This is a genomic window from Dactylosporangium sp. NPDC050688, assembly GCF_040654515.1.
Classification (GTDB): domain Bacteria; phylum Actinomycetota; class Actinomycetes; order Mycobacteriales; family Micromonosporaceae; genus Dactylosporangium.
Genome location: NZ_JBFAIC010000015.1, coordinates 1 through 54,572, shown reverse-complemented (window position 1 = coordinate 54,572; position 54,572 = coordinate 1). Strand labels below are relative to the sequence as shown.

Below are 54,572 nucleotides of genomic sequence, written 5' to 3'. Positions count from 1 at the left end.
CATGCTGGCCCGCGCCCTGGCCAACGAGATCGGCGGCGAGCTGCGCGAGATCCGCACCCCGGAGATCCTCGACAAGTGGGTCGGCAACTCCGAGAAGAACATCCAGCGGATCTTCGCCGACGCCCGCCGGCTGCGCCAGCCGACGGTCCTGCTCTTCGACGAGTTCGACTCGATCATCAGCTACACGGGCGCCGCGTTCGACGCCGCCGGCCAGATGATCAACGCGGTGGCGGGCATCTTCAAGCAGGAGATGAACACCCTCATCGAGCACAACCCCAACGTCATCGTCGTGGCCACCACCAACTTCCCCGACCGCGTCGACGCGTCGCTGATCCGTTCGGGCCGCTTCGACCTCAAGCTGTCGGTGCCGCCGCCCGGCCCGCAGGCCCGCGCCGACATCCTCACCAAGCTGCTGCGGCGCCTCATCGCCCGGCACGAGGTCGGCGGGTTCCGGCTGTTCGCCGACGACGTGGACGTGACCGCCCTGGCGGCCGTGTCGACCGGGATGACCGGCGCGGACTTCAAGGAGGCGCTGCGCCGGGCGCAGCTGGACAAGGCGATGCACGAGGCCCGCCACGGCAAGCCGCCGTCCCCGATCACCCAGGCCGACCTGCTTGCCGCGATCCGCGCGGTACGGGCGTGACGGCGCTGCGGGGTCACGGCCTGCCGGCCGCCTACGGGTTGCGGACGAACGGGGTCGTGGTGGCGAGCTGCTGGAAGCCGAGCCGGCGCAGGATCGGGCGGCTGTCGGCGGACGCGTCGACCTGCAGGTAGCGGTAGCCGGCCGCGGCGGCCAGCGCGGCGCGGTGCGCGACGAGCGCGCGGAAGACACCCCGGCCGCGCCAGTCCGCGACGGTGCCGCCGCCCCAGAGGCTCGCGAACCCCGTCCCGCCGTGAAACTCGATCCGCCCGGCGCAGACCGGCCGGTCCCCGGCCATGACCACCGCCGCGGCGATCCCGCCGGGCCGGTCGGCGAGCCGCGAGGCGAGGTCCTTACCGATGCCGGAATGGTCACCGCCGAACACCTCGTCGTGCACCGCGACGACGAGGTCGACCCCCGCCGCGTCGGTGACCGGCTCCAGCCGCGTGCCGGCGGGCAGCTCCACCTCCAGCGGCAGGTCGGCGACCTCGGCGAAGAGCAGGCCCTCGACCGGGTCCGGCTCAAACCCGGCGGCGAGCAACCGCTCCGGCAGGTCCGCGGGGCGGTCGTAGGAGTAGTGCTTCCACTCCCACGGCTGGCCGAGTTGCCCGAACCGCTGGATCTGCGCCGCGATCACCGCGTCCGCGTCCAGCCCGTGCAGGTCGCACCACGCGATGCCGTGCCAGCCGTCATGCGACGAGACGACCCGCACGATGCCGGGCTCCCGCTCCACGACGGTGCCGGCGTCGGCCCTGGGCTCCTGCCGGATCTTCCGGTCGAACAACGCAAGCACCTGCTGGGCGTCCACGACCCAAGACCACACCTTCGTCGATCCGCGTGCAACCGGTTTGCCGCATCACGCGGTGCAGGTGCCGACCAGCTCGATCGTCCCCACCAGGTGCGCGTTGAGCGCGTCGACGTCCTCGGCCGGAATCCAGAGCTCCAGGATGTGCCCGCCGCCGGCCCGCCGCGTCGGGTACCGCCGCGCGAACGCCGTCTCGACCCGGAACCGCGTGACGTGCCCGACCCCGGACGCGGGCACGTTCCACTCCCGGGCGATCTGGGTGGCGTACGCCTCGTTGAGCACCGGGTAGAAGATCGGCTGGTCGGGCAGGCGGGCCGGCCAGCGGCGCCACCCGGCCTCCTCCACCAGCCGCAGCTCCTGCGGCCCGACGGGCCGCCAGAGCACGGTCGTGCCGTCGGCGTCCTCGATCCGGCCGGCGAGCAACTGCTCGGCGAGCCTGACCACATCCGGATCCTGCGCCCGCACCGCCGCGAGGTCCTCGATGAGCACCGCGCAGGCGGCGTCGCCCTCCAGCCAGCGCAGCGCGGCCGTGTCGCCGGGGTCCGAACGTTCGATGAGGCGGGTGAGGGCCGGCCCGTCCAGCCGGTACGAGGCGCTGCCCCCGCCGTGCCCGCACACCGCCACCAGTGCCGGCGGCCAGCCGGCGTCGGCCCGGACGAACTCGCCGCCGACCGGACCGATGCCGTATGCCTTCACCACGTGGTGCAGTGTCGCATCACGCGGGCCGGCGCGTCAGGCGTGCCTGCCCCGCGGGCGGGCGAGGACCGGCACCAGGCTCAGCGCCAGGCCCACGACCGCGATCCCGGTGACGAGGTTGACGCCGGGGTGGAACTGGGTGAAGTCGCCGGTGCCCGCGCCGCCGGTGGCGACCAGGGCGGTGACCACCGCGAGGATGAGCGCCGCGCCGACCTGGCCGGAGCTCTGTACCAGACCTGAGGCCAGACCCTGCTCCTCGTCGGCGACGCCGTCGGTGGCCTGGGCCGTGATGGAGCTGAAGCCGAACGCGAAGCCGCCGCCGAGCAGCAGCATCGTGGGCAGGATCGCGACCAGGTAGTGCGGCGCGCTGCCGGCGGTGAGCAGGAACCAGCCGTAGCCGAGGCTCATCGACAGCATCGAGGCGACGATGAGGCGGGCGGTGCCGTGCCGGTCGATGAGCCGGCCGACGAACGGCGACCCGAACGCCACCAGCAGGCCCGCGGGCAGCAGCGCGAGCGCCATCCGCAGCGGCGACCAGTGCAGCATCTCCTGCAGGTACAGCGTCATCATGAACTGGAAGCTCAGGTACGAGCCGAACAGTGCCACCATGCTCAGGTTGGCCCGCACGATCGAGCCGACCCGCAGGATGCCGAGGCGGATCAGCGGGTGCGCGACCCGCCGCTCGATGAGGACGAAGCCGGCGAGCAGCGCCACGGCGACGACGGCGGAGGCGAGCGTCACCGGGTCGAGCCAGCCCCGGTCGGGCGCGGAGACGACGGTGTACACCGTCAGCAGCATGCCGCCGACGAGCGTGGCGGCACCGGCGAGGTCGTGCCCACCGCCGGCGGCCGGCTCGTCCCTGGGGATGAGGGCGATGCCGGCGACCAGGGCGGCGATCGCCAGGGGCACCGGGATGAGGAACGTCCACCGCCAGCCGACGCTGGTCAGCAGTCCGCCGAGGATCAGCCCCGAGCTGTACCCGCTGGCGCCGAAGACGGAGAAGACCGACAGTGCCCGGTTGCGGGCCGGCCCCTCGTGGAACGTGGTGGTCAGGATCGACAGGGCGGTCGGCGCGGTGAACGCGGCGGCGAGGCCCTTCACGAAGCGGGTGACGATCAGCAGCGTGCCGTCGTCGACGAGGCCGCCGACGAGCGACGCGGCGGCGAAGACGCCGAGCGCGATGAGGAAGACGCGGCGCCGGCCGAGCACGTCGGCGGTGCGCCCGCCGAGCAGGAGCAGGCCGCCGTAGCCGAGGACGTACCCGTTGACGATCCACTGCAGCGAGGTGGTCGACAGGCCGAGTTCGGCGCCGATGGACGGCAGCGCGACGCCCACCATCGAAACGTCGAGGCCGTCGAGGAACAGCACGGCGCAGAGCACCCCGAGGACTCCCCACAGGCGCGGAGTCATCGTCGCGTGGGTCTCCGGCGCGGTGGTGGCGCTTGGGGCCGGGAGGGTCGTAGTCACGGGACGGAACACTAGATGCGCGTGCATTCAATGTCTATGCACTAATTGCTCATGCATTTAATGCAGATGCATTTCACCTGGTACGGGGGTAGGATGCGCGGCATGACGTCGGATGCTGCGCTGGTCGAGCACTGGCGATCGCTGCTGACCAGCTACAACGAGGTAGCCTGCCACCTGGAGCGCGCACTGTCCGAAGCGCACGGGCTGAGCATGAGCGAGTTCGAGATCCTCGATCGACTGGTCTCACAGCGGTGTGAGAAGCGCCGCATGCAGGACCTCGCCGCGGACATGTACCTCAGCCAGAGCGCGCTGTCGCGGGCGGTGGCGCGGCTGGAGAAGAGCGGCCTGGTGGCCCGGGCACTGTGCGAGGCCGACCGGCGCGGCGTGTTCGTCACGCCCACCGCGGAGGGCCTGCGGCGGCACACCGACGCCAAGGCGACCCACCTCACGGTGCTCGCGAGCCACCTGCAGCCGGCAGGTCAGGGCGTCCGGCGGTAGTAGGAGTCGACCGCGGGCTGGCCGGTGTAGTTGGCGCCCGCCGTGTCGTCGGCACCGAGGTACTCGTACGGCAGCGTGACGTCGCCGCGGTCGTCCCGGCCGATCCTGCGCCGCCGGCCGTCGTAGTTGAAGCCCGCGTCGCGCAGGTGCGCGGCGAGGCGCCGCCCGGCGGGCCGGCCGTCCTGCAGCCGGACGCTGTCGAGGTCGATGTCGGCGACGAGCCGGCCGCCGTCGGTCAGCCAGCCCGCGGCCCTGGCGAGCAGGCCGAGCTTGTCGCCGACGTAGTGCAGCCCGTGCACGCTGGTGATGAGGTCGTAGCGCCGCTCGGGCCGCCACTGCGCCACCGACGCCGTGGTGAGGCGCAGCCACGGTACGTCCGGCGCCGGGTCGAACGCGTCGACCAGGTCGACCCCGTGCACGAGGACCCGGTCGGCGACCCCGGCGGCGTGCAGCTCCCCGGCCGCCTCGATCAGCGCCCGCCCGGTGCCGCAGCACAGGTCGAGCCACGCGACGGTGTCCGGCGCGCCGGTCACCGAGACCAGCGGCAGCAGCGCCTCGACGGGGTTGAACCCCAGCTCGCGGTCGTAGCTGTTGACCCCGGCGAGGCCGCGCTCGCGGTTCATCGCGGAGTTGGCCACCACTGCCGAGCCGGCGAGCGTGTCGTCATCGAGCAGGGTCACCGGCCCATGATCGCAACCAGGCCCCGGGAAGCCAACACCTGGCCGCCCTTCCAGGACCCCTCACCGCGCCTGCGTCCCGTTCCCTGGGACGGCGTCGTGCCGAGGCTGGGCCGCAGCGGCGGGCCCGGCGGCCGGTGGCCGGCCCGCGACGTGCGGGCGCGACCGGTGACCGCCGGGCCTCATGGCCGGCAGTGCCGCCAGGGTCAGCGGTCGCCGCCGTGGTCGTCGCCCACGTCGTGGCCCGGGCCGTCGTCCGAGCCGTGGCCGCCGCGGCCGTGGTCGTCGCCGACGTCGTGGCCAGGGCCGTCGTCCGAGCCGCCGCGGTGGCCGCTGCCCGACCCGCCGCCGCGGCCGCTGTTGCCGGACGTGCGGTTGCCGCCGTGGTCGTCGGCCGACGGGGACGCCGAGGCGGACGGGCTGCCGCCGTGGTCGTCGGTCGACGCGGACGCCGGCGGGGAGTCGGACGGCGACGCCGTGGGGTCGGCACCGTGGTCGTCGGCGGACGCCGACGGCGATGGACTGTCCGAAGTGGACACCCGAGCCGGACGGTCGTCGCCCGACGGGCCGGACGCCGCGAGTGCGGTGCCGCCGGCCGCCAGGGCCGCCGTCATGGTCGCGGTGATGATGAGAAGCTTGCGCATGGTCGTACACCTCCGTGGGTTGCTGTTTGCAAGAACCACGGTCCCGGGACGGGCGATATCGGAGGGCTGCGGCAACCCTAAGGTTCGGTTAACGGGCCGAGGGTGACCGTGACCCGGGCGCCGCCGAGCTGGGAGCGGTCCACGGTCAGGGTGCCGCCGGCGGCCTCCGCGGTGCGCCGGGCGATGTCCAGGCCCAGGCCGGTGGAGCCGGCGCCGCTGACGCCCCGGGTGCTGGCGGACGGGTCGAAGCCGGGGCCGGCGTCCTGCACGGTGAGGACCCGGTGGGTGTCGAGGGTGACGGCGACGGCGGCGCCCTCGTCGGTGTGCGCGAAGACGTTGCCCAGCAGGGCGTCGACGCAGGCGGCGAGGTCGGCGGCGGAGACGGCGACGGGCAGCGGGCCGGCCGGCAGCCGGGTCTCCACCGGGCGCTGCTGGTCCTCGGCAAGCACCGTCCAGAACCTGATCCGCTCGGCGACGACGGCGGCCGCATCGCAGGTGGGCAGATCGCGTTCGCGGCGGGTGTCCTCGATGACGGCGGTGACGGCCCGGTCGAGGGCGGCGACGTGGGCAAGCATCCGTGCCGCGTCGGCCTCGTCGCGCAGGCTCTCGGCGTCCAGCCGGAGGGCGGTCATCGGGGTGCGCATCCGGTGCGACAGGTCCGCGACGCGCTCGCGTTCGTGCTGCAGGAGGTCGCGGATACGGGCGGCGAGCTGGTTGAGGGCCGCGGCGACCGCACGGACCTCCGGCGGGCCCGCCGTCACCGCCGCCCGGCGGTCCAGGTCGCCGCCGGCAAGGGCGTCGGAAACCGTTGCCAGGGAACGGATCGGACGCACCACCATGACGGCGAGCCGGTCGGCGACGGCGACGCCGACGGCGAGCAGGCCGGTGCCGAGCAGCGCGAGCACCAGCCAGGCGCCGGCCACGCCCCGGCGCAGCTCCGCCTGCGGCACGAACACCCGGACGACCGCAGTGCCCTGCGCGAGGCCCTGCACGACGACGAGGACCTCGCGGCCGTCCTCGTGTTCGACGGAGAAGCTGCCGGTACGCGCGGCGAGCACCACCGCGGGCGTCCGCCCGGCCGCGGCGCCGACGGTCGTGCCGTCGGGCAGGTACACGGTGACCGGGCGGCGGGCGTCGGCGTTGAGCTGCTCGACGGCGAGCCGCAGCGACTCGGCGTCGGCGGTCGCCACGAGCACGCCGAGGGACTGCGCCTGCGCCATGGCCGCCGACACCGCCCGGTCGGCGGCGACGCCCCGCAGCAGCAGCGCCAGCGGTACCAGAAACGCCAGCAGCACCAGGGTCATCGCGGCGGCGACGAGCAGCGCCAGCCGCCACCTCACGGCTGCAGCCCGAACTTGACGCCGACCCGGCGGACCGTGTGCAGCCGCCGCGGCTCCTGCGCGGTCTCCCCCAGCTTGCGGCGCAGCCACGACAGGTGCACGTCGACGGTCTTGTCCGCGGTGGTGTACGGCACCTGCCACACCTCCGTGAGCAGCTCGCGCTTGCCGACGACCTCGCCGGCCCGCGAGACCAGGTGATAGAGCAGGTCGAACTCGCGTGGGGTCAGGTCCAGCGGTACGCCGTCGAGCGTCGCCGTCCTCGCGCGCGGGTCGATGCGGACGCCGTCGACGTCGAGCGCGGGGTCCCGTTCGGGTGCTGACGGTCCGCCGTCGGCCCGGCGCAGCACCGCGCGGATGCGGGCGTCGATCTGTTCGGCACCGTACGGCTTGACCACGTAGTCGTCGGCGCCGGCGTCCAGGGCCCGGACCATCTCGCCCTCGGTGCGCCGGGCGGTGACCACGATGATCGGCACCCGGCTGACCGCCCGCAGCATCCGCAGCACCTCCCGGCCGTCGAGGTCGGGCAGGCCGAGGTCGAGCAGCACGACGTCGGGCGCCTCCGCGACGGCGAGCTTGAGCCCGTCCATCGCGGTCCCGGCGGGCACCACGACGTGCCCGCGCCCGGTCAGCGCCCGCACGATCCCGGTGCGGATCGTCCCGTCGTCCTCCACGATCAACACCTTCGCCATAGCCCGAGGTTAACCATCCCTTAGCGATCGGCGGTGGATAGTGGTCCCCATGGCGACGACGGTGGTGCGGCGGTGGGTCCTCGCGGGCGGCGCGTGGCTGCTGACCGTCGCGGCGGCCACGGCCGTGGCGACGGGGGCGGTCGGGTCGATGCGGAAGGGCATGTTCGGCACGTCGGACACGCCGTACAGCGAGGCCGAGGTCGCCGCGCTGCTGGCCGAATCCTCGGCGGGGCCTACGACAGGGTCCTCGGCGGGGTCGCCGTCAGCGCAGCCGGCTTCCACGGCACCGTCGCCGGGTCCGAGCGGGGTCGTACGGGCGCTGACGACCTCGGGCGGGACCATCGTGGCGGTCTGCGAGGCGGGGCTGGTGACGCTGCGGTCGTGGACGCCGGCCTCGGGGTTCGAGGCCGAACGGGTGCAGCGGGGCCCGGCGGCGGTGGCGGCGCTGCGGTTCAAGGCCCGCAGCGGCGGCGGCGACGTGCGTGCGCAGGTCACCTGCGCCGGCGCGGAGCCCCGGCTGGCGGTCGGCGACGACGACTAGGTTCGCGGGGTCTGGGCGGTCTGCAGGGCGACGGCGAGGGCGCGGGCCGGTGGGGTGAGGGCGCCGTGCACGAGCTCCACCCTGTGGACGAGCCGGGGTTGCGTGACCGGGACGCCGACGACGCCGGGGTACGTCACCGGGCCGGGCAGCAGCGCCAGCCCGGCACCCGCCGCGACCAGCGCGAGCAGCCCGCCGGTGTCGGTGCCCGGGTAACGGAGCCCGTCGCGGAACCCGCCGCTGTGCGCGAGGGCCCGCAGCTGCGGCAGCGGCGTGGCGACGTCCGGGGCGTCGATCCAGGTCGCGTCGGCCAGGTCGGCCAGGCGCAGTGCGCGGCGGCCGGCGAGCGGGTGGCCGGCCGGGAAGGCGGCGACGGCGGTGGACTGTGCCAGTACCGACGCCGACAGCTGCCCTGCGTCGGGCAGCGGCAGCGGGTCGCTGGGCGCGGTCACCCCGTCGACGAGCCCGACGTCGAGCGTACCCGTGGCCACGCCGGCGGCCACCGCGTCGCGGCCGGCCACCAGCAGCGTGCACCGCACCCGGGGCATCGCCCGCTGGACGGGGACGAGCACCTCGGCGGCCCTGGCGGCACCGGCGAACGGGGTCACCCCGAGCACGACCGTCGCGGCGGGCTGCCCCGACAGGCGGGCCACGTCGGCGCGGGCGGCGCTCAGCCGCAGCAGGATCGGGCCGGCGTGCTCCAGCAGCCGCGCACCCGCGTCGGTCGGCCCGACCGGCCGGCGGCGCAGCAGCGTGGTGCCCAGGTCGGACTCCAGCGCGGCGATCTGCTGCGACACGGCCGACTGCGTATAGCCCAGCTCCTGCGCCGCGGCGGAGAACGACCCGGCGGTGGCGACCGCGACGAACGTGCGGAGCAGGTGCGGGTCCACGACATCAGTATTGCTTATCCTGGTACGCGAATGTGTCGTTGGACTGATGCCCGCCGCGGCGGCAGAGTCCTGGGTATGACAGCCACCCGCACGGCCCGCATCGCCCTGGTCGGCGACCGTTCTCCGCACGTACGCTCCCACACCCGGATCCCCGGGCTGCTCGAGGTGCTCCGCGACCGGCACGGCATCGGCGCCGACGCGTACTGGGTGCCGACGCCCGACGCCACGGCGACCGACCTCGCCGGGTTCGACGGGATCTGGCTGCTGCCGGGCAGCCCGTACCAGAGCGAGGAGGGCGCGCTGCACGCCGTGCGGGTCGCCCGCGAGCACGGGATCGCGTTCCTCGGCACGTGCGGCGGCTTCCAGCACCTGCTGCTGGAGTTCGCCCGCTCCGTCTGCGGCCTCGCCGACGCCAGCCACGGCGAGTCAGACCCCGACGCCGACCGGCAGCTCATCGTCCCGCTCGCCTGCTCCCTCGTCGGCCACGAGGGCGCGGTCAACCTGAGCCCCGGATCGCTCGCCGAGCGGGTGTTCGGCGTCGAACGATCGCTGGAGCGGTACCACTGTGCGTACGGGCTGGACCACGGCTACCTGCCGGAACTGACCCGGCACGGGCTGCGGTTCACCGGCTTCGACGACGACGGCGAGGTGCGGGTCGCCGAACTGGACGGGCACCCGTTCCTGATGGGCACGCTGTTCCAGCCTGAGCTGGCGGGTGACGGGCGCCGCTGCCACGTGGTGATCAGGGCGTTCGCCGAGGCCGCGGTGACGCTCGCCGGGCACCGGACCGGCGCTGCGGCACGGTAGCCCGGGCCGGCGCCGGCACTACAGCAGTTCGGCGGCGGGCACGGGCAGGAGGGCGTCTCAGCGCACGGCGGCGAGCAGGGGCAAGAGGGCGGCGGGGTCCTCGACGTGGGCGTTGTGGCCGAGGCCGGGCAGGTCGACGGGGTCCGGGACCAGGGCCGCGAGCTGCTCCCGGCGCACCATCGGGTCGTGCTCGCCGCGGGCCAGGACGACCGGGACCGGGGCGGCGGCGAGGAGGGTGGCGACGGCCGGGTCGCCGACCGCGAACGTCCTCGGGTCGTGGGTGCTCCGCCAGCCGTCGCCGTCGCGGGTCACCGCCGCGTCGGGGGTGTCGTCCCTGAGGCCGGCCAGGCCGGCGACGCGTTGGAAGCGGGCTGCGGCGTCCGCGCGGGTCGGGTGGACGATCGGCGGCTTGCCGGCGACGGCGGCGGCGCGGTCGAGCTCCTCGGGGGTCCAGGCGACCTTGATGCCGAGGCCGATGACGGCGCGCACTCCGGGGACGGAGGCGAGGTGCAGGCCGATCACGCCGCCGAAGGAGTGGCCGAGGACCACGGTGCCGTGCGGGTCGACCAGGTCGGCGACGGCGGCGGCCACCGTGGCGAACGTGTAGCCGTCGAGCCAGGCCGACCCGCCGTGGCCCGGCAGGTCGGGGGCCACCCATGCGCCGTCGAGGAGCGGGGTCAGGTCGTCCCACACGTCGGCGGTGGCGCCGAGGCCGTGCAGCAGGAGCACGGCCGGCGTGCCGGAGCCGCCGCGGAGCACTCGAAGATCGGTCACCCCGACAGCATCCCTCAACCGGCCGCCGTCGTGCGTCATCCGGCACCCCGCGCGCCACGGAGCGCGGGTGCCGCGTGGGGTGCGGGTCAGGGTGGAGACCCGGCAGGCCGTGCCCCCGCCCCGACGCGACGCAGGACGCAGCGGCGGTCGTCAGCCGGCGTACGCCAGCAGGCGCGGGCCCGCAACGCCCGGCCAGGTGGCGGTGAGGTTCGGCGCGTCGCCGGCCGTCGCGTCCTGCGTGAGGACCCTGAGCACGGTCAGGTTCAGCGAGTCGGTGGCGATGAGCGTCGGGTCGGTGCTCGTCACTCGGACGACGGTGGTGACGGCGGGGACCGACGCGCCGGGGTGGCCGCTGCCGGTGGCGTGCAGGTCGTTGGGGCGAGCCTGCCGGACGCCGTCGACCTCGAACTCCTCGGCGGCCTCGCTGCCGCCGGTGAGGATGGTGGCGGCCAGGGTGGCGGCGTAGACGGGGTCGCCGGCGGCGTCGTACACCCAGCGCTTGCCGAGGACCGAGTGCTCGGTGGTGCCGACCAGCCAGTGCTCGGCGCCGTCGAGGGGGGCGGCCCGGTAGGTGAGCGGGACCTGCAGCACGGGGCCGTCGCCGGCCTGGACGAGCAGCGTCTCGACGCCGACCTCGCCGGCGGGGTCGTCGAAGCGGAACGCGCCGACCTTCGTCACGTCAGGGGTGGCGGGCCCGGTGTACCAGGGCTGGGTGGGCAGCCACGCGTTGAGCAGTTCGAGTTTGGTGGGCGTCAGATCCGCCTTGTGCAACAGCGCCATGATCGCATCGTAGTGAAGGCGCTTCAGTCGCGGACGAAGTGGACCTCCTCGATGCCGTCGCCGGCGGTGACGGGTGGTCCGGCGAGGTGGAAGCCGCACTTGTGCAGAACCCGGATCGAGCCGGTGTTGGCGGTGGCGACGTACGCGTGGACCGGGCCGGCGGGCAGCAGGTCGAGGAACTGCCGGAGGGCGGCGGTGGCGACGCCGCGGCCCCAGTGGTCGCGGCCGATCCAGTACCCGACGAGGCGCTCCCCCGCCTGGTCCCAGCTGACCATGTTGCCGGCCACCGCGTCGCCGGCCACGACGGTGCGCATGATGTTGGACGGGTCGGCCCGCACCCGCGTCCAGTGGGCCAGGAACGCCTCGCGCTCCCGCGGGGCCACCGCCGCCATCCGGGCCGCCACCGGGTCCTGCTGATCGGCGAAGAACACCTCGATGTCGTCGTCAACGACCTCGCGGAGCGAAACGCCCGCCATGTCAGCCCTCCGGCCGCGACGCGAGCGCGAGCAGACCGTGGTCGTGCCCCGGTGGTGCGATCACGGCGATCCCCGCCGGCGGGTCCGTCCCCGCCGGCACGGCGATGCTGGGCAGCCCGTACGCGCTGGCCGGCACCGCGCACCGCAGCGTCTGGCGGCGCCACGCGTCGCGGCCCGCCTGGGACAGGTCGCGCGGGTGGCCGGGGCCGCCGGCCGGCAGGACCAGCCACGCGTCGCGGTCGGCGAGCAGGTCCAGCAGCTCGGCCCGCTGCCGGGCCAGGTACGCCCGGGCGGCGGCCTCCTCGCCGGCGGTGACGCCCGCGCCGAAGCGGAAGCGGTCCTCGACGTCGACGGCGAGGGTACGCGGGTGCGCGGTGATCCAGGCACCGTGCGCCCGCCACGCCTCGGCCGCCTGCACCTGCCGGAACGCCAGCAGCAGCGGGTCGGGATCGTCCCAGGTGGACAGTGTGACCCGGGAGACGGGCAGGCCGAAGCCGTCGCAGGGTGGCGCGCCGTCGACGGTGAGCAGTCGCGACGGCAGGTTGGCCGGACCGCCGGGCAGCAGGACCGAGCCGACGAGGGCCAGGGTCGCGGCGCCGGCGGTGATCCAGCCGACGGTGTCGAACGACGGCGCCAGTGGCAGCACCCCCTCGGTGGGCACGGCACCGTGGGTGGGGCGCAGACCGTACAGGCCGCAGCAGGAGGCGGGGACGCGGATCGAGCCGCCCGTGTCGGTGCCGAGGCCGATGTCGGCGTGGCCGGTCGCGACCGCGGAGGCCGGGCCGCTGGAGGAGCCGCCGGTGACGAGGTGCGGCGCGGCCGGGTTGGGCGGGGTCCCGTAGTGGGCGTTCGTGCCCGAGAGGGAGTAGGCCAGCTCGTCGGTGTGCACGATGCCCTGCACGACGGCGCCCGCGGCGCGCAGCCGGGCGACGGCGGGGGCGTCGGCCGCGGCGGGCAGGGCGGAGGCGAGCCAGGCCGGGTTGCCGCCGCCGACGGCGAAGCCGGTGACCTCGAAGAGGTCCTTGACCGCGACCCGCAGGCCGTCGAGCGGGCCGTGCCCGGTGGCCGGGGCGAGCGGCATCCCCTTCACCCGCCACACCGAAGGATCGGCGGTCATGCCGGCAGTGGCGTCACGGACATCACTGGATCACCCACCTCAACGGCCCGGCCACCGCCACACTGCGGCGGACCCGTGCAGAGCCTAACGCCCGGACGGCCCGGCCACTGCCCACCGCCGCAGCCCAGGGCCGCGGGGTGTCACCAGTCCGGGGGGCCGAGCCACGTCGCCTTCGCCAGGGCGTTCTGCCCCGCGGCATTCGGGTGGAAGAAGTCCTGCGCCACCACCATGTCGAGGCTGAACGCGACCCGGTGCGCCGCGCCGCCGTCGTCCTTGCAGCGCGGCCCGTACGCCTTGCACGCCGCGGCGAGCTGGGTGTTGTAGGCGTCGATGCGCTCGCGGAACGCCCGGCGCCGGGCCACGTCGGTGGGGGCGGTGGAGGTCGGGGCGGCCAGCAGCGCCTGGCAGATCCCGAAGGACCAGGCCTTCACCGCGACGTCCCGGGTGTGCCCGATCTCCCACAGGCGGTGGATGTCGGGCACGCTGGCCACGAGGATGCGCGCCTGCGGCAGGCCCTGCTTCAGCACGGCGAGCGCCTCGTCGACCTGGCGGCGGAACGTGTCAGGCGCGGTCATGTCGGCGATGCCGGGCCGGCAGGCGTCGTTGGCGCCGACGAGGATCGTGACGTAGCCGGCCTTCGCGGTGACCGCGGCGCGGGCCTGCCCGGCGAGGGCGTCGGCGCGGGCGCTGCCCTGCGCGGCGTTGCGGGCGTGGTCCTTCAGGCCCGGGTTGGCCTTCAGCAGCCGCCGGTAGTGGCTGTCGACGCGGGTGCCGTCGCCGGTGGACCAGGAGTTGCGCGGACACGGCGCCGGCGCCAGGCACGACGCGAACGCCGTGGTGAGCGAGTCGCCGAGGGCCGCCATGGAGGTGAGCCCGCCACCGCCGCCGCCGGGCTCGCCGGTCGGGGCCGGGACCGCGGTGCCGCCCTCACACGCGAGGGCGAGGACGGCGAGCCCGGCGAGCACGACGACCCACCAGCGCTCCCGCCGCGCCCGCACCCGCTGTGCCCACGTAGTGACGATCAGCACATCGTAGCGTGCAGCCGCTTCAGCAGCGACATCTCGAGCTCCTCCGGCAGCTGGAAGAACCCGTGCTCGGTGAGCAGGCGGTGGTGCTCGTTCGGCCGGTACGACATCGGCACCAGCACGCCGTCGCGCACCTCGACGCTGCCGATGACGTCGTGCTCGGGCACGTCGCCGGCCGGGTCGGGGGTGCGGGCGTCCAGCACGTCGACCCAGCCGTGCCCGCCGACCTCCTCGGCCTGCTCGCGCAGGCCGTGCACGACGAAGATGTCGTCGGCGATCACCTCGTGCAGGAAGCGCACGAAGGCCGGGTTCTCCTCGAAGTGGTCGGGCTGCAGCGCGCCCGGGCCGTCGACGCCGACCGCGAGGAGCCCGACGACCGCCTCCGGCGACAGCCCGTGCTCGGCGACGTCCTGCGGCTCGAGCGGCGACACCAGGTGCCGCAGCCGCTCGCCGAGGTACACCTCGTACACGAACAGCTCCCGGCGGGAAGGGCCCCCGGTGCCGTCAGCGGTCCCCACGGAGCTTCCCGTAGACCAGCACGTCGCGCCACGCGCCGTCGCGGAACTCCGCGGAGCGCAGGATGCCCTCGCTGAGGAACCCGACCTTCTCCAGGGCCTTCTGCTCGGGGATGTTCTCCGGCTGGGTCCGGGCCTCGATCCGCGGGGCTGCGCTGTTGGCGAACAGGTAGTCGCACAGCAGCGTCTGCGCCCGCCAGCCGACGCCGCGGCCGCGCCACTCCGGCAGCAGGATGATGCCGATGCTCCAGTACCGCGACCAGCCGGTCCCGCTCGCCTCCCAGCTCACGAACCCGGCGGCGGTCTCGTCGGCCTCCACCATGAGCCGGCCGTCGTGCTCGCCGAGGAAGCCGTCCTCGGCGAACCGCCGGGCCGGGCCGGTCGGCTCCCGGTATCCGGTCCAGGCCGGGCCGGCCAGCCCGGGCTCCGTCACGAACCGGCGGAACATCCCCAGATCGGTCTCCACCACCGGTCGCAGCCGCACCCAGGTCTTGTTCAACTCGCCTCACCTCGCTCAGCCGGCCACCTGCGCGCGCCACGCAAGATCGTCCGTCATCCTCGCCGATGATCGGGGCCACCGCCATCCGACCAACCGTCGGGAAAGGCCGACCGACGGTAGATCGGCCACGCTACCGCCTGCGGCCATGCCCGTCGATGCCTTCGCCCACCCGTTCGTCGTGGCCGTCTCGCGCGCGCGGGTGTACCCGGTTGATCGAAGTCGTGTCGTGGCCGTCCGGATGGCCGGGACGGGACTTGGATCATCACGGCGGTCCGGCCGGCGGGACGCAGTCCTTAGCGGGTCAGGTGCCCGGCGACGTGCTCGCGGATCAGCTCGAACGAGCGGGCGCGGGCGTCGATGTCGTACACCATGCAGGTCAGCATGAACTCGTCGGCCTGGGTGCGCTCCAGCAGCTCGGTCAGCTGGCCGCGGACCGTCGCCGGGGAGCCGAGGGCCTGGCCGTCGCGCCGTTCGCGGATGAACTCGCGCTCCCGCTCGCTGTACGGGTACGCCGCGGCCTCCTCCGGCGTCGCCATGGCCTCGGGGCGGCCGGAACGCAGCCGCAGGAACGACAGCTGGCTCGGCCCGGCGAGGAACTCGGCCTCCTCGTCGGTCGGCGCGCAGACCGCGTTGACGGCGACCATCGCGTACGGGGCGTCGAGCCACTGCGACGGCCGGAAGCTGTCGCGGTAGAGCTTCAACGCCGGCAGCGTGTTGACGCTGGAGAAGTGGTGCGCGAAGGCGAACGGCAGGCCGAGCAGGCCGGCGAGCTGCGCGCTGAAGCCGCTCGAGCCGAGCAGCCACACGTCGGGCTTGTCGCCGCGGCCCGGCGAGGCGAGGATGCGCTGCGCCGCGTCGTCGCCGGTGAAGTAGGCGATGAGGTCCTGCAGCTCCTCCGGGAAGTGCTCGGCCGACAGGCCCTCCATGGTGCGGCGCAGCGCGAGCGCCGTGTACTGGTCGGTGCCGGGCGCCCGGCCGATGCCGAGGTCGATGCGGCCCGGGTGCAGCGCCTCGAGGGTGCCGAACTGCTCGGCGACGACCAGCGGCGCGTGGTTGGGCAGCATGACCCCGCCGGAGCCGACCCGGATCGTGGACGTCGCGGCGGCCAGGTGCGCCAGCAGGACCGCGGGTGAGGAACTCGCGATGGCGGGCATGTTGTGGTGCTCGGCGACCCAGAATCTGCGGTATCCGAGTGCCTCGACGCGTCTGGCCAGCTCCGTCGTGTTGCGCAGGGCGTCACCGGTGGACGCGTAGGCGGCCCGGGGCGCGACGTCAAGGACGGAAAGCGGAATCTCGGTCACAAACCATGGTCAACAGCGGCGGCCCGCCGGATGTTCCCGCCGGAGGCGCCGGGTGGCGGGCGCCACTCGTACACCTGCCGCCGCAATGAACCGGACGGCCCGCCGCTGGCAGGGACGGGCCGCCCGGTCGCCGGGGTCAGACGCGGCAGGGGTTGCCGGTCGGGTTGGCGGTGCTGCCGTGGATGTCGGCGTGCGCCTCACTGATGACCACGTCGGTCAGCAGGGTGTCCAGGACGACGGCCTGCTGGGTGACGCTGGTCGGGGTGGTCGTGGTCGCGTTCAGCTTGAGCGCGCCGACGACCAGCGGCACGGTGAGCGGCGCGCTGCCGACCGTCACCGAGATGCCGTTGATCTTCAGGTACGAGATGCCCGACGCGCCGGTGAGCACCGGGGCGAGGCCGCCGGGGCCGGTGGCGCAGGTGGCCTTCGCGGTCGCCTGGACGACACCGAGTTCGATCGTCACCGGAGCGATCCCGCCGACGGTGATCTTCACCTGCTCGACCCTGGCGGTGGCGGTGCCGTTGTCACCGGCCGCGGGGGTGGTGTTGAGGTTGTCCGGGGTCAGCGCCGTGGTCGCGTCCAGCGTCTTCGACTCGACCTTGATCGGTGGGCTACGGTCGGGGACGCTGCACCGCTGCAAGAAAGGGCACCAGCATGGCCGGCAAGACCCAGCTGACCGCGGCGCGCGCCGTGCCGCTCGTCAAGGAGCCCTCCGGCGCGCCCGCCATCAACCTCGCCAAGGTCCGCGAGTCGGGCCACGTCGACCTCGCCAAGCGCGCCGACAAGGCGGGCCTGGCGCTCAGCAAGCGCGGCCTCGGCGGCATCCGGGCGCAGGCGATGCTCGTGCTGGACCACTCCGGCTCGATGCGCGCCGACTACAACTCCGGCGCCGTGCAGACCCTCGTCGAGCGCGCCCTCGGCTTCGCGCTGCAGATCGACATCGACGGCACCGTGCCGGTCATCCCCTTCGACACCAAGGTCCTGCCGACCGTCGACGTCACCGTCGACAACTACCAGGGCGTCGTCGACCGCGAGATCAACCGCGGCTGGATGGGCACCACCAACCTCGCCGACGCGCTCGCCGTCGTCCTCGCCGAGGCCGAGCGGACCACCGCGCCGATCTTCTGCATCGTGGTCGCCGACGGCGGCCCCGACTCCAAGCGCGCCACCACCAAGGTCGTGTGCGAGCTGTCGCGGTACCCGGTGTTCCTGAAGCTCCTCGCGATCAGGCCGGTCGAGTACTTCCAGACGCTCGACGACCTCGACGGCACGAAGCGGCTGCTCGACAACGTGGACACCAAGTCCTCCACGGCGGACCTGGACCTGCTGACCTGCACGGACCTGCAGTTCGCCGAGGCGATGGCCGACGAGTGGGACACCTGGGTCGCGGCGGCCACCGCCGCCGGCGTGCTGCACTGACCAGAGCCCCGCGTGGGATCGCCGTGGCCGGGCGGGCCGGGGCGGGGCGGGATGGCTCGGCTCGCTACGAGGGTCCAGGTGACCAGCCAGGTGTCGTGCGTCGTCCAGTCCATGGGGCGGCCTTTCTCTGCGCGGTGCTCAGTGCAGGCGCGACCTCAGCACGATCTCCTCGACGATCTGCTCGGGCGTGGCGTCGATCGATACCTGCGTGACGTGCTCGTCCGGCTGCGGCGGCTCCAGGGCGGCAAACTGGCTGTCGAGCATCTCGACGCGCATGAAGTGGCCGTGGCGGGCCGCGAGCCGGCGCGTGATCAGCTCGCGGGAGCCGTCGAGGAGCACCAGCCGCACCTGCGGGCGGCCTTCGCGCAGCTGGTCGCGGTACACGCGGCGCAGCCCCGAGCACGACACGACGCCGGGCGTGCCGTCGGCGGCCCGCTCGTCGATCCACCGGCCGATGGCGGCGAGCCACGGGGCGCGGTCCTCGTCGGTGAGCGGCTCACCGGCGGCCATCTTCGCCACATTGGCGGCGGGGTGGAAGTCGTCGGCCTCCGCGTAGCGCCAGCCGAGCCGGCCGGCCAGCAGCGCGCCCACGGTGGTCTTGCCCGTGCCGGCAACACCCATAACGACGATCACTGGAGGCGCGGTGTCCGGCATGGCCACACCGTACCCATGAGGCCGGTCCGCTACACACGGCGGTCGCCATGGGCCGGCCAGTGGGGACACGGTGCCATCACCATAAGCCGGCCGGTGGCGGCACGGTGCCATCACCACGGGCCGGCCGGTGACGGCACCGGCCGGCCCGCGCGGAGCCCGTCGCTCAGGACGAGGCCATCGCCACCAGCGGCGGGAAGTGCAGGGCGACGAGCCGTTTCGCCACCGTCTCGGGGTCGGCGATGTCGCCGGTACGGTGCCGCTCCACCAGCCTGGCGTGCCCGGGCAGGCCGGCGCCCCGCTCGCGGAGGGTCCGCTGCATCTGCGTCTCGACGGCGCCGGGGTCGACGATCTCCACCGTGCAGGCGCGGCTCGCCGCCTCGCTGACGCAGCGCATGAACGCCTCCGCGCCCGCCTTCGTCGCGCAGTACGTGGCCCAGCCCGGGTAGCTGCGATGCGCCGCGGAGGAGGCGACGTACACGATCCGCAGCCGGGGGGCCGGGTGGCGGGCGAAAGCGGCCAGGAACACGTTCGTCAGCAGCATCGGCGCGACCAGGTTGATCTGGACCGCGGTGAACACCTCGTCGGGGGCCAGCTCGCCGACCAGGCCGATCGGCTCGACCGTCGCGGCGTTGTGCAGCAGCACCACCTCGTCCTGCGGCCCGGCCCCGCCGGCGAAGGCGGCCAGCTCGGCCTCCGTCGGCAGGCTGACCGCCTCGGCGAGGTCGGTGGGGCGCAGCCGTACCGACGCCGGGTGCCGCGCCGCGAGCGTCTGCTGCTCGGAGGGGAAGCTGCGGGCCAGGCCGAAGACCCTGGCACCGTCGGATTGCAGCGCGTGGAACAGGGCCGCGCCGAGCCCTCGTGAGGCGCCGGTCACGAAGACCGAGCGCATGCGGGAACCGTCCGCGATTGCGGACATGACATCACTCCAACCGTGTCGAGCTGCCCAACAACGACGAGGGGTGGGAGTTCGACCTACGTGCGCCAGACCTGCAGCACGGAACGGAGGGGTGCGTGGTCCGCGGCGCCCTCCGCCGGCGGTTCGGTGCGCGGCGCCTGCGCCACCTGCGCGACGGTGCCGGCGGTGAGCGGCGCGGGTGCGTGGCCCGAGGCGTCCGGGGTCTCCACCTGCTCGCCTTCGGCGTGCAGCACGAGGGGTTGGTGCTGCTCGCCGTCATCGCCGGACCACGAGCCGTGCCCGTGGTGGTCAGGTGAGAGCAGCTGGTGGGCGATCCCCGCACGGGAGGTCGGCGCGCCGATGCTCGCGCCGAAGAGCATCGCCAGGACCAGGGCGAGGACGCCGAGGACCCAGCAGGGCCTGCCCGGCCGCCTGAGTCCGTCCAAGTCCGCCCTCCCCGGTGATGCCCTGCCGCCATCATGGCGCAACGCATCACACCGTGGAGTGTCGCGAATTTGCCAGCATCCGCGGAATTCGATTTTCCGGATAGGGTGCCCGGGTGATTGTGCGAGCCGCCGTCGGGGACGATCTGACCTGGTCGCAAGAATTGCTCACGAATTCGTACGGTGCGGTCCACGTCATCACGGGAGAAAACGGTCGCGACGCGGACCGGCTGCCGGCATTGGTGGCCGAGACCGGCGACGGCGAGCGGGTGGGACTGCTCACCTACGAGATCGCCGCGACCGGCCTGGAAATCGTCACGATCGACGCGGTGCGTCCGCATGCCGGGATCGGCACGGCACTGCTCGACGCGGCCCGGGCGGTCGCGACCGGTGCCGGCTGCACCCGGCTGTGGCTGATCACCACCAACGACAACCTCGACGCGCTGCGCTTCTACCAGCGCCGCGGGCTGCGCATCCGGGCCGTGCACCCGGGCGCCGTGCAGCGGGCCCGGCGGCGCAAGCCGCAGATCCCCGAGATCGGCGGGCACGGCATCCCGCTGCTCGACGAGCTGGAGCTGGAGCTGCCGCTCACCGCCGGCGGCGCGGCCATCCGCCCCGGCGGCCTCGCCGACGTCAAGCCCGTGCTGGGGCTGCTGGACGGCGCGACCCGGTGGCTGGCCGGGCTGGGGCGCACCGGGCAGTGGGGCACCGAGCCGCACTCGACCAACCCGCGCCGGCTCACCGCGATGATGCGGTGGGTCCCGCAGGGCCACCTGCACGTCGCGGAGCTGGACGGCGCCGTGGCCGGGGCGCTGGTGGTCGGCGAGGCGCCGGAGGGCATCCCGGTCGTCTACGAGCCCGAGCTGTACGTGAACCTCCTGGTCACCGACCGGGCGCGGCAGGGGCGCGGGCTGGGCACGCTGCTGCTGGACCACGCCCGGGTGCTCGCCGCGCGGCGCGGGATCGGGCTGCTGCGGGTCGACTGCTACGCGGGCGACGACCGGGCCCTCGTCGGCTGGTACCGCCGGCAGGGCTTCACCCCGACGGAGACCTTCACGGTGCCGCTGCCCACCGGCAGGGACTGGCCGGGGCAGGTCCTCGAGCAGCGGCTGTGATCAGGACGGCGCCCCGGCCGAGACGTTCCGGCCGCGGTGGGTCAGGTGTTTCTGACGTCCCAGAGCCACAGGCCGCCGACCTCGCGGCCCGGGCCGAACAGCGCGTCGAGGGTGCCCCGCTCGGCGGCGGCAGCCGGGCCGGTCGGGGCGAGGATGATCGACGTGCGCCAGTAGGCGAGGTCGAGCCGGGCCCGTTCGCGGTCGGTGTCGGTGACCTGCTGGACCTGCCGGCTGCCGGTGGCGGCGTTGATCAGCAGGTCGGTCGGGCGGGCCGGGGCGCCCACGGCCGCGTGCCGGCCCTTGACGCCGCCGGCCGGGCCGAGGAAATAGCCGTGGGACATGCGCAGGTCGGCGCCGGTGGCGGTGGCCCAGCTCATCGCCGTCCAGTGTTCGAAGGTGGCCAGCGGCACCATCAGTACCGACTCCTGCCCGCGGACGTAGGAGCGCCACTCGCCGGACGTGAGGAACGCCGGCACCGGTGGCCGGTCGAACACCTTGATCGGCACCGGGGCGGCGGGCACCAGCACCGCCGCGGCCAGGCCGACCTTCAGCACCCGGGTGCCCGCCACCGCCGGCAGCCGGTCCAGGCCGATCGCCACCAGCGGCGCGACCGCCCAGGTGGCCGCCTCGCCGAGCCGCGTCGGCAGCAGCGTGTCGAACAGCGGCAGGCCGCGCAGCAGGGCGTACGGGCCGGACACGCCGGTGCCCTCGCCCCGCACAGTCAGCTCGTTGCCCAGCGACAGCACCGCGAACACGGCGCCGGTGACGGCGAGGGAGCGCACGAGCGGCTCGCGCCACCGCCAGGCGGCGACGGCGGCGACCGCGATGACCAGCGGCCAGCCGAAGTGCCCGTGCTGCTCGGCGGAGAACCCGGGCGCCGGCGGGAACTCGCTGAAACGCACCGCGACCGAGTTGCGCGAGAACGACGTCAGCCCCAGCAGGTCGGTGCGGAACGCGGTCATCTGCGGCTCGCCGCCGCGGTAGCCGTTGGTGCCGAAGAACTGCCACCACAGCGGGTACGCCAGCAGCACCGCCGTGACGAGCAGCGTCACCCCGAGCCCGGCCAGGACGCTCGGCAGCCGCACCTCGCGCGGCCGCTGCACCAGCCACAGCACCCCGAACAGCCCGACGGCCAGGGCGGTGATGAACAGCGTCTCCTCGTTGATGAACACCTGCCACACGACCAGCGCCGCAAGGATCAGACCACCGCGGACCGGCGCGTCGCGCAGCTTCACCACCCGCCACACGATGACGGGCACCAGGAACTGGGCCGTGAGGTTGGGGTGGAAGGTGGCGTGGTTGGCCACGCTCGGCGCGAACGCGGCGACCAGGCCGCCGACCCAGGCCGCGACCCGGCTGTCCACCACGTGCCGGGACAGCAGCCAGAACCAGGTGGCCCCGGTGGCGGCGAGGGTCAGCACCACCAGCACGTCGAACGCGATCCCGGGCCCGGCCAGCAGCGTCACCGGCGACATCGGCAGGCCCAGCCCCAGCATGGTGGTGTTCGCCATCCCGTTGACGCCGGTGGGGGCGTTGAGCCGGTCCAGGAAGAACGGGTTCGACCCGTGCCGCACCGACCGCGCCGCCCAGGTCAGGAAGTACTCGGCGAGGATGCGGTCCCCCGGCGTGTACGGCAGCCGCTGCCCCGGATGGGCGAGCAGCCGCCCGCACAGGACGACGGCCCCGGCGAGATACCCGCCCACCGCCACCAGGTCGGCCAACCACCGGTGGCGTGATCGCCCCTCGTCCATCGTCCGACCTTAGGTCCCCGCCCGCGGCGGACCGGCACCGGGGCGCGCCGTCCTCAGGCGGGGATGACCTCGTCGACGGAGGAGGCGCCGGCGATGCGGTGCACGGCCACGACGGCGGCCCGGGGCAGCGGCGCGTACACGTGCGGGAAGGGGCCGCCGTTGGCGGAGGTCTCCCAGCGCAGCCACATGCCCATGATCTGCGCGTCGATGGCGACGACGACGAGGTCGGGCTCGGCGCCGAAGTAGCGCTGCGCGGTGCCGGCCACCTGGGCGCGGGACGAGCAGTGGATGTAGCCGTCGCGCTGGTCCAGCGGCGAGCCGTCGAAACGGCCGTCGGCCTGGAAGCGGGCCCATTCGGACGGCAGCAGGATCTTGTAGATCAGCACCGGCACACAATGCCACGGGTGAGGGGTTCCTTCACCTGTCGCAGGTGAGCCGGGGGGAGCGACGAGTCACCCGTTTGCGATTTAGCGTGCGCGATTATGAGAACTCGGGCATGGGTGTGCGTCGCCGGCGCCGCGATCGCGGTCGGGTCGCTCAGCGCCGCGCAGGCGCGAAGACCGGACCCGCCGATGGTCCGCACGGCGCAGACCACCGGGCAGCAGACCGTCGAGCAGGCACCGGACACCATGGTGTACCTGCTGACCGGCACCGGGCTGGTCGCGATCGGCGGGGTGGTGCTGGTCGGCGGCGTGGCCGGCCTCGGCGGGCTGGACATTCCCGGCGGCATCACGATGGCCGTCGGCCGGACCCGGCTGTGGGCCCAGTCGCGGCGCGCGAAGGGCCGGCACCGCCGCCTCACAGGCGGGTGATGCGGTCCTTCAACAGGGTGGTGGCGATCGCGGCCTTGTGCGGCTGGCCCCGCACGAACGCCTCCGCGAACTTCACCGCCTGCTGGTAGGTGACCTTGGCCGGCATCGGGGGCTCGTCGGCGTCCACGACCACGTCGACGAGCGCCGGCCCGTCGTGGGCCAAGGCCTCGCCGAGGATGTTCTCCAGGGCGAGCGGGTCGGTGACGCGGGCACCGTACCCGCCGCAGCCGCGCGCCCACCCCGCGTAGTCGGGCCGCGGGTCGCCGTAGCGGACGCCGTACTCGGGGAAGCCGTTGACCATCTGCTCCCAGACGATCATGCCGAGGGCGTTGTTGTCGTTGATGACGACCTTGATGGGCAGGCCGTGCCGGGCCGCGGTGTGGAACTCGGCCATGAGCATGCCGAACCCGCCGTCGCCGACGAACGCGATGACCTGCCGCTGCGGGTACTCGTGCTGCAGCGCGATCGCGTACGGCAGGCCGGGCGCCATCGAGGCGAGCGTGCCGGACAGGTAGAACTCGCGCCCGCCGGTCGCCTGCCAGTGCCGGGCCGCCCAGGTGGTGACGGTGCCCGAGTCGCAGGTCAGGATCGCGTCGGGCGCGGCGACCCGGTCCAGCGTGCGGGCCAGGAACTGCGGCGCGATGGGGTCCCGGTCGGCGCGTTCGGTCGCCGCGAGCCGCTCCCGCCAGTCGCGCATCTTCTCCTGGTACCGCTGCAGAAATCGCCGATCGGTGCGCCGCTGGAGCCTGGGCAGCAGCGCCTCCAGGGTGGCTGCGGCGTCGCCGACGAGCGGCACGTCGGTGGGGATGCGGGTGCCGACGCGGGCGGGCTCGACGTCGATCTGCACGACGTGCGCCTGCCCGGGCGCGGGGAGGAACTTCGTGTACGGGAAGTTCGTGCCCACCATCAGCAACGCGTCGCACTCCTGCATCAGGTCCTCGCTGGGCGCGGTGCCCAGCAGCCCGAGCCCGCCGAGCGCGAACGGCGAGTCGTCCGGCACGACCATCTTGCCCATCAGCGACTTCACGATCGGCGCGCCCAGCACGTCGGCGACGAGCTCGACGAGGGCACCGGCGCCGCGCGCGCCGACACCGGCCAGGATCGCCGGCTTCGTGGCGTGGTTGAGCAGGTCCGCGGCGGCCTGCAGGTCGTCGTCGGCGGGCCGCACCGGCGGCGCGACCCACACCGGCGCGGTCGCCGGCTCCCGGACCGGCCCGACCTCGTCGAACGGGTTGTCGCCGGCGGCCGCGACTTGGACGTCGTTCGGCACCGTCAGGTGCGCCACGCCGCGGCGGGCCAGCGCGGTGCGGACCGCGATGTCGACCAGCGACGGCACCTGCGCGGGGTTGGCGACCGTCTCGTTGTACTCGGCGACGTCCTCGAAGAGCCGGTCGAGGTGCACCTCCTGCTGGTACCCGGTGCCGATGACGCTGGACTCCTGCATCCCGGTGATCGCGAGCACCGGCGCGTGGTCGAGCTTCGCGTCGTAGAGCCCGTTGGCGAGGTGGATGCCGCCGGGACCGGACGTGGCCAGGCAGACCCCGAGCCGCCCGGTCGCCTTGGCGTGCGCGACCGCCATGAACGCGGCCGCCTCCTCGTGGTGCACCAGCACGAACTTGACCCGGCCGGCGTTGCGCCGCAGGCCCTCCATGATCCCGTTGACGCCGTCACCGGGCAGGCCGAACACCGTGTCGACGCCCCAGTCGGCCAGCCGGGCGATCAGCGCCTCACCGACAGATGGTTTGCTCATGTGGTGGTGCTTTGCCGGTACGGGCGAAACCAAACGTGGTGCGGCCGGCGGGCGGGATCCGTGAAAGTCTCACCGGCCGCGGCGGCAGGCGGGATGCGCGAAGGCCCCGCCGGAGTGCGGCGGGGCCTTCGGGACGAGTGGTGCAGCGGGTGGGTCAGCCGCCGAAGCCGGCGGGCAGGCCGCTGCTGTCGGCGTCCTTCGCGTCGAGGATGTCGACGATGAAGCGCAGCGTGCCGGCGGGGTACCCCTCGGGGGCGTCGTCGCCGTAGGCCTTGTTGCCGGGGATGTCGAGCTGGACCCGGGTGCCGACCTTCAGGCCGACGAGGCCCTCGTCCCAGCCCTCGATGACCTGGGGCTGCTTGCCGAGCTGCTTCTGCCCGACCGGGATCTCGATGGTCTTCTTGCGCGGCCAGGACGCGTCGAAGACCTTGCCGTCCTTCATGGTGGCGCCGACGTAGTTGACCGAGACGGTCTGGCCGGCTTTGACGGTCTTGCAGTCGCCCTTGATGAGGATCGTCTGCTTGACGGTCTTGACCTCTTCGCTGCTGGCGGTGATCGTCGGCTCGGTGGCGAGGGCCTTGTTCATGCCGCCGAGCAACGGCGGGAACGCGGCCTGGTCGCCGACCGGCTTGCACTTGACGCGGTTCTTCTCGGCCCGGTCGCCGAAGTACCAGACGCCGGCGAACGCGCCGCCGACGACCAGCAAGACGATGATCGTGCCGGCGATCGCCTGGCCCACGCGGCGGCGGCGGGCGGCCTTCGCGGCGGCGATGCGGGCGGCGGCCCGCTTCTCCGCCTTCGTCATCGGAGCCGCCGTCTTCGACTTCGACCTGCCGGCGGCCTTGTCCTTGGCGGACTCGGCCTTCTCCTCCTCGCCGTCCCCGGCGTCCCCGCCGTCCTCGGCGGGCGCGGCGGCATCGGCGTCGCCGTCCTCGGACGAAGCGGCCGGAGCGTCGTCCGCGGCATCGTCCGGCTCGCCGGTCGATGCGCCGGCCGAATCCTCGGCTGAGTCGCCGGCCGAATCCTCGGCTGAGTCGTCGGACGAAGACGCAGTCGCAGGTGCCGACGCAGTCGAAGACCCGGCGGTGGTGTCCTCCGCCGGGGTCCCGACCGCGGCCGCCCCTGCCGGCGTTTTGTCGCTTTCCGCACCCGCGGCCGGCTCCTCGCCGGGTCCGACCTCGGTGTCCGGAGTCGCCTTCGGCGTGGTGGCCTTGGTCGACCTCGCAGTGCGGCGGCTTCTGCCCCGATCGCTCACAGTTGGAAGACTCCCCTGCTGGACGGACCGAATACTGGCGGACCTGAGTTTCGTTCGCCAGAGCTTCCCATATCACACGCGCCGCGACACGCCCCGGGTAGCAGCGCAGCCGATAGGGTCATGACATGGGCACTGTTCAGGGCGTCGAGATTACCGGACCGGTTGACGACCGATTCGCCGAGATCCTCACTGAAGAAGCTCAGAGTTTCCTGGCAGAACTGCACCGGGCCTTCGACGCCCGGCGGCTGGAGCTGCTGCAGGCGCGCAAGGAGCGCGAGGCCGAGCTGGCCGCGGGCGGCACGCTGGGCTTCCTGCCCGAGACGCGGCACATCCGCGAGGGTGACTGGCGGGTGGCCGAGCCGGCGCCGGGCCTCATCGACCGGCGGGTGGAGATCACCGGGCCGACCGACGCGAAGATGACCATCAACGCGCTGAACTCCGGGGCCAAGGTGTGGCTCGCCGATCATGAGGACGCCAACACGCCGCTGTGGGGCAACGTGATCGGCGGGCAGCTCAACCTGCGCGACGCGAATGCCGGCACGCTGTCGTACACCTCCGGCGAGAAACACTACGAGCTGACCTCGGGCGCACGGCCGACCGTCGTGGTGCGACCCCGGGGATGGCACCTGCCGGAGAAGCACATCCTGGTGGACGGGGCGCCGACGTCCGGCTCGCTGACCGACTTCGGGCTGTACTTCTTCCACAACCATCTGGTCACCCGGCCGTACTTCTACCTGCCGAAGATGGAGTCGCACCTGGAGGCGCGGCTGTGGAACGACGTGTTCACGTTCACCGAGGAGCGCTTCGGCCGGCCGGCGGGCACGATCCGGGCGACGGTGCTCATCGAGACGTTCCCGGCCGCGTTCGAGATGGACGAGATCCTCTACGAGCTGCGCGAGCACTCCGCCGGCCTCAACGCCGGGCGGTGGGACTACATGTTCAGCGTCATCAAGAAGTTTCGCACCCGGGGCAAGGACTTCCTGCTGCCGGACCGCAACACGGTGACGATGACGGTGCCGTTCATGCGGGCGTACACCGAGCTGCTGGTGCACACGTGCCACCGGCGGGGCGCGCACGCGATCGGCGGCATGGCGGCGTTCATCCCGAGCCGGCGCGACCCGGAGATCAACCGGGTGGCCCTGGAGAAGGTCACCGCCGACAAGACGCGGGAGGCCGGCGACGGCTTCGACGGCTCGTGGGTCGCCCACCCCGACCTGGTCGCCACCTGCCGGGAGGTGTTCGACGGGGTGCTCGGCGAGCGGCCCAACCAGCTGGAGCGCACCCGCGAGGACGTGTCGGTGTCCGCCGATGACCTGCTCGCCGTCGGTGACACCCCGGGCCGGCAGACGGAGGCGGGCCTGCGCAACGCGGTGAGCGTCGGCGTGCAGTATCTCGACGCCTGGCTCAAGGGCAGCGGCGCCGTCGCGATCAACAACATGATGGAGGACGCGGCGACGGCGGAGATCTCCCGGTCGCAGGTCTGGCAATGGCTGCACAACGGTGTCACGCTGGCCGACACGGGTGCGCTCGTCACGAAGGCGTTGGTCGAGAAGATCGCCGACGAGGAGCTGGCCCTGCTCGGCGGCGACCACAGCGAGGCACGGGCACTGTTCATGGAGGTGGCGGTGGCGGACGAGTTCATCGATTTCCTGACGTTGCCGGCGTACGACCGGATGCCGTGAGCAGCGCTCCGCGCTGCTCGCCATGGGCGCCGCCGCTGGATCAGGGCGGCGCCGGAGCTCAGCGGAGGTGACGCCATGACCATTGACCGGCTGGCGGAGCGGTTGCGAGGGTTCCTGCAGCCCGAGCAGGTGCTCACCGACCGCCAGCAGCTGCGCACGTACGAGTGCGACGGCCTGACCCACTACCGCGTCGTGCCGGCGATCGTGGTGCTGCCGCGCACTGCCCAGGAGTGCGCCGGCACGGTGCGGGCCTGCGTCGACGCCGGGGTGCCCTTCGTGGCGCGCGGCTCCGGCACGGGCCTGTCCGGCGGGGCGCTGCCGCACGCCGACGGCGCGCTCATCGTCACCTCCCAGCTCCGCGCGATCCGCGAGGTCGCCCCGCAGGACGAGCGGGCCGTCGTGGAGCCGGGCGTGATCAACCTGCAGGTGACCCGGGCCGCGTCGCCACACGGGTACTACTACGCGCCGGACCCGTCCAGCCAGCAGATCTGCTCGATCGGCGGCAACGTCGCGGAGAACTCCGGCGGCGCGCACTGCCTGAAGTACGGCTTCACGACCAACCACGTCACCGGCGTCGAGATCGTCACGCCCGACGGCGATCTGGTCCGGCTCGGCGGGCGGACCCCGGACCCACCCGGCTACGACCTGCTCGGCGCGTTCGTCGGCTCGGAGGGGACGCTCGGCATCGCCACGGAGGTGACGGTCCGCCTCGTGCGCCTGCCGGAGACGGTGCGCACGCTGCTCGCCGCGTTCCCCGGCACCGACCAGGCGGGCGCGGCCACCTCGGCGATCATCGCGGCCGGGGTGGTTCCGGCGGCGGTGGAGATGATGGACGCCCTCGCCATCGAGGCCGCGGAGGCGGCGGTGCATTGCGGCTACCCGCAGGGCGCCGGCGCGGTGCTCATCGTGGAGCTCGACGGCCCGCACGCGGAGGTCGAGGCGCAGTTCGCCGCCGTCGAGGGGTTCTGCCGGGAGCACGGCGCGTTCGAGATCCGCATCGCCGCCGACGACGCCGAGCGGGCCCTGTTCTGGAAGGGGCGCAAGTCGGCGTTCGCCGCGGTCGGCCGGATCAGCCCCGACTACATCGTCCAGGACGGCGTCATCCCGCGCACCGCGCTGCCGCAGGTGCTGACCCGCATCGCGGAGCTGGCCGGCGAGCACGGCGTGCGGGTCGCGAACGTGTTCCACGCCGGCGACGGCAACCTGCACCCGCTCGTGCTGTTCGACGAGTCGGTCCCCGGGCAGGCCGAGCGGGCCGAGGCGGTGTCCGGCGCGATCCTCGACCTGTGCGTCGAGCACGGCGGGTCGATCACCGGCGAGCACGGCGTCGGCTTCGACAAGGCCAAGCACCTGCCCACCATGTACAGCGCCGCCGACCTCGACACGATGCAGCTGGTGCGGTGCGCGTTCGACCCGCGCGGGCTGTCGAACCCGGGGAAGGTGTTCCCGACACCCCGCCTGTGCGGCGAGGTCCCGGGCCGGCGCAAGGGCACCCATCCGCTGCATCAGCCAGGCGTCGCGGAGGTCTTCTGAGCCATGACAGCGCAGATCGCGGGGATGCCGGCCGCCGCCGTCGCCACGCCCGCGTCGACCGCGGAGGTCGCCGAGGTGGTCCGCGGTGCGGCCGGCGGGGAGCTGGCCCTCGTCGTGCGCGGCGGCGGCACGCGCCAGGACTGGGCACTGCCGCCGCAGCGGCTCGACCTGATCGTGGAGACGTCGCGCCTGTGCGGGATCGTCGAGCACGCCGCGGGTGATCTTGTCGTCGTCGTCCGCGCCGGCACGCCGCTGTGCCAGGTCCAGGAGGCGCTGCGCCCCGCCGGGCAGCAGCTGGCCCTCGACGAGCCGCTGCCGGGGGCGACCGTCGGGGGGACCGTCGCGGTCAACGCGGCAGGCCCGCGGCGCATGCTCTACGGCACGGTCCGCGACCTGCTCATCGGCGTCACCGTGGTGCGTGCCGACGGGGTCGTGGCCAAGGCCGGCGGCAAGGTCGTGAAGAACGTCGCCGGGTACGACCTGGGCAAGCTCGTCGCCGGCTCGTACGGCACCCTCGGCGTCATCACCGAGTGCGCGTTCCGGCTGCACCCGCTGCCGGCCGCGCGCCGGTTCGTGTCGGTGCGGGTCGACGGGCCCGAGGAGGCGGGGCGTGCGCTGTCCGCGGTCCTCGGCGCGCAGGTCGTGCCCAGCGCCCTGGAGATCGACACCGACCCGCTCACCGTGACCGCGCTCGTCGAGGGGGTCCCGGCCGGGGTCGCGCAGCGGGCCGCCGACCTGGAGAAGCTGCTCGGCGACGGCACCACGTCCGCCGAGACCCCGCCGCCGGGCTGGGGCACGTACCCGTGGCGCCCCGGCGACGTCGGCATCAAGCTCACGTCGGTGCTGTCGCGGGTGCCGTACCTGCTGACCGCCGCCGGGGTGACCGCACAGCTGCACGACGTGGCGCTGCGCCTGCGGGGCTCCGCCGGCACCGGGGTGCTCTACGCGGGGCTGCCCGGCGACACCGACCCGGGCTCCGTCATCGGCGTCGTCAGCGACTTGCGGGCGGCGACCCGGGCCGGCGCCGGGCACTGCGTCGTGCTGACCGCACCGCCGGCGATCCGGTCCCGCGTCGACGTGTGGGGCCACGTCGACGGCCTGGACCTGATGCGCCGGGTGAAGGAGCAGTTCGACCCGCTCGGCATCCTGGCGCCCGGCCGGTTCGTGGGAGGGATCTGATGGAGCCCCACATCGACGCCGGCCTGGTGTCCGACTGCGTCCACTGCGGATTCTGCCTGCCGACGTGCCCGACGTACGTGCTGTGGGGCGAGGAGATGGACTCGCCGCGCGGCCGGATCCAGCTGATGCGCCAGCACCTGGAGGGCGAGCCGCTGACCCCGACGGCGGCCGGGCACTTCGACGCGTGCCTGGGCTGCATGGCGTGCGTGACCGCGTGCCCGTCCGGCGTGCAGTACGGCACGCTCATCGAGCAGACCCGCGTGGTGGTCGAGGAGCGGCACCCCCGGCCGTGGCCGGAGCGGGCGCTGCGGGGCCTGGTGTTCGGGCTGTTCCCGCACCCCCGGCGGCTGGCCGTGCTGAAGGGGCCGCTGCGGCTGTACCAGTGGCTCGGCTCGCCCCTGCGCGACAGGCTGCCCGGCCGCCTGCCGGCCCTGGCCGCCCTCGCCCCGCCGGTGCGCCCGGCGGTGCCGCTGCCGGCGCGGCTGCCGGCGCTGGGGACCCGGCGGGCCGTGGTCGGGATGCTGACCGGCTGCGTGCAGCGGGCGTTCTTCCCCGACGTGAACGCCGCGACCGCCCGGGTCCTGGCCGCGGAGGGCTGCGACGTGGTGATCCCGCCCGGGCAGGGCTGCTGCGGCGCGCTCAGCGTCCACAGTGGACGCCGAGAGGAGGCGGCCCGGTTCGCCCGCGGCATCGTCGACACGTTCGACGCCGCCGGCATCGACGCCCTGGTCGTCAACGCCGCCGGCTGCGGGTCGTCGCTGAAGGAGCTCGGCGACCTGCTCGCCGGCGATCCCGGGTACGCCGGCCGCGCCGCCGCGCTCGCCGCCAAGGTCACCGACTTCGCGGAGCTGCTCGGGCGGCTCGGGCCGGTCGCGCCCCGCCATCCGCTGCCGGTCACCGTGGCCTACCACGACGCGTGCCACCTGGCGCACGCGCAGGGTGTGCGGTCGCAGCCGCGCGAGCTGCTGCGCGGGATCCCGGGGCTGGTGCTGCGGGAGATCGCCGACCCCGAGCTGTGCTGCGGCTCGGCCGGCGTGTGGAACGTGCTCAACCCCGGACCCGCCGCCGAGCTCGGCGCCCGCAAGGCCCGCGACGTGCTGGCCACCGGCGCGCGATGGCTGGTCACCGCGAACCCGGGCTGCCTGATGCAGATCGGCGCCGGGGTACGCGCGGCGGGCGGCTCGATCCGCACCGCGCACACCGCGCAGGTGCTGGACGCCTCGATCCGCGGTGTGCGCCTCAGCGCCGCTCCCGGCGTCGGGTAGGCGACGGGGCCGAGCCCGAAGTCCCGGCCCCGCGTGTGTTCCGGCATGACGACGAACCTGGTGGACTGCCCCGAGTGCGGGCTGCCGGCGACCACCCGCGACGAGGGGCCGGCGTGGAGCACCCGCGGCCCGGTCGAGCACGTCCGCCTGCACTGCGTGCTCGGCCACCGCTTCTTCGGCCCCGCGGACCTGCTGCTGCGCCGGCTCAGGACCGGCTGAACCGGGCGCCGCCCGAGCCGGCCGCCGGGCGGGACGCCTGGACCGCGCGGCTCAGGACCGCCTGAGCGGCGCCGCGGGTCAGCTCGGGCGCAGCGGGCGGCCCTGGCCGTCGACCGGGCGGCCGGTCAGCAGGATGATGCCGTCCACCACGAACCACACCCACAGGCCGAACACGACCAGGAACGGGATCCAGAACAGGAACCCGCACCAGAACGACGTCCAGCCCACGACGACGCTGAGCACGAGCTGCGTGATGCCCAGCGCGGTGTTGCCCGCGTAGAGCCGGCCGATGCCGCCCAGCACCAGGAACAGGCCCGGCAGCAGCTGCAGCAGCCCGGCCGCCAGCTTCGTCTTGTCCGAGTACGGCAGCCCCGTCGCCGGGTCGTAGCCGGCGTTGGCGACGCCGAGCACCGGCACGCCGTACCCGGGCTGCTGGCCGTAGGCGGCCTGCTGCTGGCCGTAGGCCGCCTGCTGCTGGCCGTACGGGTCGTAGCCGCCGGACGTCGGCGCGCCGGAGACCGGCAGCTGGTACGTCGGCGAGTACGGCGGGCTCGACCCGGGCGGCGACGAGGACGGCGGGCCCGACATCGGCTGCTGCCCCGCCGGCAACGCGTACGGGTCGGCGGGCTGCTGCCCGTACGGGCTCTGGCCATACGGATTGGGCTGATATGGGTCCGGCTGACCGTAGGGAGGCTGCGTCATGGGAGCAGGCTACCGTCACCGATCCGTCCGGCAGGCCCCTGTGACCACGCTGACGTTGAGCGATCACCCGCCATGCGCTCGGATGGGCGGATGGACTTCGACGGCCGCAGGCCGCTGCAGAACATCCCCGTCCACATGCTGTGGGTGCGGCAGACGAGCCTCGTCGTGCGTGACCTCGGCACCGACCTGCGCGCCGAGCTCGGCACCTACGACGAGCTCATCGCCACCGATGGGCTGTTCGCCGGGTTGCACCGGCTCCAGAGCGTCTGATCTCGGTGCGGGTCTGCCACACTGGGCGGGTGAAGCCCGGTGCGTCCGACGAGCTGGCCAGCGCGAGCCTGGTCGAGCTGGCCGTGTCACGGCTGAGCCGGGAGATCCTCAGCGGCGCCACCGACCCCGGTGAGCGGCTGGTCGAGGAGCAGCTGACCCGCCGGTTCGGCATCAGCCGCGCCCCGCTGCGCGAGGCCCTGCGGCTGCTCGCACAGCAGGGCCTGGTCGAGCACGTGCCGCGCCGCGGCGTCCGCGTCGCCACCCTGTCCGCCACCGACATCCAGGAGCTCTACGCGGTCCGCGACGTCCTGGAGCGCCACGCCGTCACCGCGACCGCCCCGGACGCCGATCTCGCCGGCGTCGCCACCGCCGTGAAGGCGATGCAGGAGGCCGACGCCCGCGGCGACCAGTTCGACGTGGCGACCGCCCACCGCGAGTTCCACGTCGCGGTGGTCGCCCTCGCCGGCAACCGCCAGCTCACCCAGGTCTACGAGTCGGTCCTGGTGAAGATCCAGCTGTACATGGCGCTCAACCTGCGCCGCGAGGCCGAGGTCGCCCGCCCGCACGACGGCGTCCACCGCCACGAGCGGCTGTTCGAGGCGGTCTCCGCCCGCGACACCGCGGCGGTGCTGGCCGCCCTCGACGACCACGGCGCCCGCTCCTACCTGCCCTGACCGTGCGGCCCGGCGGGGCATGGCCGGCCCCCACCGAAGACGGCCGGCGGGGCATGGCAGGTTCCCGGGGAGGGGTGGCGGGACCCTGCCATGCCGGCTCCGGTCAGGGCACTACGGCGAGCACCGTGCAGCTGGTGGTCGTGGCGCCGTCGGTGCCCGGGTAGCACAGGTCGGAGTCCAGGCCCCCGTTGAGGGCGTCGAACCCGGCGTCGCCGTACAGGACGTCGTTGCCGGCGCCACCGTTGAGGGTGTCCGCGCCCTGGCGGCCGCGCAGGGTGTCCGGGCCGCCGCCGCCGTTGATGACGTCGTCGCCGGAGTAGGTCTTGCACGGCGGGGGTGCCTGCAGGGCGGTGGGCGTGAGCAGCCCGCCGCCGGACGGGACCGGCAGGCACGGCGTGGTGTACCAGCCGCCGTCCAGGACGTTGGCCAGGCCGTCGCCGGTCAGGGTGTCCGCGCTGCCGCCGCCGGTCAGGTTCTCGATCTGCTGGTAGACGTCGCTCTCGCTGAGCAGCGGGTCGCCGCCGTGCGCGGGCGCGACGAGCGTCGCGGTGATCGCGCCGGTGCGGCCCTGGAAGGTGACGGTGTCCGAGCCCGGCCCGCCGCTGATCCAGTCGTCGCCGGGGCCGGAGTGGATGACGTCGTCGCCGTTGCCGCCGGACGCGTCGCCGGCCGCGGCGGCGGTGGCGTGGCCGCCCATCTTGATGACGTCGTTGCCGTCGCCGCCGTAGGCGTGCACGTTGGACGTGGTGCGGTTGTCGATAACGTCGTCGAGGTCCGAGGTCTTGATGTCCAGGAACGTCGCGGCGTGGACGCAGTGCACCGTGGTCATGGTCGCGTACGGGTAGCTGCAGCTGCTGCCGTCCGGCGTGCTGAACGTGATCGGGTAGTTGTCGGTGAAGGCCACCACGCCGGGCGACGGGTTGCTGATGATGAGCCGGTTGGCCTGATTGAGGGCCGCCTCGTAGTGCATCTCACCGCTCATGGTGAGGGTGGCGACCGGTGGTTCCGCATGCGCGGGGTGCACGGCGGCGAGGGTGCAGGCGCCGCCGAGGATGACCGCGAGTCCGAGCCGGGACAGTCGTCTCATCGCGCCACAGTGACAGTGACCGTGATCACATTCCCGCGACTGTCGGGTAGTAATCCCCGGACATCGACGCGTTACATGGGCCGCGGTTTGGCGTAACAGAACTGTCGACAATCGACCGTATGACCGCCCTCGCCCAGACGGGAATCGCCGCCCTCCGCGACGCGTACGCGCGGGGCGAGCTGACCCCGGCAGATGTCGCCGAGCAGGTCATCGCCGCACCCTCCGCGCCGGGCGTGTGGATCAGCCGGGTGCCGGCCGCGGCGCTGCGCGCCCGCGCGCGGGAGCTGCGCGATCCGTCGCTGCCGCTGTTCGGCATCCCGTTCGCGGTCAAGGACAACATCGACGTCGCGGGGCTGCCGACGACCGCGGCCTGCCCGGCGTTCGCGTACACGCCCGACCGCGGCGCGCCCGTGGTCGAGCGGCTGCTCGCCGCCGGCGCGATGCTCGTCGGCAAGACCAACCTGGACCAGTTCGCGACCGGGCTCACCGGGTCCCGCTCCCCGTACGGCGCGGTCGAGAGCATCTTCGGCGGCGGGCTCATCGCCGGCGGGTCCAGCTCCGGCTCGGCCGTCGCCGTCGCGTCGGGCGCCGTCGCGTTCGCCCTCGGCACCGACACCGCCGGCTCGGGGCGGGTGCCGGCCGCGCTCAACGGCATCGTCGGGCTCAAGCCGACCCGCGGCCTGCTCAGCACCGCCGGCGTGGTGCCCGCCTGCCGCTCGCTGGACTGCGTCTCCGTCTTCACGCTCGACGTCGCCGACGCCCGCACGGTCCTGGACGTGGCCCGCGGGCCGGCCGCGGCGGACCCCTGGTCGCGGACGGCCACCGGTGAAAGCCTCCCACCGGCGGCCGTCCGCCTCGGCGTCGCCCGCCCCGACACGCTGGACTTCGACGGCGACCACGGGCAGGCCGAGCGGTACGTCGCCGGCTGCCTCGCCGCGGCCCGGCTGACCTCGGCCGTCACCGAGGTCGACCTGGCGCCGCTGCTGGAGGCGGGCGGCCTGCTGTACGAGGGGCCGTGGGTCGTCGAGCGCCTGGCCGACCTCGAGGACTTCCTGGACGCGCACGCCGGCGCGGTGCTGCCGCTGACGCTGGGCATCCTGCGCGGCGGCCACCGGTTCAGCGCCGCCGACACGTTCCGCGCCCAGCACCGGCTGCAGGCGCTCAAGGCGGAGACGGCGCGGCTGTTCACCGCGATCGACGTCCTGGCGCTGCCGACCGTGCCGACGACGTTCACCCTCGACGAGATCGCCGAGGAGCCGCTGCGCCGCAACGCGGTCCTGGGCCGCTACACCCAGTTCGCGAACCTGCTGGACCTGGCCGTCGTCACCGTACCCAACGGCACGACCCCGCAGGGCCGCCCGGCGAGCCTGTCGCTGATCGGGCCGGCGTTCGCCGAGGGCACGCTGCTCGGGCTCGCCGCCGCGTTCCGGGGCGAGGCAGGGCCCGTGCCCGAGCCGCCCGCGACGACCGTCGAACTGGCGGTGGCCGGTCACCACCTGCGCGGCGAGGCGCGCAACGCGGAGCTGGTCGCGCTGGGCGGGCGGTTCGCGCGCACCACCCGGACCGAGGCGTGCTACCGGCTGTACCGGCTGCCGACGGGCGTGCCGGGGCTGGTCCGGGTCGGCGCGGGGCAGGGCGCGCAGATCGAGGTCGAGATCTGGCGGCTGCCCAGCAGCGCGGTCGGCGCCCTGCTCAGCAGCGTCCGGCCGCCGCTGTCGATCGGCTATCTGTCCACGGTGGACGGTCAGACCGTGCAGGGGTTCCTCTGCGAGGCGTACGCGGCCGGGGACGCGCAGGACATCACCGCCAGCGAGGGCTTTCGGGCACACCGGCAAGAGGAGGGGCAATGAGGACAAGCATCGGTCCGGTCGTCGGGGCCAGGCCCTACGCCTGGCCGTACGACGGCTCGGTCCCCGTCGAACGCACGGCCCTGCTGTGCATCGACTGGCAGACGGACTTCTGCGGCCCGGGCGGCTACGTCGACAGCATGGGCTACGACATCGGCCTGACCCGGGCGGGGCTGCCGGCCACCGCGAAGCTGCTCGACCACGTGCGGGGGCTCGGCATGCTGGTCGTGCACACCCGGGAGGGGCACGACCCGGACCTGTCGGACCTGCCGCCCAACAAGCGCTGGCGCTCGGCGCAGATCGGGGCGGAGATCGGCTCGGCCGGGCCGTGCGGGCGGATCCTCATCAAGGGCGAGCCCGGCTGGCAGATCGTGCCGGAGGTGGCGCCCGCGCCCGGCGAGGTTGTCGTCGACAAGCCCGGCAAGGGCGCGTTCTACGCCACCAACCTGGACCTGGTCCTGCGTACCCACGGCATCACCCACATCATCCTGACCGGCATCACCACCGACGTGTGCGTGCACACGACGATGCGTGAGGCGAACGACCGCGGCTACGAGTGCCTGATCCTGTCGGACTGCACCGGCGCCACCGACCCGTCCAACCACGCCGCCGCCCTGCACATGGTCACCATGCAGGGCGGGGTCTTCGGCTGCGTCGCGACGTCGGAAGACGTGATCGCGGCGACCGTCTCCGACTGAGGGGGCCTGATGGCCACGCTCGACGCACTTCCCGGACCCTTCACCTTCGACCCGGCGACGACCGCGCTGGTCGTCATCGACATGCAGCGCGACTTCATGGAGCCCGGCGGCTTCGGTGAGACGCTCGGCAACGACGTCTCCCAGCTGCGCCGCGTCATCGCGCCGACCGAGGTGCTGCTGCGCGCCTGCCGCGCCGCCGGCCTCACGATCATCCACACCCGCGAGGGGCACCTGCCGGACCTGTCGGACTGCCCGCCGGCGAAGCTCAACCGCGGCGAGCCCAGCCAGCGCATCGGCGCGCCAGGCCCGATGGGGCGCATCCTCATCCGCGGCGAGTACGGCCACGACATCATCGACGAGCTCGCCCCGGCCGACGGGGAGCTGGTCATCGACAAGCCCGGCAAGGGCGCGTTCTACAACACGTCCTTCGGCGACGTCCTCGCCGCGCGACGGATCCGCAGCCTGGTCGTCACCGGCGTGACCACCGAGGTCTGCGTGCACACCACCGTCCGGGAGGCCAACGACCGCGGCTACGAGTGTCTCGTGCTGTCGGACTGCGTCGGCTCGTACTTCCCGGAGTTCCAGGAGGCGGGCCTGGCGATGATCGCCGCGCAGGGCGGCATCTTCGGCTGGGTCGCGCCGTCCACCGCGTTCGTCGCGGCACTGCAACCGTCTCTGCAGAGGACGTGAGTCATGGCTACCAGCACCGACACCGCATCGTTGAAAATCCCGTGGTGGGTCCGCGGCGACACCAACGCCTTCTTCGGCTTCGGCGTCAACGTCCTCGTCAACGTGCTGACGCTGACCTCGCTGTGCCTGTTCGTGGTGAAGCTCAGCAAGGGTGACGTCTTCCAGGCGATCCTGCCGGCGCTCGGCATCGCGCTCGTCGCGGGCAACGTCTACTACACGTTCCTGGCCCGGCGGCTGGCCCGCAAGGAGCACCGCACCGACGTCACCGCGCTGCCCTACGGGCCGAGCGTGCCGCACATGTTCATCGTCATCTTCGTCATCATGCTGCCGGTGTACCTGAAGACGGACAACCCGACCCTGGCCTGGAAGGCCGGCCTGGCGTGGGCGTTCATCATCGGGCTCATCGTGCTCATCGGCGCATTCGTCGGCCCGTACATCCGCCGGTACACCCCGCGCGCGGCGCTGCTGGGAACCCTGGCCGGCATCTCCATCACGTTCATCTCGATGCTGCCGGCCGCCCGCATGTGGGACCTGGCGTGGGTCGCGCTGCCGGTGTTCGCCCTGCTGCTGATCGGCCTGCTCACCGACACGAAGCTGCCCGGCAACTTCCCGATCGGCCTGGCCGCGCTGCTGGTCGGCACCGCGATCGGCTGGGCCGGCGGCGCCATGGACGGCAACGCGGTCAGCGCCGCCGTCGACGACATCGGCTTCGCGCTGCCCGGCCTGCACCTGGACCTGCTCACCTCCGGCCTGTCCGACGTGGCGCCGCTGCTGGCCACGGCGATCCCGCTGGGCGTCTACAACTTCACCGAGGGCATGTCCAACGTGGAGAGCGCCGCGGCCGCCGGCGACAACTACAACCTGCGCAGCGTCCTGCTCGCCGACGGGGCCGGGGCGATCATCGGCGCGGCGCTCGGCTCGCCGTTCCCGCCGGCCGTCTACGTCGGGCACCCCGGCTGGAAAAAGGCCGGCGGCGGCAGCGGGTACTCGATGGCGACCGGCATCGTCATCGCGCTGCTGTGCTTCCTCGGCCTGTTCGGCTTCCTCGGCGCGATCTTCCCGCTGCCGGCGATCGTGCCGATCCTGCTCTACATCGGCCTGCTGATCGGCGCGCAGGCGTTCCAGTTCTCCCCCAAGGCGCACGCCGCGGCGGTGATCGCGGCGCTGATCCCGAACATCGCGCAGTGGGCCACCAGCCAGATCGACAACTCCCTGGCGGCGGCCGGCACCAACGCCGCGAAGGTCGGCGACGCGGCCCTGGAGGGCAACGGCGTCATCTACAGCGGCCTGCTCACCCTCGGCCAGGGCGCGATCCTCGCCGGCCTGGTCTTCGGCTCGATCGTCGCGTTCATCATCGACAAACGCTTCATCCACGCGGGCATCTTCGCGCTGTCGGGGGCGGTGCTGTCCTTCGTCGGGCTGATCCACGGCGAGAAGGTGGCCTGGAACGCCGACGGCCAGGTCGCGCTCGGCTATCTGTTCATCGCGGTGGTCTGCGGGCTGTTCGCGCTGGGCCGGCCGGAGCCGCGGGCCAAGGAGCCCGACGAGATCGAGCTGGACCGCCTGCACGGCGAGGCACCGCCGCCACCGGCACCGGCCGAACCGGCCACCACTGCCACGGCGGCCTCGGAGCCGGCACCGGCGTCGTAGCTCCACCGCCGGGGTCAGCTCCACCTGCGGCGCGGTGGTCCCTCCTCCCGGGGACCACCGCCCGCCGACCGCCATGCAAGCCGCCAGCAGCAGAGGGGACAGCCGTGCGGATCGACCGGGACGACGTCGTCGCCGAGGTGACGGCGGCCTTCGAGGCGTACGAGAAGGCGCTCGTCGCCAACGACACGACCGCGCTCGCCGAGGCCTTCTGGGACTCCCCGGCCGTGGTGCGCTTCGGCATCGCGGACCGGCAGACCGGTGCCGCGCAGCTGCGGGCGTGGCGGGCCGCGCAGGCGCCGCTGCCGCCCGGCCGGCGCCTGTACGACACCCGCGTCACCACGTTCGGCACCGACCTGGCGACGGTCACCACGATGTTCGACTACCCGGGCGGCGAGGACCGCCCCGGACGGCAGTCCCAGACCTGGGTCCGCCTGCCGGAGGGCTGGCGCATCGTGCACGCCCACGTCTCGCAGGAGTCACCGCCGCCGTAGCCGCGCCCGGCGTCAGTGGGCGGCGGACAGGCGGCCGCGGCCCTGGTGGGTCAGCTGGTACGCGGCGAACAGCAGCAGGGCGCCGCTGACGATCGCGTACAGGCCGATCGCCCAGGCGATCGCGACCGCGCCCTGGGCCGGGCGCACCACCACGAACAGCCCGGCGACCACGGAGATCGCGCCGACCAGGGCCAGGGTCCAGCCGCCGTGCTGGCGGGTGGCGAGCCACAGGTCGGCGACGCCGGTGACGATCGCCCACGCGCCGATGAGGACCGCGAGCACGACCGCGGTGACCCCCGGCCACACGATCGCGAGAATGCCAGCGGCCAGCCCGAACAGCCCGGCGACCACCCGGGCCACCCGCGGCCCGGTGCCGTCGGCGAAGCCCGTGACCGGGTTCGTCGCCCCGGCGGACGGGCGCACCGCGTGCACGATCTGCTCGATGCCGGTCGCGATCGCGAAGATCCCGAACAGCAGCGCCAGCGCGACCGCCGTCACCCCGGGCCAGACGACCGCGAGAATGCCGAACACGATGGCGATGACCCCACGCACCCCGAGCAGCCACGCTTCTCTTCTGAGCATCATGCCCTCCTAGCCAGTCGGTCTTCGAGTTCGTCGATGCGGTCGAGCAGGTCCAGCACCACGCCGACGGCGGCGTAGTTGAGGGTCAGGTCGTCGTGCAGCCGGCGGATGCGGGCCACCCTCGCCAGCTCCCGGACCGGGAACCCCGGGGGCCCGGCCGGGCCGGTGGTGACCTCCACCAGGCCAAGCGCCACCAGCCGGGTGACCAGGCCCGGATGTACCCCGGCCGCGTCGGCGAAGGCGTCCAGTGGCAGCCGCGTCGCTCGTACCAGCGCAAACGTCATACCGAGCTCCTGGGATCGGTGGTGGACGCCGCGGCGAGCTCCGCGTAGAGCCGCTGTTCGTGTCCTGACAGGTTCGGCGGGACGACGATGCGCAGGACGGCGTACAGGTCGCCGGCGGTGCCCCGGGGGTTGGGCAGGCCCAGCTCGGGCAGCCGCAGCCGGCGCCCCGACGACGAGCCCGCGGGCACGTCGAGGCGCACCGGGCCGCCGGGCGTCTGGACCTCCACGGGCGTGCCGAGCGCCGCCTCCCACGGGGCCACCGGCAGCTCGACGACGATGTCCCGGCCGCGGACCTTGTACCGGGGGTGCGGCGACAGGTGCACGACGAGGTACAGGTCGCCGGACGGCCCGCCGCCGGTGCCGGGCACGCCCTGGCCGGCGAGCCGGATCCGCTGCCCGTCGGCGACGCCGGCCGGGACGTCCACGGTGTACTGCCGGGGCCGCCCGGTCGGTCCCGGCAGCGTGACGGTGCGCCGGGCGCCGTGGTACGCGTCCTCGACGGCGACGGCGAACCCGGCCTCGCTGTCCGCGCCCGGGCTTCCCTGCCGGTCCGGCGCGGGACGGTCGGACGCGGGCCGGTCGGGCGCGGGCCGGTCCCTGGGGCCCGGCTGGTCGTACGGCGGCGTCCGGCGCCCCGGTGTCGCCGTGCCGCGGGCCTGCGCGGCCACGCCGCCGAGGCCGCCCTGGAACAGGCTGCCGAGCCAGTCGTCCGCGGTCGCCTGGCTCGCGTCGTAGTCGCGGCGCCGCCGCGGGTCGGACAGCACCTGGTACGCCTCGGCGATCGCCTTGAAGCGTTCCTCCGCGCCGGGTTCGCGGTTCACGTCCGGGTGGTGCCGGCGGGCCAGCTCCCGGTACGCGCGCCGGACCTCCTCCCGCCGGGCGGTCCTCGGCACGCCGAGGTCTGCGTAGTAGTCGCGGGTGTCAACCGGCATCGGTCCCCCCAACTGGTGCGCCGTCCGCGTCGGCGGGCGGGCGGCCCCACGGGGGCCGGCACCGCCTCGTCGCGCGCCTGCACGGTGCTGGGCCCGGTCTCAGTGCATGCCGCTGCGCCCGACCTGCCCGGTGCCGCTGCTGCCGGTGCCGCTGCTGCCGGACGGCTGGGCCGTGGCCCCCGGCTGGGACTGGCGCTCGCGCATCTGCTTGGCCTGTGCGGCCGGCGTGTCGGCGGGCCCGGACTCCGTGCGTGCCTGCTGCTGCTCGGGCCGCCCACCGACCGCCTGCTGCGCGCCGGGTCGTCCCTGCGCCGCCCGCACGGTGATGCGCCGGGTCTGCTCGCCGCGCGCCTTCGGCGCGACGATGCTCAGCACGCCGCTGTCGAGGTTCGCCTCGACCCGGTCCTCGTCGATGTCGCCCGGCAGCCCGATCAGGTACTCGAACTCGCCCTCCTGCCGCGCGCGGTGGTGCATCGTGCCGGTGCGGACCCGGGCACGGTAGTTGCCCGCGACCCGGATCTCGTTGTCCCGCAGGTCGATCCGCACGTCGTCGGCGTCAACGTCGGGCAGGTCCAGGTCGACCCGGTAGTCGTCGGCGGTCTCCTCGATGTCGACCGGCACGCCACCGATGCGCGGCATCGCCGCCGCCGGGAACGTGAACGCTCGGCCGGGTCGGGTCACCAGGAATGCCATCGGGGTTTCTCCCAACGGTGAGGGGATGTACGCGGCCATGCTGAGCGCCCCGGAGGTGAGCCCGTCCCACCCGGCGCGGATGAGCGCCCCCGGCGCGGCCGTTCGCTCCCTGCTGGTGATGGTGCTTCACCTGCGAGATTGGAAGCGTTCGCGGCATGTATGAAGACGTGTACATCACGGAGGTCCGCGAGAAGACCGGTCTCAGCACCGCGGAAGAGACCCGGCGCGCCGTGCGGGGCGTCCTGCACGCCCTGGCCACGCGCCTGCCGGACGGCTGGGTGCACCACCTGGCCGCGGAGCTGCCACCGACGCTCGCCGAGCCCCTGTGGTCCTACCAACACCTGTACGACCAGGAGGTCCACCTGGACTTCCTCGCCGACGTCGCGGCCCGGGCGGCGGTGCCGCCGGCCCTCGCCGAGCGCCTGGCCCGGGCCGTCTTCGCGGCGGTCGCGAGCGCCTGCGACCCGGCCCTGCTGCGCCGTGTGTACGCCCCGCTCACCAGCGACATCCTGGTCCTGACCGAGTCGGACCGGTCCCTGCTGCCGGTCTGACCCGGTGGGGACCCCGGCCGCGCCGCGGCCGGGGTCCCCACCGTCACCACGGCGGCGCGCGGATGGCGCGAAAACCTGTCATGCCGCGAAGTTGACCCGGGACTCGGCGGTACGCCAGTCTGGCTGCCATGCTCTCGTGGGGGCGCTTCCGGCGTTCGGCGCCCGGCCTGGCCTCGTCCGGCCGGGCGCTGCTGTACCGCAGCGGCGTCGGCCTCGCGTATCTCGGCACGGTGCGCGCCGACGGCGGCCCCCGGGTCCACCCGGTCAGCCCGCTGCTCGTCGAGGACGGGCTCTACACGCTGCTGACGGTGTCGCCCAAGCTGGAGGACCTGCTGCGCGACGACCGGTTCGCCCTGCACACGTTCCCGCTGCACGACGGCGAGGAGGCGTTCTACCTCACCGGCCGGGCCAGGTTCCCGCGCGACCAGGCGCTGCGGCGCAGCGTCGCCGCCGCGTTCCTGGCCGAGCGGGGCATGTCCGGCCCGCCGCCCGGCTTCGGCCAGCACGTGCTGGTGGAGCTGCACGTCGAGACGTGCGTGCTGAGCCGGGCCGGTGAGCAGGTCACCTGGGCGGCGGCCGACCCCCACCGGCACGAGGTCGGCCGCCACCGGGAGACGCGTCACCGGGAGACGCGTTACCGCGAGTACACCTCGAACTCCCACAGCGAGTAGCCGTAGCCGGTGGCCCGGCCGACCCCTGCCATGCGCACGTGGCGGGCGCTGACCGGGGCGAAGGTCACGCTGTCGGTGCCGCCGTTGCCGGCGTCCACCGTGCTCACCGCCGTCCACGTGCTGCCGTTGGCCGACACCTCGATGCGGTAGCGGGAGCCGTACGCGGCCTCCCACCGCAGGATCACCCGCCGCAGCGTGCGGGCCGAGCCCAGGTCGACGGTCAGCGACTGGTCGTCGCTCCACCAGCTCGCCCAGCGGGTCGCCGGGTCGCCGTCGACGGCGGCGCCGGCGCTGTAGCCGATGAAGGTGCCGTTGCCGGTCGCCTTGCGGCCCAGGGCCAGGTTGGTCACGTCGTCGCCGCGTTTCGCCGGGAACGACACGACCTGCTGGTACGTGGGGCGGTTCTGCCAGGAGATCTTGTCGTGGGTGATGCCGCCCAGCGGCGACTGGACGATGCTGTCGGCGCACCACTGGTCGCCGGCGCCGCAGGACGCGTCGGCGGGGTAGGTGGTCGCGGCCGGTTCGGCCGCCGCCGTGGCGAGGGTCGAGGCGAGGACCTGCCGGCAGGCGGCGAGGACCCCGCCGCCGCAGTACGTGCGGCCGAGGCCGCCGCTGACCGGGTCGCCGAGGACGGCCCGGAGGTCCTTGTCGAGGTACCCCCACCAGCCGTACTGGAACGCCGAGCCCTTGTGGCTCTGCGACTGGTTGAGCGACCCGCCGGCGGCCGAGCCGGTGTGGCCCGACGGGGACTCGTCGATCTGCAGGGCGCCGGTGAGCGCGGCGTACACGTCGTCGCCGAGCCCGGGCCGGAACGCGGCCGCGACCAGCTTGGGCCACCACGCGTCGAAGAGGCGGATCGCGTCGGCGTGCTGGTACACGTGCGAGCCGGGGCTGGTCTCGACCCGCCGCGCGCCGGCCGCCTGCCACGCGGCCAGCTTCGCCGCGTTCGGATCGCCGGTGCCGAGGATGCGCAGCAGCTCCGGCAGGAGGCTCTCGGCGCGCAGGTCGGTGACGGCGGCCTCCTCGACCAGGCGCACCACGCCGGCCCGGTCGACCTTGGCGCCGCCGGCGAGCGCCGCCCTGACCCGCCGGTCGAGCAGGTCGGCGCGGTGCACGGCGCCGAAGCTGAAGTTGCCGTCGGCGGCGCTGTAGCCGGCGGCCTGCTTGTTGTTCCAGCTGACGAAGTAGTCCTGGCCCGCCGACTGCGGGTGCTGCGCGACCGGGACGTAGTCGGCGGTGTTCGTGTCGGCGTTCCAGTTCTGCCACTCGTAGGCGGCCTCGGCGCGGGTCGGCAGGTTCGGGTTCGCGCCCGCCTTGCGGACCGGGTTCGCGCCGGAGTTGTAGTACGCGGTGTCGGTCGCGTTCACGTAGAACCAGTTGAACGCGTAGCCGACCTCGGACGCGGCGGCGACGAACGCGGCCGGTGAGCCCATCGCGGCCGGGTCGTTGAAGGCCTGGAACCCGATCGCGGAGTCCGCCTCGTGCCGGTACGTGGAGCGCAGCCGGGTGAACGCGACCGGCACGCCGCCGACCCTGCCGCGCCACGCGACGAGCCCGTACTTCGTGCGGTAGGTGGTCAGCCGGTACGAGCCGGCGGGTGTGCTGTCCGCGAGCGTCGGCGTCCACGCGTTGGTGCGGGTCAGCGCCTCCATCGGGGTGCAGGTGCCACGGTAGAGGTACGCCTGGGACTGCAGGGTGGGCGCGGAGCCGTCGACGTTGCACAGCGGCACCGAGTAGGTGTCGGTGATGTCCTGTTCGGCGGACGTGGCGCTCCACGCGTAGTCCTGGCCGCGGCCGAGCAGCACGTACAGGTTGAGCCCGGCGAACGCGACGCCGTGCGCGCTGATCCCGGGGCCCTGCAGCTCCTGCAGCATGAGCAGCTGCGGGGAGAAGTACCCGGTCTGCGGGCCGAACACCGCGATCGGGTGGCCGGTGGCGGAGTGCGCGGCGTCCACGACGACGGCGTTGGACATGCCCTGCCGCCGCGCGCTCGCCGGGCCGACCTGCACGCCGGTGGTGCCGGAGCCGGTGGGGTCGAACACGACGGGCTGCGCGGTGACGCTGCCCGCGTCCGGCAGCGCGACGCCGGGGGCGTCCGGATCGGCGGCGCCGTACGGGAACGACTGTCCGTTGTGGAGGGTCAGCACGGCCTCGGGGTCGTTCTGGGAGCGGAACGCCGCCCACAGCCGTTCGCCCTCCACCGGTCCGTAGCGGGCGCGGGCGGTGACCCGCACGAGCGCCGACTCGACCTCGCCGCCGCCCCCGCCGCCGAACAGGCCGCCGACGACGCCGGCGATGGCGATGAGGTCGGTCATCCTGAACGGCTCTGGGCCGCCGGCGTTGGTGATCGCGTCGAGGTGGCCGGTCAGCACGTACTCGCCGGGGCAGTTGCGGCCGGACATGCACGCGGCGATGTAGGCGTTGACGCCGGCGACGTAGTCCCGCACGTCGTCGTAGAGCTGCGCGCCGCGCGGGCCCTTGGTCCGCAGCTGCTCCACCTGGGCCTGCAGGTCGGCCTCGGTGTAGGGCGCGTTGCGCCAGATGCTCTGCTCCAGTTCGCGGTTGCCGGGCGAGCCGCCGGCGAACGGGGTCAGCTGCCCGCGCCCGACCCGGCGCAGCAGGTCCATGACGAACAGGCGGTCCTCGGCGCCCGCGTAGCCGGCGCCGAACATGGTGCCGGCGCGGGTCGTGCCGGTCACGTGCGGCACGCCGGCGGTCTTGTCGCGCACGATCGTGACGTCGCCGCGCGGGCTGTAGGCGCGCTCGACCTGCCCGGCGGGCACGCCGAACGAGGCGCTGTTGTAGAAGCGGTCGATCTGCTCGCCGGTGAGGCCGGTGTACGCCGAGACGAGGCCGGCGTACCTGCCCAGCTGGTCCGACGAGTGCGGCGGGCGGAAGCCGAGGGCCTGGTGGGCCAGGATGTCGGCGAGGGTGGCGTTGCCGTTCTGGCCCGGGGGCAGGATGTCGTCGCACTCGTCGAGGCAGTAGTCCGTGGGGAGCAGGACGGCGGCGCGGCTCTGCGCGGGGGTTGCGACGAGGGCGCCCGCGACGAGGACGAGGACCGTGGCGGCACGTTTCAGCAGGGACAGGGACATGGCGGATCCCTTCCGGGGGCTGCGAGTGAACATGAAAATGACTCGGATTACCGGATGGTAACAACGACACCTGTCGCTGAACAGAGGTTCAGCCGGTCGGGTCGGCGGCCCTCGACTAGGCTCGCGCGGGTGATCGTCGTGCACGCTGCCTGGCTCGACGGTCGCCTCTGCCTCTGGGCCGAGGACGCCGACCAGCCGCCGGTCCCCCGGCGCCGGGGGACCCGGGGCGTGCCCGCGCACCCGTTCGCCGTGCGGGGGCTGCGCCTCGACGAGGACACCGGCCGGTCGGCGACCCGGGTGCTCGCCCTGCCGGCCCGCGGCGGCCTGCCCGAGCCGTCACCCGCCGCCCAGGCCCGGCGCACGCCCTCCGACGCCCCGCTCGAGCTGGGCGAGTGGACGGTCGACACGGTCGAGTACGGCCCCGACGACGCCTACGCGCTGCTGCGCTCGCCCCTGGTCGCGATCACCGCCGGCGGCGAGGACGACGACATCGTCTTCGGCGACACGGTGCGCGCCCTGGCCACCGTCGCGAAGTTCGCCGGGTCGCTGGTCCAGCGCGGCAGGATGCTGCCCGGCCTCACCGACCCCGGGCCAGGCCCCGGCGGCTCCGGCGCACCCGGCACGGCAGCCGGCGGCGGACCGGCCGAGGCCCGCTGGGTGCCCGTGCTGACCGGCAAGGACGCCGCGTACACGCGGTCCCTCGCGCTGTCGCTGCCGCAGGCGGTGCTCGGCGGCGCCCCGTCGCGGGCGGCAGTGCTCACCGAGGTGCTCGACACGCTCGTCGACGCCGCCGCGCGGGCCGTGCTGCCGGCCGCGACGCAGCGGGTCACCGGCACCGCCGGCGCCTGGCTGGCCGCGCTCACCGGCAAGGCCCGCGCGGTCGACGGCCCGCCCGCCGAGCTCGCGGCGCTGCGCGCGGACCTGGCCGCCTGGCAGGCCGACGCGGTCGGCGGCGCGGTCCGCGCCTGCTTCCGGCTGGTCGAGCCGCCCGAGCCCGGCACCATCGAGGAGGCCCTCGCCGGCGACGAGGAGCCGGTCTGGCGCCTGGAGTTCGCGCTGCAGGCCGCCGACGAGCCGAGCCTGGTCGTGGACGCCGGCTCCGTCTGGCAGACCCCCGGGCCCCTGGAGCTGTCGCAGTGGCAGGTGCCGGCACCGCAGGAGACCCTGCTCGCGGAGCTGGGCCGGGCCAGCCGGCTGTACCCGGCGCTGGAGGAGTCGCTGCGCGCGGCCCGGCCGGCCGGGCTCACCCTCGACACCGCCGGCGCGCACCAGCTGCTCAGCGAGCACGCGCCGTTGCTGGCCGGCGCCGGGTTCGGGATGCTGCTGCCCGGCTGGTGGCGCAAGCCCCAGGCCCGGCTCGGCGCCCGGCTGACCGCGCGCAGCCCCGCGACCCAGCCCGGCACTGTCGCCACCGCGAGCGCGGTCGGCCTCGGCTCGGTCGTCGACTACCGCTGGGAGCTCGCCATCGGCGGCGAGCCGCTCACCGCGGAGGAGCTGCGCCGCCTCGCCGACCTCAAGGCGCCGCTGGTCCAGCTGCGCGGGCAGTGGGTCGAGCTCGACCAGCGCCGGCTCGCCGCCGGCCTGGAGATCATGCGCCGGCATGGCGACGACGCCGCGATGACGGTCGCGGACCTGCTGCACCTGGCCGGCGAGGCCGAGGGCCCCGGTGGGCTGCCCGTGGTCGAGGTGACCGCCGACGGGTGGCTCGGCGACCTGCTGTCCGGCGACACCGAGCTGCGGGTGCCCGCCGCCGAGCCACCCGAGCGGTTCCAGGGCAGCCTGCGCCCGTACCAGCTGCGCGGCCTGAGCTGGCTGACCTTCCTGGAGTCCGCCGGGCTCGGCGGCATCCTCGCCGACGACATGGGCCTGGGCAAGACCGTGCAGCTGCTGGCGCTGCTGGCCCGCGACGCGCCCGGCCCGACGCTGCTGGTGTGCCCGATGTCGCTGGTCGGCAACTGGCAGCGGGAGGCCGCCAGGTTCGCGCCGTCGCTGCGCGTGCACGTCCACCACGGCGCCGAGCGCGCCCGGGGCGCCGAGTTCCGGGCCGCGGTCGCCGCGTCGGACCTCGTCATCACCACGTACTCGATCGCCGCGCGCGACGCGGCCGCGCTGAAGTCGCTGTCGTGGCACCGGCTCGTCCTCGACGAGGCGCAGGCGGTCAAGAACGCCGCGACGAAGCAGGCCGTCGCGGTCCGCGGGCTGCCGGCTCGGCACCGCATCGCGGTCACCGGCACCCCGGTGGAGAACCGGCTCGCCGACCTGTGGTCCATCATGGACTTCGCCAACCCGGGCCTGCTCGGCACCGCCACGAAGTTCCGCGAGCGCTTCGCCGAGCCCGTCGAGCGCCGCGGCGACGCCGACGCGGCCGCCCGGCTGCGCCGCATCACCCAGCCCTTCGTGCTGCGCCGGCTCAAGACGGACCGCGGCATCATCTCCGACCTGCCGGAGAAGCTGGAGATGGAGGTGCTGTGCAACCTCACCCGCGAGCAGGCGTCGCTCTACCAGGCCGTCGTCGACGAGATGCTCGGCAAGATCGAGCGCAGCGAGGGCGTCGCCCGCCGCGGCCTGGTCCTGGCGACCATGACCCGGCTCAAGCAGATCTGCAACCACCCGGCGCACGCCATGCGCGACGGCAGCCGGCTCGCCGGGCGCAGCGGCAAGCTGCTGCGCCTGGAGGAGATCCTCGACGAGGTCCTCGCCGCCGGTGAGCGCGCCCTCGTCTTCACCCAGTACGCGGAGTTCGGCGGCATGCTGCGCGCCCACCTGTCGGCCCGGTTCGGCCGCGAGGTCGCCTACCTGCACGGCGGCCTGGACAAGCCGGCCCGCGACGCGCTGGTGGCCCGTTTCCAGGCCGCGACGCCGGCCTCGCCGCCGGTGTTCGTGCTGTCGCTGAAGGCCGGCGGGACCGGCCTGACCCTCACCGCCGCCAACCACGTCGTGCACGTCGACCGGTGGTGGAACCCGGCCGTCGAGGACCAGGCGACCGACCGGGCGTTCCGCATCGGGCAGCGCCGCGCCGTGCAGGTTCGCAAGTTCGTCACCGCAGGCACCGTCGAGGAGAAGATCGCCGCGATGATCACCGAGAAGCGGGGGCTGGCCGCGAAGATCGTCGGCACCGGCGAGCAGTGGCTGACCGAGCTGTCCACGGCGGAGCTGCGCTCGCTGCTGGCGCTGGAAGCCGGTGCCGTCGTGGAGTAGCCCGTAGACTGCACCGATGTTCGTGATCACGCTGAGCTACCTGGTCGACGTCGAGCGGATCGACGAGGCGATGCCCGCGCACCGCGAATGGCTGGAGACCCAGTACGCGGACGGCGTCTTCCTCGCCTCCGGCGCGCAGGTCCCCCGCAAGGGCGGCGTCATCCTCGCCGCCGGGCTGCCCCGGCTGGAGCTGGAGGCGCGGCTGTCGCTCGACCCGTTCCTGCAGAAGAACCTCGCCGCCTACGAGATCGTCGAGTTCGTCCCGCGCGTGGTCGCGCCCGGTCTGGAGGCCCTGCAGGCGTGACGACCCCCGAGTACTGGGGATCCCGGACGGTCAGGGTCGAGGGCGGGATCCGGGCCCGCAGCGCGCGCGGCGCCATCGGCGAGAGCTGGTGGAGCAAGCGGTTCCTCGGCGTGCTCGAGTCCTTCGCCCTCGGCACCCGCCTGACCCGCGGCCGCAACTACGCCCGCGCCGGCCAGGTGCTGTCGCTCAGCGTCGAGCCGGGCGTCGTCGCGGCCGTCGTGCAGGGGTCGCGGCCGGCGCCGTACCAGGTGAGCATCACCCTGCAGGTGTTCGGCGACGACGTGTGGCAGCGGGTCGAGACGGCCCTGGCGGCCGAGGCGCTCGGCGCCGCCAAGCTCCTCGCCGGTGAGCTGCCCCCGCACGTCGAGGACGTGTTCGCCGCCGCGGACGCGCCGCTCTTCCCGGCCCGCGTGCGCGACCTGCTGATGCGCTGCTCCTGCCCGGACGCCGCGGTGCCGTGCAAGCACCTGGCGGCCACGTTCTACCTGCTCGCCGAGCGGTTCGACGCCGACCCGTTCCAGATCCTGCGGTGGCGCGGCCGGGACCGCGACACGCTCCTGGCGAACCTGCGGGCCCTGCGCACCGGCACCGCCGCCGCGGCCCCGGTCGCCGAGGCGCCCGCGCTCACCGGCGCCGCCCGGGCCCTGGCCGACATGAGCGAGCCGGACGTCGAGCTGGAGCGGTTCTGGTACCCGCCGGTGCCGCTCGCCGACCCCGAGCCCGCCGCGGTCGCCGGGCGGGATCTGCTGCTGCGCCAGCTGCCGACCCCGCCGCCGGCACTGGGCGGGCGGGACCTGCTCGCCGCCCTGCGCGGCTGGTACCGGTAGCGACGTTCACATTCGGGTAGGGTCGGCGCATGACGGATCCGTACCAGCAGCGGCAACCGGATCCCGCCTATCACGGCACGCCACCCGCCCCGCCGCCGTTCCCGGCACCGCACTTCGCGGCGCAGCCACCGGCACGGCCGCCGCGGGACAAGCTCGTCGTCCCCCTCATCGTGATCGTGGCGACACTGCTCGTGCTGTGCCTGGCCGGAGCCGCCGGCGCCGTCTACTTCCTGCGGGAGGAGCCCGGCGACGACAAGACCTCTGAAGTCGTCGTCCACCGCCCCCTCACCGGCGGCTGACCGTGCGGCGGGGCATCGCGGCGGGCGCCGGCGAAGACGCCGCCGCGCGCCTCGGTCCACGGCCCCGGCACGAAGCGGCTGCCGTCGCCCACCGCGCAGTCCCGGGTGGCGCACGGTCCGGACCGGCGGCCGGCCCGGACCGTGCGCCACGGCTCACTCGTGCCAGCTGGGATCGGGGCTCGCCAGCAGCGGGCCGATCTCGACGCGCCCGTGGCCGCAGGCGCGCCACGTGCCCTTCAGGACCAGCGACTCGCCGTTGCCGCGCGGCGTGATCCGCAGCCCGGCCGCCGGCGGGTCGCAGGGCGCGCCGTTCTCGTCCGCCGCCGGCATGCTGCCGCGCGTGAGCGAGAAGTAGCCGGTCCCGCCCGGCCGCAGCGTCAGCGTCGACCTCCCGCCGTCGGTCAGCGTGGCGGCCGTCGGCAGGCGCCGGCCCTCCGCGTCGACCCACACCACGTCCAGCGCCCCGGACAGCAGGCACGTCGAGGACCCGGTGTTGGTCAGGCCGACCCCGGTCACGCTGCCGCCGGCGAAGCCGTCGCCGCCGTACATGGCCACGGTCAGCTCCCGGGCCGGGCACGGCCGCGCCGCTGCTGCGCCGGGATCTCGCGCAGCGCCGCCACCAGCAGCACCGTGTCGTCGGACGGCGGCTGCGCCGGCGGTGGTGGTCGTAGCCGCGCGAGGGTGCGCCGATGCACCGCGATGCGCCGCCACCGGTCGACGCTCAGCCGCGTCACGACCAGGCGCAGCCACGCCTCGAGGTCCTCGTACCCGGCCAGCCGCCGCCGGCGCTGCCAGGCCCGCAGGTACGCCTCGTGCGCGAGATCTTGCGCGACGTCCGCGTCGCCGCACATCGCGTAGGCGTACTGCACCAGCCTGCGCACCGTCGCCCGGTAGTACTCGTCGAACGTGGTCTCGTCCACGTCACCTCCCCAACCTCGAGGAAAGACACGGGTGAGTGCGCCGTGCGGTGGCGGTGCCGGCTGTCAGGTGCAAGTCAGTTCCGGCGGCTCGGGCTGGGGCTGGTCTTCGGGCTGGGGCTGGAGCCCGGCTGGCTCGTGCCGGGGCTGGGACTCTGGCCGGGGGTCGGGTTCTCCACCGGGGTGCTCGGGCCGGGCGAGACGCCGGTGCCGACGTCCTTGCTGCCGACCCCCGCCGCGGGGCGGAACGACGCCTTCGGCATCTTGACCTTCGTCAGGGCACCGTCGAGGAAGTCGCGCCAGATCGGGCCGGGCAGCGAGCCGCCGATGATGTTGTCGTTCTCCTTGTCCTTGATCGCGACCTCTTCGTTCTTGTTGCCGACCCAGACCGCGGCGGCCAGGCCGGGTGAGTTCTTCGCCTTGTCGTGCGGGACGTAGCCGCCCATCCAGGCGTGCGCGTTGCCCTGGGAGGTGGTGTTGCCGAGCTGCCAGGTGCCGGTCTTGCCGGCGAGCGGGTAGCCGTGGGCGGCCCGCAGGCCGTACTTCTCCGGCACGCCCTGCAGCACCGCGGTCAGGTCGTCGGCCATCCCCTCGTTGAAGCCGGGGATCCGCTGCGGCTTGAGCACCTCGGCGAACGTGCGCTGCTCCTTCTCCCAGACCTCCTTCAGGAAGTGGGTCTTCACGGCGACGCCGCGGGCGGCGAAGGTGGCCATGCCGCCGGCGTGGTCCAGGACCGTGATCGGGTACTGCCCGAAGCCGACCTCGTTGCCGAAGAACTCCGGGGCGACGTCCTTACCGGTGAGCTTGGTCAGGTCCTTGCGCTGCGGCAGCGGCTCGCCCTGCACGGTCGCCCACATGCTGGTGATGCCCGCGGCCCGCGCGGTGTCGATCACCCGGTCCGCGCCGAGCTCCAGCGTGATGGCGTAGAACGGCACGTTGAGCGACTGGACCGTGATCTCCTTGAGGGTGCACCACGTGCCCGAGCCCGACTTGCAGTTCGGGATGCGCCCCTCGGTGGCGTTCTTGATCTGGTTCTTCTGCGCCGCGGTGCGGCCCGGGAAGTCCTGCGGCACCCCGTTCCAGAACGAGTCGGTGCTGTACCCGGCCATCAGCGCCGTCGCGAGGGTGTAGACCTTGAACGTCGAGCCCGGCGGGTGCCCGCCGCAGCAGCTCGGCTGGCCGTCGCCGAGCACGGGATCGACGTGGTAACCGGCGTAGTCGTTGCCGGATCCCTTGTCGCCGCCGTAGTAGCCCTTGACCGCGCCGGTGCCCGGCTCGACCGCGACCAGCGCCGCCTGCAGGTTCGGCTTCTGGCCGTACATGTTGGAGTCCTTGCTGCTCGCGCTGGCCTCCTGCACCGCGACCTGCTGGATCCTGGAGTCCACGGTACTGATGATCTTCAGGCCGCCGTCGCGGATCTTGTCGAAGTTCTTCTTGCCCTGCGGGTCGACGTCCTCGTACCGCAGGGCGCCGGTCTTCGGGTCGGTGAGCGCCGCGACCTCCTGCAGCACGTGGTGCACGACGAGCCCTTCGGGCTTGTCCAGGGCGGTGTTGGCCACGGCGTTGTTGGCCCGCGTCTGCGCCTGCGTGATGACCGTGGTGGGCATCGTCAGCTTCTCCTTGGCCTCGGCCTCCGAGACGAACTTCAGTGCCACCATCTGCTTGCGGATGTAGTCGAAGCGGGCCTCCGCCTTGACCGGATCGACCGTCGGGTCGGACGGGCTGCCCTTCTCGTTGTCGCCCGAGGGGTTCTTGATGATCCCGGCGAGCACCATGCCCTCGGCGACCGTCAGGTCCTTCACGGGCTTGTTGAAGTAGGCGTACGACGCCGCCTGGATGCCGTGCGCCCCGCGGCCGAAGTAGATGATGTTGAGGTACATCGTCATGATCTGGTCCTTGGTGTACTCCTTGTTGAGCTTCAGCGCGATGACGGCCTCGCGCAGCTTCCGGCCGTAGGTGA

At 73.9% G+C, this 54,572-nt stretch carries 59 protein-coding genes (1 of these 59 running past the window's edge); 25 read left to right on the top strand and 34 right to left on the bottom strand.

From position 1 onward, the window contains the following. Positions 1-643: the end of an AAA family ATPase gene (locus AB0H83_RS17055; RefSeq protein WP_360093963.1), read on the top strand. 650 nt of this gene lie to the left of the window's left edge; only the last 643 of its 1,293 coding nucleotides appear in the window; its start codon lies beyond the left edge, outside the window; its stop codon occupies positions 641-643. A gap of 31 nt (positions 644-674) precedes the next feature. Here AB0H83_RS17055 and AB0H83_RS17050 read toward each other — a convergent pair whose 3' ends face one another. From AB0H83_RS17050 to AB0H83_RS17040, 3 genes are all read right to left on the bottom strand, one after another. After that, positions 675-1,448, bottom strand: coding sequence for a GNAT family N-acetyltransferase (locus AB0H83_RS17050; RefSeq protein WP_360093960.1), 774 nt, complete (start codon positions 1,446-1,448; stop codon positions 675-677). A 48-nt stretch (positions 1,449-1,496) separates the two neighbouring features. Continuing rightward, positions 1,497-1,853, bottom strand: coding sequence for a hypothetical protein (locus AB0H83_RS17045; protein WP_360094302.1), 357 nt, complete (start codon positions 1,851-1,853; stop codon positions 1,497-1,499). A 324-nt stretch (positions 1,854-2,177) separates the two neighbouring features. Further along, positions 2,178-3,608, bottom strand: coding sequence for an MFS transporter (locus tag AB0H83_RS17040; protein ID WP_360093957.1), 1,431 nt, complete (start codon positions 3,606-3,608; stop codon positions 2,178-2,180). A 102-nt stretch (positions 3,609-3,710) separates the two neighbouring features. Between AB0H83_RS17040 and AB0H83_RS17035 the strand changes: the two genes are divergently transcribed. Beyond that, positions 3,711-4,106 (top strand): MarR family transcriptional regulator, encoded by a 396-nt coding sequence (locus tag AB0H83_RS17035; protein ID WP_360093954.1) that lies wholly within the window; start codon positions 3,711-3,713, stop codon positions 4,104-4,106. On the opposite strand, the gene AB0H83_RS17030 is transcribed toward AB0H83_RS17035, so the two are convergent. The 4 genes from AB0H83_RS17030 to AB0H83_RS17015 all read right to left on the bottom strand — a co-directional run bounded on the left by AB0H83_RS17030 (position 4,088) and on the right by AB0H83_RS17015 (position 7,456). Continuing rightward, positions 4,088-4,786 carry a methyltransferase domain-containing protein gene (locus AB0H83_RS17030; RefSeq protein WP_360093951.1) on the bottom strand — a complete coding sequence of 233 codons (699 nt, stop codon included), beginning with the start codon at positions 4,784-4,786 and terminating at the stop codon, positions 4,088-4,090. The two genes, AB0H83_RS17035 and AB0H83_RS17030, sit on opposite strands and share 19 nt — an antisense overlap. A 203-nt stretch (positions 4,787-4,989) precedes the next feature. Then, complete coding sequence (locus AB0H83_RS17025) at positions 4,990-5,427, bottom strand: hypothetical protein (protein WP_360093948.1); 438 nt, start codon at positions 5,425-5,427, stop codon at positions 4,990-4,992. A 77-nt stretch (positions 5,428-5,504) separates the two neighbouring features. After that, positions 5,505-6,767, bottom strand: coding sequence for a HAMP domain-containing sensor histidine kinase (locus AB0H83_RS17020; RefSeq protein ID WP_360093945.1), 1,263 nt, complete (start codon positions 6,765-6,767; stop codon positions 5,505-5,507). Further along, on the bottom strand, positions 6,764-7,456 hold the full coding sequence (locus AB0H83_RS17015) for a response regulator transcription factor (RefSeq protein ID WP_360093942.1): 693 nt from the start codon (positions 7,454-7,456) through the stop codon (positions 6,764-6,766). Before AB0H83_RS17015 ends, AB0H83_RS17020 begins: the two co-directional genes overlap by 4 nt. 49 nt (positions 7,457-7,505) lie before the next feature. On the opposite strand from AB0H83_RS17015, the gene AB0H83_RS17010 reads away from it, so the two are divergent. Next, positions 7,506-7,997, top strand: a complete 492-nt coding sequence (locus tag AB0H83_RS17010; protein WP_360093939.1) for a hypothetical protein — start codon at positions 7,506-7,508, stop codon at positions 7,995-7,997. Here AB0H83_RS17010 and AB0H83_RS17005 read toward each other — a convergent pair. Next, a complete protein-coding gene (locus AB0H83_RS17005; RefSeq protein ID WP_360093936.1) occupies positions 7,994-8,884 on the bottom strand; it encodes a LysR family transcriptional regulator in 891 nt (296 codons plus the stop codon). The two genes, AB0H83_RS17010 and AB0H83_RS17005, sit on opposite strands and share 4 nt — an antisense overlap. A 75-nt stretch (positions 8,885-8,959) precedes the next feature. Between AB0H83_RS17005 and AB0H83_RS17000 the strand changes: the two genes are divergently transcribed. Further along, complete coding sequence (locus AB0H83_RS17000) at positions 8,960-9,691, top strand: hypothetical protein (RefSeq protein WP_360093933.1); 732 nt, start codon at positions 8,960-8,962, stop codon at positions 9,689-9,691. A 57-nt stretch (positions 9,692-9,748) separates the two neighbouring features. On the opposite strand, the gene AB0H83_RS16995 is transcribed toward AB0H83_RS17000, so the two are convergent. The 9 genes from AB0H83_RS16995 to AB0H83_RS16955 form a co-directional block, all read right to left on the bottom strand. Further along, complete coding sequence (locus AB0H83_RS16995) at positions 9,749-10,465, bottom strand: alpha/beta fold hydrolase (protein ID WP_360093930.1); 717 nt, start codon at positions 10,463-10,465, stop codon at positions 9,749-9,751. Between the two features lie 150 nt (positions 10,466-10,615). Then, the gene (locus tag AB0H83_RS16990) at positions 10,616-11,245 is read right to left on the bottom strand and encodes a hypothetical protein (RefSeq protein WP_360093927.1); all 630 of its coding nucleotides are present in this window, start codon (positions 11,243-11,245) and stop codon (positions 10,616-10,618) included. 23 nt (positions 11,246-11,268) lie between these two features. Beyond that, complete coding sequence (locus AB0H83_RS16985; protein ID WP_360093924.1) at positions 11,269-11,721, bottom strand: GNAT family N-acetyltransferase; 453 nt, start codon at positions 11,719-11,721, stop codon at positions 11,269-11,271. Between the two features lies 1 nt (position 11,722). Next, complete coding sequence (locus tag AB0H83_RS16980) at positions 11,723-12,838, bottom strand: amidase family protein (protein WP_360093921.1); 1,116 nt, start codon at positions 12,836-12,838, stop codon at positions 11,723-11,725. Between the two features lie 140 nt (positions 12,839-12,978). Continuing rightward, positions 12,979-13,863 (bottom strand): GDSL-type esterase/lipase family protein, encoded by an 885-nt coding sequence (locus AB0H83_RS16975; protein ID WP_360094299.1) that lies wholly within the window; start codon positions 13,861-13,863, stop codon positions 12,979-12,981. Next, on the bottom strand, positions 13,860-14,381 hold the full coding sequence (locus AB0H83_RS16970; RefSeq protein WP_360093918.1) for a hypothetical protein: 522 nt from the start codon (positions 14,379-14,381) through the stop codon (positions 13,860-13,862). The genes AB0H83_RS16975 and AB0H83_RS16970 overlap by 4 nt, the downstream gene beginning before the upstream one ends. Then, positions 14,368-14,877: a GNAT family protein gene (locus AB0H83_RS16965; RefSeq protein ID WP_360093915.1), complete on the bottom strand. Its 510-nt coding sequence runs from the start codon at positions 14,875-14,877 to the stop codon at positions 14,368-14,370. The genes AB0H83_RS16970 and AB0H83_RS16965 overlap by 14 nt, the downstream gene beginning before the upstream one ends. A 293-nt stretch (positions 14,878-15,170) precedes the next feature. Beyond that, entirely contained in the window at positions 15,171-16,178 is a 1,008-nt protein-coding gene (locus tag AB0H83_RS16960; RefSeq protein ID WP_360093912.1) for an LLM class flavin-dependent oxidoreductase, read from the bottom strand. 136 nt (positions 16,179-16,314) lie between these two features. Beyond that, positions 16,315-16,818 (bottom strand): hypothetical protein, encoded by a 504-nt coding sequence (locus AB0H83_RS16955; RefSeq protein WP_360093909.1) that lies wholly within the window; start codon positions 16,816-16,818, stop codon positions 16,315-16,317. Between the two features lie 14 nt (positions 16,819-16,832). Between AB0H83_RS16955 and AB0H83_RS16950 the strand changes: the two genes are divergently transcribed. Further along, positions 16,833-17,597 carry a VWA domain-containing protein gene (locus AB0H83_RS16950; protein WP_360093906.1) on the top strand — a complete coding sequence of 255 codons (765 nt, stop codon included), beginning with the start codon at positions 16,833-16,835 and terminating at the stop codon, positions 17,595-17,597. Between the two features lie 138 nt (positions 17,598-17,735). On the opposite strand, the gene AB0H83_RS16945 is transcribed toward AB0H83_RS16950, so the two are convergent. The 3 genes from AB0H83_RS16945 to AB0H83_RS16935 form a co-directional block, all read right to left on the bottom strand. Then, the gene (locus AB0H83_RS16945) at positions 17,736-18,251 is read right to left on the bottom strand and encodes a gluconokinase (RefSeq protein ID WP_360093903.1); all 516 of its coding nucleotides are present in this window, start codon (positions 18,249-18,251) and stop codon (positions 17,736-17,738) included. 163 nt (positions 18,252-18,414) lie between these two features. After that, positions 18,415-19,167 carry an SDR family NAD(P)-dependent oxidoreductase gene (locus AB0H83_RS16940; protein WP_360093900.1) on the bottom strand — a complete coding sequence of 251 codons (753 nt, stop codon included), beginning with the start codon at positions 19,165-19,167 and terminating at the stop codon, positions 18,415-18,417. Between the two features lie 56 nt (positions 19,168-19,223). Next, entirely contained in the window at positions 19,224-19,592 is a 369-nt protein-coding gene (locus AB0H83_RS16935; RefSeq protein WP_360093897.1) for a hypothetical protein, read from the bottom strand. Positions 19,593-19,705: 113 nt separating this feature from the next. Here AB0H83_RS16935 and AB0H83_RS16930 point away from each other — a divergent pair, with 113 nt between their 5' ends. Next, entirely contained in the window at positions 19,706-20,704 is a 999-nt protein-coding gene (locus tag AB0H83_RS16930) for a GNAT family N-acetyltransferase (protein WP_360093894.1), read from the top strand. A gap of 41 nt (positions 20,705-20,745) precedes the next feature. Here the strand turns inward: AB0H83_RS16930 and AB0H83_RS16925 are convergent, their stop codons facing one another. Then, positions 20,746-22,455, bottom strand: a complete 1,710-nt coding sequence (locus AB0H83_RS16925) for a hypothetical protein (RefSeq protein ID WP_360093891.1) — start codon at positions 22,453-22,455, stop codon at positions 20,746-20,748. A 53-nt stretch (positions 22,456-22,508) separates the two neighbouring features. Next, entirely contained in the window at positions 22,509-22,841 is a 333-nt protein-coding gene (locus AB0H83_RS16920) for a DUF952 domain-containing protein (RefSeq protein WP_360093888.1), read from the bottom strand. Between the two features lie 96 nt (positions 22,842-22,937). Between AB0H83_RS16920 and AB0H83_RS16915 the strand changes: the two genes are divergently transcribed. After that, positions 22,938-23,267, top strand: coding sequence for a hypothetical protein (locus AB0H83_RS16915; RefSeq protein ID WP_360093885.1), 330 nt, complete (start codon positions 22,938-22,940; stop codon positions 23,265-23,267). Here AB0H83_RS16915 and AB0H83_RS16910 read toward each other — a convergent pair. Beyond that, entirely contained in the window at positions 23,254-25,017 is a 1,764-nt protein-coding gene (locus AB0H83_RS16910) for a thiamine pyrophosphate-dependent enzyme (protein ID WP_360093882.1), read from the bottom strand. The genes AB0H83_RS16915 and AB0H83_RS16910 overlap by 14 nt on opposite strands. Positions 25,018-25,171: 154 nt before the next feature. Beyond that, positions 25,172-26,272: an FKBP-type peptidyl-prolyl cis-trans isomerase gene (locus AB0H83_RS16905; protein WP_360093879.1), complete on the bottom strand. Its 1,101-nt coding sequence runs from the start codon at positions 26,270-26,272 to the stop codon at positions 25,172-25,174. Between the two features lie 125 nt (positions 26,273-26,397). On the opposite strand from AB0H83_RS16905, the gene aceB reads away from it, so the two are divergent. From aceB to AB0H83_RS16880, 5 genes are all read left to right on the top strand, one after another. Continuing rightward, entirely contained in the window at positions 26,398-27,954 is a 1,557-nt protein-coding gene (gene aceB / locus AB0H83_RS16900) for a malate synthase A (RefSeq protein WP_360093876.1), read from the top strand. Between the two features lie 75 nt (positions 27,955-28,029). Next, complete coding sequence (locus tag AB0H83_RS16895; protein ID WP_360093873.1) at positions 28,030-29,487, top strand: FAD-linked oxidase C-terminal domain-containing protein; 1,458 nt, start codon at positions 28,030-28,032, stop codon at positions 29,485-29,487. Positions 29,488-29,490: 3 nt separating this feature from the next. Next, positions 29,491-30,666 carry an FAD-binding oxidoreductase gene (locus AB0H83_RS16890; protein ID WP_360093870.1) on the top strand — a complete coding sequence of 392 codons (1,176 nt, stop codon included), beginning with the start codon at positions 29,491-29,493 and terminating at the stop codon, positions 30,664-30,666. Further along, positions 30,666-31,931, top strand: a complete 1,266-nt coding sequence (locus AB0H83_RS16885; RefSeq protein ID WP_360093867.1) for a heterodisulfide reductase-related iron-sulfur binding cluster — start codon at positions 30,666-30,668, stop codon at positions 31,929-31,931. Before AB0H83_RS16890 ends, AB0H83_RS16885 begins: the two co-directional genes overlap by 1 nt. A gap of 45 nt (positions 31,932-31,976) precedes the next feature. Beyond that, positions 31,977-32,150: a hypothetical protein gene (locus AB0H83_RS16880; RefSeq protein WP_360093864.1), complete on the top strand. Its 174-nt coding sequence runs from the start codon at positions 31,977-31,979 to the stop codon at positions 32,148-32,150. Positions 32,151-32,228: 78 nt separating this feature from the next. Here the strand turns inward: AB0H83_RS16880 and AB0H83_RS16875 are convergent, their stop codons facing one another. Further along, entirely contained in the window at positions 32,229-32,852 is a 624-nt protein-coding gene (locus AB0H83_RS16875; RefSeq protein WP_360093861.1) for a hypothetical protein, read from the bottom strand. A gap of 90 nt (positions 32,853-32,942) precedes the next feature. On the opposite strand from AB0H83_RS16875, the gene AB0H83_RS16870 reads away from it, so the two are divergent. Continuing rightward, positions 32,943-33,122, top strand: a complete 180-nt coding sequence (locus tag AB0H83_RS16870; protein ID WP_360093858.1) for a hypothetical protein — start codon at positions 32,943-32,945, stop codon at positions 33,120-33,122. A 29-nt stretch (positions 33,123-33,151) separates the two neighbouring features. Further along, the gene (locus tag AB0H83_RS16865; RefSeq protein ID WP_360093855.1) at positions 33,152-33,796 is read left to right on the top strand and encodes a GntR family transcriptional regulator; all 645 of its coding nucleotides are present in this window, start codon (positions 33,152-33,154) and stop codon (positions 33,794-33,796) included. 103 nt (positions 33,797-33,899) lie between these two features. On the opposite strand, the gene AB0H83_RS16860 is transcribed toward AB0H83_RS16865, so the two are convergent. Then, the gene (locus AB0H83_RS16860; RefSeq protein ID WP_360093852.1) at positions 33,900-34,883 is read right to left on the bottom strand and encodes a hypothetical protein; all 984 of its coding nucleotides are present in this window, start codon (positions 34,881-34,883) and stop codon (positions 33,900-33,902) included. A gap of 119 nt (positions 34,884-35,002) precedes the next feature. Between AB0H83_RS16860 and atzF the strand changes: the two genes are divergently transcribed. The 5 genes from atzF to hpxZ all read left to right on the top strand — a co-directional run bounded on the left by atzF (position 35,003) and on the right by hpxZ (position 40,259). After that, complete coding sequence (gene atzF / locus AB0H83_RS16855) at positions 35,003-36,733, top strand: allophanate hydrolase (protein ID WP_360093849.1); 1,731 nt, start codon at positions 35,003-35,005, stop codon at positions 36,731-36,733. Then, positions 36,730-37,428 (top strand): isochorismatase family cysteine hydrolase, encoded by a 699-nt coding sequence (locus AB0H83_RS16850; protein ID WP_360093846.1) that lies wholly within the window; start codon positions 36,730-36,732, stop codon positions 37,426-37,428. The genes atzF and AB0H83_RS16850 overlap by 4 nt, the downstream gene beginning before the upstream one ends. A 9-nt stretch (positions 37,429-37,437) precedes the next feature. Then, positions 37,438-38,118 carry an isochorismatase family cysteine hydrolase gene (locus tag AB0H83_RS16845; RefSeq protein WP_360093843.1) on the top strand — a complete coding sequence of 227 codons (681 nt, stop codon included), beginning with the start codon at positions 37,438-37,440 and terminating at the stop codon, positions 38,116-38,118. 3 nt (positions 38,119-38,121) lie between these two features. Continuing rightward, complete coding sequence (locus AB0H83_RS16840; RefSeq protein ID WP_360093840.1) at positions 38,122-39,768, top strand: regulator; 1,647 nt, start codon at positions 38,122-38,124, stop codon at positions 39,766-39,768. Between the two features lie 104 nt (positions 39,769-39,872). Next, on the top strand, positions 39,873-40,259 hold the full coding sequence (hpxZ, locus tag AB0H83_RS16835; protein ID WP_360093837.1) for an oxalurate catabolism protein HpxZ: 387 nt from the start codon (positions 39,873-39,875) through the stop codon (positions 40,257-40,259). Positions 40,260-40,271: 12 nt separating this feature from the next. Here the strand turns inward: hpxZ and AB0H83_RS16830 are convergent, their stop codons facing one another. The 4 genes from AB0H83_RS16830 to AB0H83_RS16815 all read right to left on the bottom strand — a co-directional run bounded on the left by AB0H83_RS16830 (position 40,272) and on the right by AB0H83_RS16815 (position 42,750). Continuing rightward, complete coding sequence (locus tag AB0H83_RS16830; RefSeq protein ID WP_360093834.1) at positions 40,272-40,841, bottom strand: DUF308 domain-containing protein; 570 nt, start codon at positions 40,839-40,841, stop codon at positions 40,272-40,274. Then, the gene (locus tag AB0H83_RS16825) at positions 40,841-41,125 is read right to left on the bottom strand and encodes a chaperone modulator CbpM (RefSeq protein WP_360093831.1); all 285 of its coding nucleotides are present in this window, start codon (positions 41,123-41,125) and stop codon (positions 40,841-40,843) included. The genes AB0H83_RS16830 and AB0H83_RS16825 overlap by 1 nt, the downstream gene beginning before the upstream one ends. Then, positions 41,122-42,057: a DnaJ C-terminal domain-containing protein gene (locus AB0H83_RS16820; RefSeq protein ID WP_360093828.1), complete on the bottom strand. Its 936-nt coding sequence runs from the start codon at positions 42,055-42,057 to the stop codon at positions 41,122-41,124. The genes AB0H83_RS16825 and AB0H83_RS16820 overlap by 4 nt, the downstream gene beginning before the upstream one ends. Positions 42,058-42,156: 99 nt before the next feature. Next, positions 42,157-42,750 carry an Hsp20/alpha crystallin family protein gene (locus AB0H83_RS16815; RefSeq protein WP_360093825.1) on the bottom strand — a complete coding sequence of 198 codons (594 nt, stop codon included), beginning with the start codon at positions 42,748-42,750 and terminating at the stop codon, positions 42,157-42,159. A 155-nt stretch (positions 42,751-42,905) separates the two neighbouring features. Here AB0H83_RS16815 and AB0H83_RS16810 point away from each other — a divergent pair, with 155 nt between their 5' ends. Then, positions 42,906-43,301, top strand: a complete 396-nt coding sequence (locus AB0H83_RS16810) for a DUF2267 domain-containing protein (protein WP_360093822.1) — start codon at positions 42,906-42,908, stop codon at positions 43,299-43,301. Between the two features lie 128 nt (positions 43,302-43,429). Then, positions 43,430-43,972 (top strand): pyridoxamine 5'-phosphate oxidase, encoded by a 543-nt coding sequence (locus AB0H83_RS16805; RefSeq protein WP_360093819.1) that lies wholly within the window; start codon positions 43,430-43,432, stop codon positions 43,970-43,972. Here the strand turns inward: AB0H83_RS16805 and AB0H83_RS16800 are convergent. After that, complete coding sequence (locus AB0H83_RS16800; protein WP_360093816.1) at positions 43,936-47,067, bottom strand: penicillin acylase family protein; 3,132 nt, start codon at positions 47,065-47,067, stop codon at positions 43,936-43,938. The genes AB0H83_RS16805 and AB0H83_RS16800 overlap by 37 nt on opposite strands. Positions 47,068-47,196: 129 nt before the next feature. Here AB0H83_RS16800 and AB0H83_RS16795 point away from each other — a divergent pair, with 129 nt between their 5' ends. Genes AB0H83_RS16795 through AB0H83_RS16780 form a run of 4 tightly spaced genes read left to right on the top strand, consistent with a single transcriptional unit; the run spans position 47,197 to position 51,695 of the window. Then, positions 47,197-50,265 carry a DEAD/DEAH box helicase gene (locus AB0H83_RS16795; protein ID WP_360093813.1) on the top strand — a complete coding sequence of 1,023 codons (3,069 nt, stop codon included), beginning with the start codon at positions 47,197-47,199 and terminating at the stop codon, positions 50,263-50,265. A gap of 16 nt (positions 50,266-50,281) precedes the next feature. Beyond that, the gene (locus tag AB0H83_RS16790; protein ID WP_360093810.1) at positions 50,282-50,569 is read left to right on the top strand and encodes a YciI family protein; all 288 of its coding nucleotides are present in this window, start codon (positions 50,282-50,284) and stop codon (positions 50,567-50,569) included. Then, positions 50,566-51,396 (top strand): hypothetical protein, encoded by an 831-nt coding sequence (locus AB0H83_RS16785; protein WP_360093807.1) that lies wholly within the window; start codon positions 50,566-50,568, stop codon positions 51,394-51,396. Before AB0H83_RS16790 ends, AB0H83_RS16785 begins: the two co-directional genes overlap by 4 nt. Positions 51,397-51,425: 29 nt before the next feature. Further along, positions 51,426-51,695 (top strand): hypothetical protein, encoded by a 270-nt coding sequence (locus AB0H83_RS16780; protein WP_360093804.1) that lies wholly within the window; start codon positions 51,426-51,428, stop codon positions 51,693-51,695. A gap of 153 nt (positions 51,696-51,848) precedes the next feature. Here the strand turns inward: AB0H83_RS16780 and AB0H83_RS16775 are convergent, their stop codons facing one another. The 3 genes from AB0H83_RS16775 to AB0H83_RS16765 all read right to left on the bottom strand — a co-directional run. Next, entirely contained in the window at positions 51,849-52,244 is a 396-nt protein-coding gene (locus AB0H83_RS16775) for a DUF4232 domain-containing protein (RefSeq protein WP_360094296.1), read from the bottom strand. 8 nt (positions 52,245-52,252) lie between these two features. After that, positions 52,253-52,615 carry a sigma factor gene (locus AB0H83_RS16770; RefSeq protein ID WP_360093801.1) on the bottom strand — a complete coding sequence of 121 codons (363 nt, stop codon included), beginning with the start codon at positions 52,613-52,615 and terminating at the stop codon, positions 52,253-52,255. A gap of 74 nt (positions 52,616-52,689) precedes the next feature. Further along, positions 52,690-54,572: transglycosylase domain-containing protein (locus AB0H83_RS16765; RefSeq protein WP_360093798.1), on the bottom strand; the 1,883-nt coding region annotated here is incomplete at its 5' end.

Bases quoted from the DNA above. Each gene is read 5' to 3' on its own strand.
- AB0H83_RS17010 (WP_360093939.1), top strand. From the start codon at position 7,506: ATGGCGACGACGGTGGTGCGGCGGTGGGTCCTCGCGGGCGGCGCGTGG.
- AB0H83_RS17025 (WP_360093948.1), bottom strand. From the start codon at position 5,427: ATGCGCAAGCTTCTCATCATCACCGCGACCATGACGGCGGCCCTGGCG.
- AB0H83_RS16870 (WP_360093858.1), top strand. From the start codon at position 32,943: ATGGACTTCGACGGCCGCAGGCCGCTGCAGAACATCCCCGTCCACATG.
- AB0H83_RS16780 (WP_360093804.1), top strand. From the start codon at position 51,426: ATGACGGATCCGTACCAGCAGCGGCAACCGGATCCCGCCTATCACGGC.
- AB0H83_RS16915 (WP_360093885.1), top strand. From the start codon at position 22,938: ATGAGAACTCGGGCATGGGTGTGCGTCGCCGGCGCCGCGATCGCGGTC.
- AB0H83_RS17035 (WP_360093954.1), top strand. From the start codon at position 3,711: ATGACGTCGGATGCTGCGCTGGTCGAGCACTGGCGATCGCTGCTGACC.
- AB0H83_RS16910 (WP_360093882.1), bottom strand. From the start codon at position 25,017: ATGAGCAAACCATCTGTCGGTGAGGCGCTGATCGCCCGGCTGGCCGAC.
- AB0H83_RS16945 (WP_360093903.1), bottom strand. From the start codon at position 18,251: ATGCCGGACACCGCGCCTCCAGTGATCGTCGTTATGGGTGTTGCCGGC.
- AB0H83_RS16895 (WP_360093873.1), top strand. From the start codon at position 28,030: ATGACCATTGACCGGCTGGCGGAGCGGTTGCGAGGGTTCCTGCAGCCC.
- AB0H83_RS16860 (WP_360093852.1), bottom strand. From the start codon at position 34,883: ATGAGACGACTGTCCCGGCTCGGACTCGCGGTCATCCTCGGCGGCGCC.
- AB0H83_RS16820 (WP_360093828.1), bottom strand. From the start codon at position 42,057: ATGCCGGTTGACACCCGCGACTACTACGCAGACCTCGGCGTGCCGAGG.
- aceB (WP_360093876.1), top strand. From the start codon at position 26,398: ATGGGCACTGTTCAGGGCGTCGAGATTACCGGACCGGTTGACGACCGA.
- AB0H83_RS17015 (WP_360093942.1), bottom strand. From the start codon at position 7,456: ATGGCGAAGGTGTTGATCGTGGAGGACGACGGGACGATCCGCACCGGG.
- AB0H83_RS16880 (WP_360093864.1), top strand. From the start codon at position 31,977: ATGACGACGAACCTGGTGGACTGCCCCGAGTGCGGGCTGCCGGCGACC.
- AB0H83_RS16805 (WP_360093819.1), top strand. From the start codon at position 43,430: ATGCTCTCGTGGGGGCGCTTCCGGCGTTCGGCGCCCGGCCTGGCCTCG.
- AB0H83_RS16790 (WP_360093810.1), top strand. From the start codon at position 50,282: ATGTTCGTGATCACGCTGAGCTACCTGGTCGACGTCGAGCGGATCGAC.
- AB0H83_RS16925 (WP_360093891.1), bottom strand. From the start codon at position 22,455: ATGGACGAGGGGCGATCACGCCACCGGTGGTTGGCCGACCTGGTGGCG.
- AB0H83_RS16825 (WP_360093831.1), bottom strand. From the start codon at position 41,125: ATGACGTTTGCGCTGGTACGAGCGACGCGGCTGCCACTGGACGCCTTC.
- AB0H83_RS16985 (WP_360093924.1), bottom strand. From the start codon at position 11,721: ATGGCGGGCGTTTCGCTCCGCGAGGTCGTTGACGACGACATCGAGGTG.
- AB0H83_RS16830 (WP_360093834.1), bottom strand. From the start codon at position 40,841: ATGCTCAGAAGAGAAGCGTGGCTGCTCGGGGTGCGTGGGGTCATCGCC.
- AB0H83_RS16800 (WP_360093816.1), bottom strand. From the start codon at position 47,067: ATGTCCCTGTCCCTGCTGAAACGTGCCGCCACGGTCCTCGTCCTCGTC.
- AB0H83_RS16840 (WP_360093840.1), top strand. From the start codon at position 38,122: ATGGCTACCAGCACCGACACCGCATCGTTGAAAATCCCGTGGTGGGTC.
- AB0H83_RS16775 (WP_360094296.1), bottom strand. From the start codon at position 52,244: ATGTACGGCGGCGACGGCTTCGCCGGCGGCAGCGTGACCGGGGTCGGC.
- AB0H83_RS16850 (WP_360093846.1), top strand. From the start codon at position 36,730: ATGAGGACAAGCATCGGTCCGGTCGTCGGGGCCAGGCCCTACGCCTGG.
- AB0H83_RS16890 (WP_360093870.1), top strand. From the start codon at position 29,491: ATGACAGCGCAGATCGCGGGGATGCCGGCCGCCGCCGTCGCCACGCCC.
- AB0H83_RS16990 (WP_360093927.1), bottom strand. From the start codon at position 11,245: ATGGCGCTGTTGCACAAGGCGGATCTGACGCCCACCAAACTCGAACTG.
- AB0H83_RS16875 (WP_360093861.1), bottom strand. From the start codon at position 32,852: ATGACGCAGCCTCCCTACGGTCAGCCGGACCCATATCAGCCCAATCCG.
- AB0H83_RS16810 (WP_360093822.1), top strand. From the start codon at position 42,906: ATGTATGAAGACGTGTACATCACGGAGGTCCGCGAGAAGACCGGTCTC.
- AB0H83_RS16950 (WP_360093906.1), top strand. From the start codon at position 16,833: ATGGCCGGCAAGACCCAGCTGACCGCGGCGCGCGCCGTGCCGCTCGTC.
- AB0H83_RS17000 (WP_360093933.1), top strand. From the start codon at position 8,960: ATGACAGCCACCCGCACGGCCCGCATCGCCCTGGTCGGCGACCGTTCT.
- AB0H83_RS16940 (WP_360093900.1), bottom strand. From the start codon at position 19,167: ATGTCCGCAATCGCGGACGGTTCCCGCATGCGCTCGGTCTTCGTGACC.
- AB0H83_RS16980 (WP_360093921.1), bottom strand. From the start codon at position 12,838: ATGACCGCCGATCCTTCGGTGTGGCGGGTGAAGGGGATGCCGCTCGCC.
- AB0H83_RS16815 (WP_360093825.1), bottom strand. From the start codon at position 42,750: ATGGCATTCCTGGTGACCCGACCCGGCCGAGCGTTCACGTTCCCGGCG.
- AB0H83_RS16845 (WP_360093843.1), top strand. From the start codon at position 37,438: ATGGCCACGCTCGACGCACTTCCCGGACCCTTCACCTTCGACCCGGCG.
- AB0H83_RS16885 (WP_360093867.1), top strand. From the start codon at position 30,666: ATGGAGCCCCACATCGACGCCGGCCTGGTGTCCGACTGCGTCCACTGC.
- atzF (WP_360093849.1), top strand. From the start codon at position 35,003: ATGACCGCCCTCGCCCAGACGGGAATCGCCGCCCTCCGCGACGCGTAC.